The sequence below is a fragment of the Phytohabitans kaempferiae genome, assembly GCF_042433955.1.
In the GTDB taxonomy this organism is placed as follows: Bacteria; Actinomycetota; Actinomycetes; order Mycobacteriales; family Micromonosporaceae; genus Phytohabitans; species Phytohabitans kaempferiae.
On the sequence record NZ_JBHLUH010000060.1, the window covers coordinates 113,293 to 170,217 of the forward strand.

Genomic DNA, 56,925 nt, shown 5'->3' on the forward strand with positions numbered 1-56,925 from the left:
CCAGGTCATCTACGAGAGCCTGAAGTCCGGCAAGGTGGACTTCTTCGAGGCCGTGAGCCCGCTACAGGTGAACACGCTCAAGGCGGCCGGCGTGCGGATCTCGGACGTCATCGGCTCCCCCGGCCTGGCACAGGAGCAGCCGCTCAACGTCTCCAACCCGATCCTGCGCGACAAGCGGGTCCGGCAGGCGCTGCAGTTCGCGATCGACCGAGACGCCATCAACAAGGCGACCTGGTTGGGCACGAACCAGCCGGCGGCCAACATCTTCGCTCGCACCAACCCGTTCTGGACCGACCTGGGCCAGTACCTCGTGCACGACCCGGCGAAGTCGGTCCAGCTCCTGGAAGAGGCCGGCTGGACGCAGGTCGGCGGCGACGGCATCCGGGTCAAGGACGGTAAGCGCCTGTCGCTGCGGGCCGCGCAGGACAGCCCGACCGTCCAGATCGAGCAGGAGGCGTGGAAGAAGATCGGCGTCGAGGTGGTCATCGACCCACCGCTGCGCGCCGAGGCCAACAAGCGGATCCTGACCGGCGAGTACGACATCACGTACTGGGAGCAGACCTACCCGGACGCCGACATCCTCCGGGCCAACTACGGCAAGAAGTCCGGCTCGAACAGGTCCATCCTGGACCCGAACAACCCCGAGGACGCCGCGCTCGACGCGCTCCTGGAAAAGCAGGCCGTCACCTCGAACGCCGAGGAGCGCAAGCGGATCGTCAACGAGGCGGCGACCATCCTGGTGCGCGACGCGTACACGCTGGCAGTCCTCGAACGCGGCAAGGTGTGGGCCCTGGGCAAGCGCCTGCACGACGTCACGCCCAACGGCGTGGACCAGCTCTTCTACACAGCCTGGCTTTCGAGCTGACCGATGTCGTACCTGAGGTACATCTCGCGGCGGCTCCTCTACGGGATCCTGGTGCTGTTTCTCACCTTCACCGGGTCGTTCTTCCTGCTGTTCATCATCCCCGGAGACGCGGCCGGCGCCCTCACCACCGGCGGTGAGGGCGCCAACCTCGCGGCCGCGCTCCAGGAACAGCGCGAGCTGCTGGGGCTGGACCGGCCGATCCAGACGCAGTACCTCGACGCGCTGTGGAGCGCACTGCACGGCGACTTCGGCATCAGCTTCCGGGAGAAGGCGCCGGCCAGCACGGTCTACTTCGAGGCGTTCGGCAACACGCTCCGGCTGGCGTCCGTCGGCCTGCTGCTCGCGATCGCCGTCGGGCTGGCCGTCGGGCTGCTCACCCAGGTGGTACACAGGTCGTGGCTGCGCGAGGCGCTGCTGGCCGTCCCGCCGCTGTTCGTCTCGCTGCCGATCTTCCTGACCGCGCTGCTGCTGCTCCAGCTGTTCGCGTTCAAGCTTGGCCTCATCGAGCCGTTCGGTGACGAGTCGCTCGCCGGGCTCGTCGTCGCCGCGCTCTGCATCGCGTTTCCCGGCGGCGCGCACATCGCGCAGCTACTGGCCGTCAACCTCGAACGGACGATGCGCTCGCCGTACGTCGAGACGCTCGCCAACTGGGGGCTGACCCGCCGAGAGATCCTCTACCGGCACGGCCTCAAGAACGCCGTGCTGCCGGTGCTGACCTCCTTCGGGACGACGGTCGGCAACATCTTCGCCGGCACGGTCATCACCGAGACGGTGTTCTCCCGCAACGGAGTCGGCCGCATCATCGTCGACGCGGTCAACGCCAAGGACATCCCGGTCGTGCTGATCTCCGTGACGGTCAGCGCGGCCATCTTCGTCGTTGTCAACCTGCTCGTCGACGCCCTCTACCCGGTCATCGACAAGCGCATCAAGGTCGCATAGGTCGCCGCCATGGCCATCGCCAGCATCCTTCCCAGAGCCACGTTCGCCCGCCGCGCCCGCGCGCGCCGGCACCTCGTACGCCAGCCGACGTTCGTCCTCGCCGCGCTCTGGCTGTCCCTCGTCCTGGTCTCGGCGGTGGCGCCGGGGCTGCTGACCCGGTACGACCCGTACGCCATCGACGAGAACCACATCCTCGGCCCCATGTCGGCCGCGCACTGGTTCGGCACGGACCAGTTCGGCCGCGACACGTACACCAGGGTGGTCTACGGCACCGCGGAGTCGCTGAAAGCCGCGGTGCTGGCGGTCCTCATCGGCCTCGTCGTCGGCAGCCTGATCGGCCTGCTGTCCGGCTTCGTGGCCGGCCGGGTGGACACCGCGGTGATGCGCCTGGTCGACACCATGCTCGCCATCCCGGCGCTGATCCTGTCCCTGGCCATCCTCACCACGCTGGGCCCGGGGACGATCAGCATCGGCATCGCGATCGGCGTCAACAGCATCGCCAGCATCGCCCGGCTGATGCGCTCGGAGGTGCTCTCCGTCAAGGAACGCGCCTACGTCGAAGCGTCCCGGTTCTTCGGGCACGGCACGTGGTACCGCCTCGGCCGGCATGTCCTGCCCAACGCCTCCGGATCGGTCCTCACCGCCGCGATCCTCGACATCGGCACCTCGATCCTCGGCGTCGCCTCGCTGAGCTTCCTCGGCCTGGGCGCCCCACCCCCGACCCCGGAGTGGGGTTCACTCGTCGCCGAGGGACGCGGCTTCTTCCCCACCCAGTGGTGGATGAGCATCCTGCCCGGAGCGGTCATCGCCGCCAGCGTGCTGTCCGTCTACAAGGTCGCCCGGGTTCTGCGGAACTCGCGGTCCGCCAACATCGCCTGAGGATCGCCCATGACAGCGCTCGACATCCGAAACCTCAACGTCTCCTTCCGGCTGCCGGACCGCGAGGCACCCCTCGACGTGCTCCGGGGCGTGTCGCTGCGGGTGGCGGAGGGCGAGATCGTCGCCGTCGTCGGCGAGTCCGGCTCCGGCAAGACCACTTTGATCCGCGCGGTGACCGGGTCGCTGGCGGACAACGCGACCTTCGACGCCGACGTGTTCTCGTTGGGCGGGCTGGACCTGCGCTCGCTGTCGCGGTCCGCGTACGCGCGGGTGCGCGGCGGGCAAATCGGGTTCGTACCCCAGGACCCGCTGCAAGGGCTCAACCCGGTCGTACCCGTCGGGCGGCTGGCCGAGGAGCCACTGCGCAAGCGCGGCGTCGGCCGGGCGCAGCGCCGGCGGCAGGTGCTGGAGCTCTTCGAGCGCGTCGGACTGCCCGACCCCGAGCGCGTGCACCGCAGCTTCGCCCACGAGCTGTCCGGCGGCATGTGCCAGCGGGTCCTCATCGCCGCCGCGATCTCGACCCGGCCGCGGCTGCTGATCGCCGACGAGCCCACCAGCGCGCTGGACGTGACGATCCAGAAGCGGATCCTCGACCTGCTCGTCGAGCTGCGCGACGAGATCCCCTGTAGCATCGTGCTGGTCACCCACGACCTGGGGCTCGCCGAGGAGCGGGCCGACAAGCTGCACGTGATCAGCCGGGGCCGGATCGTGGAAAGCGGCTCACCGGCGCAGATCCTCAATGCTCCGGCCGACGACTACACCAAGCTCCTACTGACCGCGTCGACGATCGGCACGGCCATCTCGGTCACCGAGCCGGCACCCGACCGCGCACCGATCGCGCCGGCACCACCCCACGTGCGCGGCGTCGCACTCTCCAAGCGCTTCGCCGGCCGCCGATCCGCCGGTGAGGCCCGCGCCCTGTCGGAGGTCTCCTTCGAGGCGCGGCGCGGCTCCACCCTCGGCATCGTCGGCGAGTCGGGCTCGGGCAAGACCACGCTGCTGCGGATCGTCGCCGGACTGGCCGGGCACCACGAGGGCGAGGTGTCGGTCGACGTCGGCGGGCAGCTGGTCGACCTGCGGGAGCCCTCGGCCCACCGGTACCTGCGGCGCCGAACGCAGCTGATCTACCAGGGCTCCTACGGCGCGCTGAACCCACGGCTGCCGGTCGAGAAGATCCTCGACGAGCCGCTGACCGGGTTTCGGCTCGGCGACCGGGCCTGGCGGCGCGAACGCGTCAGCGAGCTGCTCGACCTGGTAAAGCTTCCCCAGGAGACACGAAGCAAGTATTCCAGCGAGCTGTCCGGCGGGCAGCGTCAACGGGTCGCGATCGCGCGGGCCCTCGCCGCCGAACCGGAGCTGCTGCTCGCCGACGAGCCGGTGTCGGCCCTCGACGTGACCGTCCAGGCGCAGATCCTCGAGCTGTTCCGCGAGGTCCAGTCGCGGTTCAACCTGACGCTGCTGTTCGTCTCACACGACCTCGGCGTAATCTCCGAGGTCGCCGACGACACCCTCGTGCTGCTCCGGGGCGAGGTCGTCGACAGCGGCTCAACGGCCCGAGTGCTGCGCGACAGCGACAACCCATACGTGCGGGAGCTCGTCGACGCCATACCGGGTGGCCGGCTCGCGCCGGTGAGCGCGACGGTCGCGCCGTAACTGTCCAATCAGGAGGAAGCACACATGTCGACACCCCGCGATCGGCTGCTGGTCGATGTCGCGCGGCTCGCCGCACTCCCCCGCGAACGGCTGGTGATCCTCGCGGCCGGCCGCCGCGGCGACTTCACCGGCGAGACCGGCGTGGTCCCCGGCGCCATCCCCGTCACACTGGAGGACGACCTGGCCGGCGAGGCGCACGGCGTCCGTGGGCGCCTCCCGCTGCCGGAGCCGGCGGCGCTCACCGAGCGCCTGCGGCGCTGGGGTGTCCACGACGACAGCGTCGTGGTCGTCTACGCGGCCACCCCGACGACCACTCCCTCGGTCGCCACCCGAGCCTGGTTCGTGCTGCGCTGGGCCGGGCTGCCCGACGTACGGCTGCTCGACGGCGGCGCCGACGCGTGGCGGCGCGCCGGGTACCCGCTCGTACCGCCGCTGCCGCTGGCCGGGGCACCGGGCACCGCGACAGCCAGGCCCGGGCACCTGCCGACCCTCGACGCCGACGAGGCGGCGCTGGCCGCGCGACGCGGACCTCTCTACGACACCCGATCCGGCGACCAGTTCGCCCTCGGCCACATCCCCGGAGCCGCCTCGCTGCCGGTGGGCCAGGTCTTCCGCGACGGTCGGCTGCTGCCGCCGCAGGAACTGGCCGCGCGGGTCGGCTACACCGGCGACGACGGTCCACCGCCGGCCGCGTACTGCGGTGGCGGGGTCGCCGCGACCGGCGTGGCCTTCGCCTTCGCCACGCTGGGCGTGACCGTCCCCGTCTACGTCGCGTCGTGGAGCGGCTGGACCGCGGACGCCGATCGTCCGGTCGCGACCGGGGCGTGAGGGTCTTCCGGTCCACGTTCCAGTCGCTGGCCAGCCGCAACCTGCGCATATTCTTCTGCGGGCAGGCGGTTTCGGTCGTCGGCACCTGGCTGCAGAAGGCCGCCCAGGCGTGGCTGGTGCTGGAGCTGACCGGCTCGGGCTCGCTGCTGGGCATTACCGCGGCCCTTCAGCAGCTGCCCACGCTCGCCATCGGCCTGTGGAGCGGCCTGCTCGCCGACCGCCTCGACAAACGCCGGATCCTGCTGGTCACGCAGACCGCCGCGATACTGCCCGCGGCCACCCTAGGCGTGCTCACGCTGACCGGGGCCGTACGGCTGTGGATGATCCTCGGCCTGGCGCTTACCGCGGGCGTGATCGAGGCCCTCGACAAGCCGGCCCGTCACACGTTCATCGGCGAGCTGGTCGCCCCCGGCCAGCTGGCCAACGCGGTCACGCTCAACAACATCGTGCTGAACGTCGGGAAGGTCGCCGGCCCCGCCCTCGCCGGCGTACTGATCGCCGGCGCCGGCATCCCGCTGACCTTTTTCCTGAACGCCGGATCGTTCCTGGCCGTCGTCGTCGGCCTGCTGCTGATGCGCACCGATCTCATCCATCACACCGCGCCGGCGCCGCGCCGTCCCGGCCAGGTCCGTGAAGGGCTGCGGTACGTCCGCCGCACCCCGGCGCTGCTCGGGCCGCTCGTGCTCATGGCCGTCGCCGGCACGCTCGCCTACGAGTGGCAGGTGACCCTCCCCCTGCTGGCGCATGACACCTTCGACGCCGACCCGCGGGTCTTCGGCTTCATGTTCTCCGCCATGGGTCTCGGCGCGATCGTCGGCGGCCTCGCGCTGGCCGGCGTGCTCCGCGCCGACGCCTCCGCCCTGGTCACCACCGGCCTGATCTTCTCCGGCTTCATGCTCCTCACCGCGCTGTCCCCCGCCTTGACCGTCACCCTCGCGCTGCTGTTCGCGCTGGGCGCGGCGAGCATCGCGTTCCGCGCGGTCGCCAGCACGTACGTGCAGCTGACCGCCACCCCGGAGATGCGCGGACGGGTGGTGGCGCTGCTGCTGATCGCGTTCACCGGCACCACCCCACTGGGTGGCCCGCTGATCGGGTGGATCGGCGACCTGCTGGGCGCCCGCGCCGCCCTCGCCGTCGGCGCGCTCGGCACCGCGGCCGCGGCCGGTGCCGCGTACGCCTACGTCCGCCGGCGCGAGGCCGCGCCCACCGTGGTCGCCAGCCCTGTGACGCACCCCATGCAAATCCTATAAAGCAGATAGGTATAATGTGTATATGACTATCGCGCTCAGCCGCGTCCTGGGCCGCACCGGCGTGCGCATCAGCCCACTCACCCTCGGCACCTTCAACGTCGGCCGAGGGTCCGACGAGGACGGCATCCGGCTCGTGCACGCCGCACTCGACGCCGGCGTCACGGCCGTCGACACCGCCGACGTCTACGGCGCCGGCGCATCCGAGCGGGTCCTCGGCAAAGCCCTCCAAGGCCGGCGCGACGACGTCTTCCTGGCCACCAAGTTTCACAACCAGGTCGGCGACAACCCCTTGCACGCCGGCAGCTCCCGCCGCTGGATCGTCCGCGCCGTGGAGGAGAGCCTGCGCCGGCTCGGCACCGACCACATCGACCTGTACCAGGCGCACCGGCCCGACCCGCACACCGACCTGCTGGAGACCCTGCAAACGCTCAACGACCTGATCCGCCAGGGCAAGATCCGCTACTACGGCACCTCGGTCTTCCCCGCGCACCAGCTCGTCGAGGCGCGCTGGCTGGCCGAAAAGCACGGGCTGATCGCCCCGCACACCGAGCAGCTGCCGTACTCGCCGCTGGTCCGCACCGCCGAGCGGGAGGTCCTGCCGGTGGCCCGCCAGTACGGCATCGGCGTGCTCACCTACAGCCCGCTGGCCGCTGGCTGGCTGTCCGGCCAGTACCGGATCGGCGGCCACCAGCCGCAGTCCGCGCGGGCCGACTTCGTCCCCGGCCGGTTCGACATCACGCTCGAACGCAACCAGCCCAAGCTCGCCGCCGCCGACGCGCTGGCCCGGCTGGCGGAGGACAGCGGCCTGAGCCTGGTCGACCTCGCCATCGGCTTCGCGCTCAACCACCCCGCGGTCAGCAGCGTCATCATCGGCCCGCGCACGCCGGAGCACCTGGAGGCGTACCTCAAGGCGGCCACCGTCGAGCTCGGCGACGCCGTCCTCGACCGGGTCGACGAAATCGTCGCACCGGGCAGCCACTTCCTGGAACGCGACACCGGCCGGCGCACGCCGTCCCTGCAGCCGGCCGCGCTGCGCCGCACCCGCGAAGGAGCACCCGCGTGAGCCACGTGCCGGCCGCCGACCGCTACGACAAGCTCCAGTACCGGCGCGCCGGCGCCTCCGGCCTGGACCTGCCGCCGTTCTCCTTCGGCCTGTGGCAGAAGTTCGGCACCGACCATCCGTACGACACCCAACGCGAGATCCTGCTGCACGCCTTCGACCTCGGCATCACCCACTTCGACAACGCCGACCGGTACGGCCCGCCGCACCGCGCGGCCCAACAGGTCTTCGGGCAGGTCCTCAAGCGTGACCTTGCCGCGTACCGTGACGAGCTGATCCTGTCCACCAAGGCCGGCAACCCCATCGGCCCGAGCCCGTACCTGAAGGGCGGATCGCGCAAGTCGCTGCTCACCTCGCTGGACAACAGCCTGCGCGACCTGGGCACCGACCACGTCGACATCTTCTACAGCCACCGGCACGACCCGACCACATCGCTGGAGGAGACGGTCGGCGCGCTGGTCAGCGCCGTACAGCAGGGCAAGGCGCTCTACGTCGGCATCTCCAACTACACACCCGAGCCGGCCGCCGAGGTGGCCGCGCTGCTGCGCCGGGCCGGCGTGCCGCTGCTGGCCCACCAGCCGCGGTACTCCATCTTCGACCGCCGCCCGGAGCGCGACGGCCTGCTCAAGCTGGCCGCGGACCAGGGTTTCGGCCTGGTCGTCTACTCACCGCTGGCACAGGGATTGCTGACCGACAAGTACCTCGACGGCGTACCGGCCGGCGCGCGGGCACAGAACAGCGCCTTCCTCAAGCCGGACGTCATCGACGACACCTACCGGCAGCGGGCCGCCGCACTCAACAAAATCGCCGCCGACCGCGGCCAGTCACTGGCCCAGCTCGCGCTGCAGTGGGTGCTGCGCCGGCCCGAGGTGACCACCGCGCTGATCGGCGCCAGCTCCACCTGGCAGCTCGACCACAACCTCAAGGCGCTGGACTTCCCCCCGCTCACCGCCGACGAACTCTCGCTGATCGACGAGCACGGCGTACACGGCACCGGCCAGCGCCGTTAGTGGGCCACCGCCACGTCCGACAGTGGTGCCAGCACCGTCGAGCGGGCGGCAGCGGCGCGGTGAAGTTCTCGCCGTTGATCGTGTTGAACGGCTCGAACAGCGTGGCGTTGAGCAGGAACGCGGCCACCTTGCACAGATCGGCGAGGTCTCCGCTGGCAGCGGAAGATGGACCGGACGTTGTCGAGGACCGTGAGCCGCCCAACGGCGGTGCCGTTCGGTCGCACCGCGACCTGACCGGAGACAAAGACGTGGTCGCCGGCGCGCGCGTACCGTACAGCGGCAATGGCCGGCACGCGGCGCGGTCGCTGTGCACATTTTCGATCATGTCTTCACGCCAGGCGAAAACACAAGGGTTGCATTCCTAGTAGACCGATAGGAATACTAGGTGGATGGTGATTGATGGGAAGGCGGCCACCGCCGTCCCCACCGGGCCCGCGGGACCACCCTCCGACCCCGATGACGACCTGAGCACGTTGCGGGTCGCGCCGGCCCGTCACCCCTGGCGGTGGGTGGCCAGCGCGGTCGCCGCGGTGCTGCTGGCCATGGCCCTGCACGCACTGGTCACCAACCCGGCGTGGGAGTGGCACGTCGTCAGCCAGTACCTGTTCTACGAGACGATCCTCCGCTCGGTCGGGGTCACGCTCCAGTTGACCACCCTCGGCATCACGCTCGGCTTCGCACTCGGCACGGTACTGGCGCTCATGCGGCTGTCCCGCAGTCCGCTGCTACGGGCATTCGCGTGGGGCTACGTGTGGCTCTTCCGGTCGGTACCCCTGATCCTGCAATTGCTCTTCTGGTTCAACCTCGCCCTACTCTACGACCGGATCTCCCTCGGTGTCCCTTTCGGACCGTCCTTCTGGGACTTCCGCACACAGGACCTGATCGGGCCGATGACCGCCGCCACGCTAGGCCTTACCCTGCACCAGGCGGCCTACTGCGCGGAGATCGTCCGTTCCGGGTTCCTCTCCATCGACCAGGGCCAGCACGAGGCGGCCGCGGCGCTCGGGCTGCCCCGGCGCCGGCAGATCCGGCGGATCCTGCTGCCACAGGCGATGCGCACCATCATCCCGACCGCCGGCAATGAGATAATCGGGCTGGTCAAGAGCACCTCGGTGGTCTACATCATGGCCATCCCCGAGCTCTTCTACCAGGTGCAGGTCATCTACGCCCGCAACGGCCGGGTGATCGCGCTGCTGCTGGTCGCCGCCATCTGGTACCTGCTGTTGACCACCGTGCTGTCCATCGCCCAGTACTACATCGAGCGCCACTACGCCCGCGGCGCGGTACGAGTGCTGCCGCCGACGCCGTGGCAGCGGGTGCGCGGCGCAGCGGCTCAGCTCGACGCCGCCCGCCGCCAGCGCCGGGCCGACCGCCAACGCCTCGCCGCCGACCTTGCCCGGCAGGACGCGCCGTGACCACGCCGCCGATGGTCGACGTCCGGGGCATCCACAAGAGCTTTGGCCCGCTCGAAGTGCTGCGCGGCGTCGACCTGCGGGTGCGGGCCGGCGAGGTGGTCGTCATCCTCGGGCCGTCGGGTTCGGGCAAGTCGACGCTACTGCGCAGCATCAACCACCTGGAGAAAGTCAACCGGGGGTACGTGCGGATCGACGGCGAGCTGATCGGCTATCGCCGCTCCGGCAAGCGCCTTCGCGAGCTCAAGGAGCGCGAGGTGCTGCGGCAGCGCACCCACATCGGCTTCGTCTTCCAGAGCTTCAACCTCTTCCCGCACCTGACCGCCCTGGAAAACGTGGTGGAGGCACCGATCGCGGCGCAGGGCCGGCCCCGCCGCGAGGCGACCGAGCGGGCGCTGCGCCTGCTGGAGCGAGTGGGCCTGTCGGACAAGGCGCACGCGTACCCGCGCCGACTCTCCGGCGGACAGCAGCAGCGGGTCGCGATCGCCCGGGCACTCGCGCTGGAGCCGAAGGTCGTGCTCTTCGACGAGCCCACCTCGGCGCTCGACCCCGAGCTCGTCGGCGAGGTCCTGGACGTGATGCGCGACCTCGCCCTGGGCGGCACCACCATGATCGTCGTCAGCCACGAGATCGGCTTCGCCCGGGAGGTGGCCGACACCGTCGTGTTCATGGACGACGGGCTGATCGTCGAGCAGGGGCCGTCGAGCCAGGTCCTCGACAACCCGCGGCACGAACGCACCCGCGCCTTCCTCGCCAAGGTCCTCTGACGCAAAGGAGTCCCGTCATGCATCGGCGCCTAGCGGCCGCCACGGCATTCGCCGCCCTCCTGGCACTGGCCGCCTGCGGCAACCCCGACGAGATCGAGGCCACCGTCGCCGACCCCGCCGCGAGCGGCGGCACCCAAAAGATCAACACCAGCCCCGACCAGAACCGGGTACGCGCGGAGAAGGTCGACGCGATCGCCGCCAAGGTGCCCGAGGCGATCCGCGCCGACGGCACGCTCGCCGTCGGGGTGAGCGGCGAGGGCTCCCCGCCACTGGCCTTCCGCGCCGACGACGACCGCACCATCATTGGCGTCGAGCCGGACATCGCGCAGCTCGTCGCCGACGTGCTCGGCCTGGAGCTCGACCTGCGACCCACATCCTGGGAAAACCTGTTCCTGGTAATCCGCTCCGGCCAGAACGAGGTGGGCTTCTCCAACATCACCGTCACCGAGGAGCGCAAGGACATCTACGACTTCGCCTCCTACCGGGTCGACTCGCTCGGCTGGGAGGTCAAGAAGGACGGCAAGATCGACAAGATCGAGAAACCGGCCGACATCGCCGGCCTCACCGTCTCCGTCGGCTCCGGCACCAACCAGGAACAGGTGCTGCTGCGCTGGGACGCGCAGAACAAGGCCGCCGGACTGGCCCCCGCCAAGATCGTGTACTACCAGCGCCCCACCGAGTACCAGCTCGCGCTCCGCTCCGGCCAGATCGACGCCTACTTCGGCCCCAACCCCTCAGTCGTCTACCACGCCGCCGTGAGCGGCGAGACCAAGGTGGTCGGCGTCGTGCCCGGCGGCGGCGAGGTGCCCGCGCAGATCGCCGCGATGACCAAGAAGGGCAACGGCTTCGCGACCGCGCTCAGCGAGGCACTCAACACGGTCATCCAGAATGGACGGTACGCCGAGGTGCTCGCCCGCTGGGGCCTGTCCACCGAAGCCATCCCGACGTCCGAGGTCAACCCGCCCGGCCTACCCCGCAAGTGAGGCAAGACAATGGCCACACCACTGTCCATCCTGGACCTCGCACCGGTGGTATCCGGTAGCACGCCAGCGCGGGCGCTGCGCAACACGATCGACCTCGCCGGCCGGGCCGAGCAGGCCGGCTACCACCGGTACTGGCTGGCCGAGCACCACTTCGCACCGGGCGTGGCAAGCTCGGCCACGGCGGTGCTGATCGGGCTGGTCGCGGCCGCTACCGAGCGGATCCGGGTCGGGTCCGGCGCGGTGCAGCTGGGCCACCAGACCGCTGTCTCGGTCGTGGAGCAATTCGGCACCCTGGACGCCCTCCACCCGGGCCGGATCGACCTGGGCCTCGGCCGGTCGGGTCAGCGCGCGAAGGAGGCCCGCAGCGCCCCACCGCCGGCCGAGGCACCCCCGGTCGAGGCACGCGTCGTCAACGGTCTGCTCATCCCGCCGCCGTTCTCGTTCCTGCCACTGCTGAGGTCGCCGCGCTTCGCCGCACAGGCGGCCGCGCTGCAACAGCCCGGCGCGGAGCCACCCGACTTCGACGAGCAGGTCGGCGACATCCTCGCCCTGCTGGCCGGCACGTACGCGCTGGACGACGTGGACCTGCACGCCGTACCCGGGGAAGGCGCGGACGTGCAGGTCTGGATCCTCGGCAGCAGCGCCGGGCAGAGCGCTCAGGTGGCCGGCGCACGCGGCCTGCCGTTCGCCGCCAATTACCACGTCAGCCCGGCCAGCGTGCTGGACGCGGTCGCCGCTTACCGGGACGCGTTCCGGCCGGGCGTTCTCGCCCGGCCGTACGTGCTGGTCTCCGCCGACGTCGTGGTGGCGCCGGACGACACGACCGCCCGCGAGCTCGCGTCGCCGTACGGGCTGTGGGTGCGCGACATCCGCACCGGCCGCGGTGCCCAGCCGTTCCTGTCCCCCGCGCAGGCCGCCGCACACGAGTGGACCGACGAGGACCGCGAGCTGCTCGCCGACCGCCTGGAGACCCAGTTCGTCGGCGCGCCGAGCACCGTGGCCGAACGGCTCGGCGTGCTGCGCGACGCGACCGGCGCCGACGAGCTGCTGGTTACCACCATCACCCACGACCACATGGATCGGGTCCGCTCGTTCGAGCTGCTGGCCAAGGAATGGGGTTTGTCATGACCGGCCCGCATCTGGCCGTCGCGCTGGACGGCGCGGGCTGGCACCCGGCCGCCTGGCGCGAGCCGGACGCCCGGCCGGGCGAGCTGTTCACCGCCCGATACTGGGCCGACCTCGTGCGCGAGGCGGAGGCGGGGACGCTCGACTTCGTCACGATCGAGGACGCGCTCGGGGTGCAGTCGTCCCGCCCGGACCGGCCGGACGACCGGGTCGACCAGGTCCGCGGCCGCCTCGACGCGGTGCTCATCGCGGCGCGGGTGGCGCCGCTGACCCGCCACATCGGTCTGGTGCCGACCGCGACCGTCACTCACACGGAGCCGTTCCACGTCGCCAAGGCGATCGCCACGCTCGACTACGCCAGCACCGGCCGGGCCGGCTGGCGAGTCCAGGTCTCCGGCCGCGCCCACGAGGCCAAGCATTTCGGCCGCCGGGAGATACCGCAGGAGCTCGGAGCCAACCTCATCACCGACCTGTTCGACGAAGCCACCGACTACGTCGAGGTGGTGCGCCGGCTCTGGGACAGCTGGGAGGACGACGCCGAGATCCGCGACGCCGCCACCGGACGGTTCATCGACCGCGACAAGCTGCACTACATCGACTTCAAGGGACGCTGGTTCCGGGTCCGCGGGCCGTCGATCGTGCCCCGCCCGCCGCAGGGCCAGCCGCTGGTCACTGCGCTCGCACACGCCGACGTGCCCTACCAGTTCGCGCAAGCCTCAACTGACCTGGTGTACGTGACGCCCTCCGATGTGGACAGGCCGGCCCTGCTCGCCCGCCGGTTCGAGCCACCGCTGCTGGTCTTCGCCGACCTAGCGGTGTTTCTCGACCAGACTCCGAGCCAGGCTGCCGCCCGCAAGCAGCGGCTCGACGCCCGCGACGGCGCGGCCTTCACCTCCGACGCGGCGACCTTCCTCGGCACCCCCGCGCAGCTGGCCGACCTCCTGCTGGACTGGCACGCCGCCGGCATCGACGGCTTCCGGCTGCGGCCCGCCGCGATCCCGCACGACCTGACCGCGATCACCCGCGGCCTGGTGCCCGAGCTGCGCCGCCGCGGCGCCTTCCGGAAGGCGTACGAGGCGAAAACCCTGCGCGGGCTGCTCGGCCTGCCCCGCCCAGCCAACCGATACTCCACTGTGGAAGGCGTGCGATGACCAAACAGATCCACCTCGCGACACACTTCCCGGGCGTCAACAACACCACGGTGTGGAGCGACCCGCGCTCGGGCAGCCAGATCGAGTTCGCCTCGTTCGAACGCCTGGCCCGGACGGCCGAGCGGGCCAAGTTCGACTTCTTCTTCCTCGCCGAAGGGCTGCGGCTGCGCGAGCAGAACGGGCTCATCTACGACCTCGACGTCGTGGGCCGGCCAGACACGTTCACCGTGCTGGCCGCGCTGGCCGCCGTCACCGACCGGCTCGGCCTCACCGGCACGATCAACTCCACCTTCAACGAGCCGTACGAGGTGGCCCGCCAGTTCGCCAGCCTGGACCACCTCTCCGGCGGCCGCGCCGGGTGGAACGTGGTCACCTCGTGGGACGCGTTCACCGGGGAGAACTTCCGCCGCGGCGGCTTCCTGCGCCAGGAGGACCGCTATGACCGGGCCGAGCGCTTCCTGCGTACCGCGTGGGAGCTCTTCGATTCGTGGCGGGACGGCGACGTGGTCGCCGACAAGGACAGCGGCGCGTTCCTGTCCCGGCCCGACGCGGGCACCTTCGCCCACCGGGACGAACACTTCGACATCGCCGGCCGATTCAACGTGCCGCGCAGCCCGCAGGGACGCCCAGTGATCCTACAGGCCGGCGACTCGGCCAACGGGCGGGAGTTCGCCGCCGCCACCGCCGACGCGATCTTCAGCCGGCACGGCACACTCGAAGCCGGCCAGGCCTTCTACGCAGACGTGAAGCGGCGGCTGGCCCGCTACGGCCGTACCCCGCGAGAGCTGTTGGTGCTCCCGGCCGCGACGTTCGTCCTCGGTGACACCGACGCGGACGCCCAGGAACGCGCCCGCGAGATCCGCCACCAGCAGGTCAGCGGCCAGACCGCCATCCGCCACCTCGAACAGCTCTGGAACCGCGACCTGAGCGCCTACAACCCGGACGGCCCACTGCCCGACGTGGACCCGATCGTCGGGGAAAACACCATCGCCAAAGGGCGGGCCAGCACCCGAATGTTCGGCGACCCGCTGGAGACCGCGCGAAAGTGGCGCGAACTCGCCGAGGCCAAGAAGCTCTCCATCCGCGAACTGGTCATCGAGGTGACCGCGCGGCAGACGTTCATCGGCGCGCCGGCCACGGTCGCCGATCAGATCAACGACCTCGTCCAGCGGGACGCCAGCGACGGCTTCATCCTCGTACCACACCTAGTGCCGGACGGCCTCGACGAGTTCGCCGACAGCGTCGTACCGCTACTACAGGAGCGCGGCGTCTTCCGCGCCGACTACGACGGCACGACACTGCGCGAACACCTCGGACTGGCTCATCCGGACCGGAAGGCAGCGGCGTGACGCATGTGCTGGACAACCCGGTCTGGGCCGCGCTCAACGGCCCGCAAGCCCACCTCGGCGAGATCCAGGGCCAGGCCGCCCGCTACCACCCCGACGTGGCAGGCTTCGTCACGCTCCGCCCCAACCCAGACGCGCGGGCCTGGGAAGACCTGCTCGCGGTCGCCGAGCCGGGCGCGGAGATCGCCCTCACCAGCACCGACGCCCTACCGCCGCCCGGCTGGGAGGTCACCTTCGCGATCCCCGGCGTCCAGCTCGTCGACGTCGCCCTACGCGCCGAGCCCGACCCCCAAGCGGTGCCGCTCGGGCCGGCGGACGTGCCGGAGATCCTCGACCTGGTCGCCCGCACCGAGCCCGGACCGTTCCGCAAACGGACCATCGAGCTCGGCACCTACCTTGGCATCCGCCGCAACGGGCGATTGATTGCCATGGCCGGCGAGCGGCTGCACCCGCCCGGCTGGACGGAGATCAGCGCTGTCTGCACCGACCCGGCCTACCGCGGGCAGGGCCTGGCCACCCGGCTCGTCCGCGCGGTCGCCGCCGGCATCCGTGCCCGCGGCGAAACCCCGTTTCTGCACGCCGCGGCCGACAACACCCCGGCGATCCGCCTCTACGAGCACCTCGGCTTCACGCTGCGCCGCACGACCACCTTCCGGACGATCCGGATCCCACCCCTGACTGGGCAGGTGAGTACGCCATGACCACGGTGATCGTCGGTGGCGGGCCGGCCGGCACGCTCACCGCGCTCGCGCTCCTGCGCCATACCGACCAGCGAGTCGTGCTGGTTGACCCGGCGGAGCGGCTCGGGCCCGGCACCGCGTTCGCCACCCGCGAGCCGCACCACCTGCTCAACTCCCGTGCCGGCGCGATGTCCGCCGCCCCGGACGCGCCGGCCGACTTCGTCGACTGGTGCCACCGCTCGGGCTACCGTGTCAGCGCGAACGCGTTCCAGGCCCGCGGCTGGTTCGGTGACTACCTCGCCGACCGACTCGCCGGCGCGTTCCAGCGGCACGGCGACCGGTTGCTGCACCGGCGGGCGCACGTCCTGCGGATCGTGCCGGGCGGCCAGTGGCGCCTTCAGCTCACTGCTGGACCCGAGCAGCGGGCCGACCACGTGGTCCTGGCGATCGGGCACGCACCGCCCCGCTTCCCGCTTGTCGCGCAAGCGCCGGTGCGCGAGGCCCCGGGCTATGTGGCCACACCGTGGGAGGCGCACGCGCTGGACGGCATCGCCGCCGGCGACCGCGTGCTGCTGCTGGGCACCGGGCTCACCGCTGTCGACGTGGTGCTCTCGCTCATCGCCCGCGGGCACCGTGGCCAGATCACCGCGGTATCCCGGCACGGCCTGCTGCCCCTGCCCCACCTCGGCAGCCCGGCCGGACCGCTGCCGCCGCCGCTGCCGGGCGCACCCACCGTCCGTGAACTGCTCCGGCAGTTCCGCACGGTCGCCGTGGACGACTGGCGTTCGCTCGTTGATCGGGTACGGCTGCAGGCCGAGCCGCTGTGGCGGGGACTGCCGCTCGACGAGCGAAGGCGGTTCCTGCGGCACGCTCTGCGGCTGTGGGAGGTGCACCGGCACCGCTGCGCGCCATGGGCTGCCAACGCAATCGACCGGACCCGGGACGCCGGCCTGCTGATGGTCCACAAGGGAGGACCGACAGCGATCCGTACGGTAGGACGGGCCTTCGATGTCGACCTGGGCGGCGAGCCGCAGGGCTTCGACGTCGTGGTCAACTGCACCGGACCGGGCCACCCGGCCGGCATCCCGCTGGTCCGCACACTCGTGGCCGACGGATTGGCCCGCGCGGACCCGCTCGGCCTCGGCGTCGACGTCGACCTCGATGGCCGCCTCGTGCCCTACGACGGCGGCACTTCACCGGCGCCCTACGTCGTCGGCGCCCTGCGCCTTGGCCAGTGGCTGGAGACCACCGCGATCCCGGAGATCCGCCAGCAGGCACACCACGTCGCGCGGGCGATCGGCAGCAATGGCGCGATGCCGACTGCCGCCTAGCCGCAGAGGTTGTGTAGGCGCCGACCTCGCGGCGTCGTCGATTGAGGCGCCGTGACCGGTATCGGTCGGCCGATGCCCGCCTCGGGCGCCGCGAGATAGTGATGCCAGTCATAGGTGAACCCATCTATCCGATAGATTTGTTTGCCGTCGTGCGCGACGGCAAGACTCGGGGCACCCGAGGCCCTGGCGGATCGCGGGCACCAGCGCGGGCGAGGTCAGCGCCGGCGTCGCCAGTCTCATCGACTCGGGTGAGCTGCCGGTGGGCGTACGGCTGCCGACGATCCGGTCGCTCGCCGCGACCTTGGACACAAAGGTCAACGCCATCACCGACGCAGGGTGAAGCCGCGTCAGGACGGTCTCGTCCGGACCCACCGGCGGGGCGGTATCCGCGTGCTTGGCCCTCGCGGCCAGGGCTCGCCGGCCTCGGCAGCATTCGCGGGATGGGGCGGCGACCGAGATGATCCACGCCGTGCCCGACGTGTCGCTCGTCCCGGACACGGCACCGCTCTTCGCGGCCTTCGCCGGCCCCACCCTGGTGATCGCGACGATCCGCGGGCTGCTACTCGGCCTGCTGACGACCGGTGACCTCGACCGCGTTCAGGACGGCACCGGAAGCTTCCTGGCACAACCCTTGAGCACAACCCGCGGCCGCGTCCGGATACACGGCCACGTTAACCGGAGCACCATGGACGCATTCCTATCGGATAAGTATGATTTTGGTCATGACCAGTCAAGCACCCGACCTCATCTCCCCCGCCGATGCCAGTGCGCGCGTCGCGAACGGCGCCCTTCTCGTCGACGTGCGAAGCGCGCCCCGCCGTGAGGCGGACGGCGCCATCCCGGGCGCGCTCATCGCCGACCGCGACGATTTGAAGGCGGTGTTCGGCCTCGTCTCGGTGGACACGCCGATCGTGGTGGTCTGCGGCTCCATCGACGGTTCCCGGCCGGTCGCCGAGGCGCTCGTGGCCGAGGGCTTCGCCGACGTCGCCCACGTGGACGGCGGCTTCGCCCAGTGGCGCGACGCGGGACTGCCGGTCGAGGCGACGCCCGCGGCCGGCTGAGCGCTGAGTCTCCCGTCGGTTGCGCGGTATGCGGAGCACCAGCGTGCCCGCGCTCTCCCGAGGTGGCAGTGGAGCGGCGCCTGCTGCCGGACGCCTTTCTTGTGCCTCAGCCCTGGTCGCGTAGCAGCGGGAGGAGCTGCTCACCCTGGCGTTTGACCTCGGGAAGGTACGGGGTGTCGGAGAGCACGAAATGGGTGACACCCAGGCTCTGATACCGGCGCAGCGACTTCGCCACGTCTTCGGCCGAGCCGACCAGCCAGGTGGTCCCCGCTCCGCCTCCGCCGAACTTCCCGGGTGTGGTGTAGAGATTGTTGTCGAGGACCTCTCCGCGCGCGGCCAGGTCGCGTAGCCGCTGCTGCCCCACCGCCGCCCGCCACAGCGGGTCCTGCGCGAACATGCCACCATTCTCGGCCATTCGCGCGACCTTCGCCTCCGCGTCCGCCCACGCCTGCCCGGTGGTGTCCCGCACCAATGTGGTCACCCGCAGCCCGAACTCCAACGGCGGCAGCTGACGCCCGAGCCTCTCACCCAGGACCTTGAGCCGCTCTATCCGCTCGGCGACACCGTCCAGCGGCTCACCCCAGAACAACTGCACATCGGCATCGGTAGCGGCCACTCGTTCCGCGGCCTCCGACGCGCCACCGAAATAGAGCCGCGGTGTCCGCACCGGCCGTGGCTCCACAGTCGATTCCGTGACGCTGAAATACTCCCCGCGGTAGGTGACACTCTGCTCGGTCCACAACCGGCGCACGATACGCATGAACTCCAGGGTGCGGGCGTAGCGGTCGGCCTGGTCGCCTTCACTGTCACCGTACGCCGGGAGGTTGTCCTTACCCGACACGATGTTGACAAGCACCCGTCCGCCGGTCAGATGATCCAGGGTAGCGGCGGCAGAGGCGAAGTTGGCCGGCCGCCAGTAGCCGGGCCGGACCGCGATCAAGGGTCGGAAGGTCGTGGTGCGCGCGGCCAACGCGGTCGCGACAGTGAACGTATCCGGGCGACCCCAACCGGTGCCGATCAATGCACCACCCCACCCGTGCTTCTCCACCGCCAACGCATGGCTGGTCAACGTTTCCAGGCTGTTGTGCCCCACGACGACATCGTCGCCGCGGTGCCCCGGATCGAACTGGTTCGGGATGTACCAGAGGAACTCGCGGCTCATGACGGCGCCCTTTCAGCTCGCGACCAGCGTTGGCCCGGCTCACCATAAACCCTATCGGCCCTATGGGTGATGTGGAGGATATGGCGGCGCCAATCGGCGGCGGTGTCGGAGGTGAAGACCTTCAGCGGTTCGGCGACGCCGCGCTCCACGGAAACCTGGGGTCCAGTGTGGACGCAGGATCTTGGTGAACGAGCTGGATGTGCCGGTGGGTCCGCCGCAGGTCACGCCCGCCGAGCCTGGCGATGTCGGCGCCTTGGAAGAGGATGCGGCCGGCGGTCGGGGCGGCCAGCCGCAGCACCATCCGGGCCGTCGCGGTCTTGCCCGAGCCGGACTCGTCGACGATGGCGACGGTCTCGCCGGCGTGCACGTCGAAGCTGACACCGTCGACCGCCCGGTGGCCCGCTGCTTCTGCCCGTACACCTTCGTCAGGTCGCGGACGGAGAGCAGTGAAACCGGGGCGTCCGTACGGGCCGGTGCGCGTACCTTGCGGGCGGAGGTCAGGCAGCCCGTAAGCCGCAGCGGCCAACGGTCAGCGGCCACCGCACCCTGTTTCAAGATCCCAGACAGTGGACATCCGTTGCTATTCCTATATCCCCCGTAGGAATATCAGGGTATGCCATCGCTGGTCGTCCTGACCTCGCGGCGAGCCATCGACTTCGGGCGCGTCGCCAGCGGGCTCTGTCCGTAGTCGAAGCCACCTGCTCGCACACGTCTCCCGCCCGGCCCTCGCCGAGCTCGCGATGAAGTCCGGCCCTCGCGCTGGCGGCGGGCGACCTGTTCCGGGGTGAGCTTGGCCAGGATGCGGTCGGTCTCGGCCCAGCCGCAGACCGGACTCCGCAGCCTCACCACCGCCTTCCAGCAACTGTTCCTCGCCGGTGTGCAGGCCGGCATCGCGCGCGACAGCCTCACCGACGCGGTGTGGTTCGCCCAGAACCGGTCCCGGCCGATCAAGCACAGCACCGCGACACAATCGGTGGACGACCCGTACATCCACCACGCCGTGGGCGAGATCGCCGCTCGGGCGTACGCCGCAGAAGCCGCCGTGCTACGCGCCGCCGAAGCGATCGACCGAGCCTGGCAGGCCGGCACCGACCCGCGAGCGCGGACAATCGCCGCCGTCGAGGTGGCGCAGGCCCAGTTCCTGGCCACCGAGTCGGCGCTCAAGAGCGCGGAGCTGCTCTTCGACGTCGGCGGCGGCTCGGCCACCGCCCGCGAGCACAACTTTGATCGACACTGGCGCAACGCCCGCACGGTCGCCAACCACAACCCGCGCTACTGGAAAGCGGCGGTGGTCGGCGCCTTCCTGCTCAACGGCACCGAACCGCCGACCACCGGACTCTTCTGAGGAGGACGCCACATGCCCGCCATCGACATCCACGCCCACTACTACGAGCCGGACCAGCAGATCGCGCCGGCACCCGCATGGTGGACCGAGGAACGCCGCGCCGAGCAGGCCCGCAACGCCGAGGTACTCAAGAGCTTCGACCGGATCATCGAGGTCACCGACGAGGCCAAAGTGGACACCCGGGTGCTAAGCCTGCCGGCCGCGTCCCGGTTCGCCGACTTCGACACCACACCACCACATCTGGACGAGATCACCAAACTCAACGAGTACCTCGCCGGCGGCGTACGCAGCCACCCCGGACGCCTGCTCGGACTGGCCACAGTGGACGCGTTCGCCGGCGAGGACGGCGCCGCCGAGACCCGCCGCGCCATCGACGAGCTGGGCCTGTCCGGCATCGTCGTCGACTCGGCCAAGGCCGACATCTTCCTCGGCGCCCCGCAGACCGTACCAACGCTACAGGAGGCGGCACACCTGGGCGTCCCGGTGTTCGTACACCCGACCGGCACCAGCCTGACCCCAACACTCATCGAGCAGGCCGGGCAGCTCGGCTCCTCCTACGGCCGGGGTCTGGCCAACGGCGTCGCGCTGCTGTCGCTGATCCACCGCGGACTGCTCGACTCCATTCCCAACCTGAGGATCGTCTTCACCACCCTCGGCATCGGCTCGCTCGGCATCGCCGGCACCTGGCGCGCCCGCGGCGGCCTGGCCTCCGGCGACGGCCGCTGGCAGGTCTACTTCGACACCATGGGCTTCGACGCGCACAACATCGCGTACCTGGTCTCCGTCCTCGGCGCCGGGCGCGTGCTGCTCGGCAGCGACTTCCCGCACCAGGTCGACGCGACGGCGCAGTGGGTCGCGGCAGCGCTGGCCGGGGCCGGCATCTCCCCCACCGACCAGGAACTGATCCGCGGCGGCAACGCCGCGACGCTGCTCACCCGCCAACCGGCGCCGCAGCCGGCCTAACCATGCCAACCGACCAGATCGCCGCGGGCAGCGTGCCGAGCCGGTTCGGCCCGCTGCCCGCGCATCCGGTGCTCGAGCGCCTGCGGGAGGTCATCGACCGGACCATCGCCCCCACGATGACCGAGACCGACCGCGGCGCCGTCCCGGCCTCGCACCTGGCGGCGCTGGCCGGCACCGGCCTGTTCGGCCTGGCGATCCCGGCCGAGTACGGCGGCCTCGGCGCCCCGCCGGAGGTGGTGACGGAGGCGTACGAGATGCTCGCCGGCGCCTGCCCGTCGACGTACCTCGTCGCCTCCCAGCACGCCACTCCCGCCCGGTCGATCCTCGACGGCGGCGGACCGGCGCTGCGCGAGCTACTGCCGGCGCTGGCCAGCGGGGGCCTGTTCGGCGGGGCCGCGTTCGGCCACGTACGCACCTGGCCCGGACGTCGCACCGTCACCGCCCGGCGCGTCGCCGACGGCTGGCGATTCCACGGCGTCGCGCCCTGGTTCTCCGGCGCCGGCCTGATCGACCTGGTCCTGCTCGCCGCCATCGCCGAGGCCGAACGCACCATCATCTTCGCCGCCGTCCCCCTCCCCCGCCCGGGCCGCGTCCAACCAGTCCCGCTCAACCTGGCGGCGATCGCCGGCTCCCGGACGGTGGCCCTGCACATCCACGACCTATTCGTGCCCGACGACGACGTGACGCAGCTCGTGGACGTCGACCGCTGGAAGGGCAGCGACGGCCGCGACGGGCCGACCACCGCGCCAGGCGCGCTGGGACTGGCCCGCACCGCGATCGAATACGCGCTCACCCGCCAACCGGACAACCCCGGCCTGAACGCCCTCGCCGACGAAATCGCATCGCTACGCGCGACGGGACCGGGCGGCGACCCATTCGCCCGGCACGCCCACTCGGTCAACCTCGCCGTCCGCGCCACCAACGCAGCCATCGTCGCCCGCGGCGGCGCCGCGCTGCTGGCAGACGACCCGGCCCAGGTCTGGGCCCGCGCCGCGACGTTCCTCCAAGTACGCGGCCTCTCCGAACCGCTGCGCGCGGCCCATCTGCGCCAGCTGACCCATCGAACCGGTCGATAGCCGGCGAAACGGTGTCCTGGGATCACGCGCCCGGATCGTCTGGGGCTGTGGTACGGGCCAGGTGACCGGGGGTGTCCAGCCGGAACTCGGGACCTCACCAGACCGGCTGTTCTGCCATGTCTGTGCCGGGCGAAGGGCCAAGCGCAGATGATCACGGACTGGCCGTACTCGTTCGTGGCTGCACTGAGATCGGGCGCACCTTATAGGCCGCCGCGCACCGAACTTTCGATCGCGTTGGCCAGGACCCCGCTGGTGGCCAGTTCCTTGCCGAGCGACTTCGTAAGGGCGATGAGCGCGGCGCTGGCGATGCACTGATCGACCAAGACATCACAGGTGCCGTGGCCGGTGCGAGCCTCAGCTGATTGAGGTCGCGCGGGCGAGCGGTCTGAGCTGGGCCCAGTTTGGCACCAGCAGTACCTCTCAAGTGACAAAACCCAACAGGTACTGCACCACGGTCCCAACGGCAGGACCTGCTCGATCGGCGCGCAAGACGGAGGCATACGCGCAGCGTCGCCTACCTCCTACACGGTCAAACATCCGCTCTGCTGGGCGCACAAGCGGCTCGTTTAGTCGGCAGCAGGCGGTGCGGTAGGCGCGGGTGGCCGGTGCTGCGGCGGCGCACCGTCGGCAGGGCGAGGTGTGGCGGCGGCAGCGCTACTTTAAACACCTGTTTCGGCTGGCATGCGTCCTGTCTTCACCGCTCGCTCGAGTGCTGCGTAGTCGTCTTCGGCGGCATCGGCGTATGAGGCTGCCCACTTGGCCGTTGCTTCGGCGATCCGTTCGGTTGAGCCGAGGTAGGCGGCGATCACGGCGGCAGCGGGAGCTTGGCCGTGGGCGCGCGCGAGCAGATCGGCGCACAGTCCGCTGTAGGCGGTGAACTGGTCCTTGTCGAGGGTGTCGGGTTCGATAGAGCCTTTCATGTCACGGAATTGGCGCCAGTAGTAGTCGACGCGGCGGCGATCGGTATTCTCGCCTGCCCAACCGGTGATCCAGCCGAGGAATGGGTCGGAGTTGGCTTGGAGGATGCGCTGCGCGGCGACGACGCGGTGTCCTTCACTGTGTTCGGCACCGGACTCGTCGCCCGGGATGGTGGCGGCGCGACCGCCGTGGCTGGTCAGCACAGAGCGCTGGGCTTCTTTCGCTTGCAAGAACAGCATGTCCCCGCCCGGCCCTTCCAATGCGAGCAGGTAGCAGCGGGTGCCGACGCTGCCAACGCCGACGACACGCAGCGCGTAGTCGACGAGTCGGTACTGGGCCAACAGGTAGGCGATGTCTTCGCGAACGGTCGAGCGATACTGTGCGAACAGCCCTTTGAGTTCCTCGAGGCTTGCGTGCTCGACATGACGCAGGATCGGCGGCTGGTCAACGATGCGTGCCTTCCCACCTGCCGTACGCGTCGTCAGTTTGCGCAGCACCTGCGCCGAGGTACGGCCGCGCGCCTTGGCGGAGACGCGCTTGACTGTCTTCGCGCCGGTCTTGCCGAGGCGTTTCGCGACTGCGGAGGTGTCGATCCGCGTGAAGTAGCGTTCGGTGGCCGACAGCTCGCAGAACTCCCGTATGGTTTGCTGGTAACTCGCCGCGGCGTGCTGGACAGCGTCACGGCAGTCGTCCTCGCTCAGCCCGTTGTCCCGCCCGCCGATGTGGACGCTTGCCGCGAGTCGCCGCAGGTCCCATTCCCACGGGGCGACCCCGGCCTCGTCGAAGTCGTTGAGGTCGAACACGAGCTCGCGTTCGGGCGAGGCGTAGAAGCCGAAGTTGGAAATGTGTGCGTCGCCGCACGAGACGACGTCGATACCGGTCGTGGGGGCATCGGCGAGGTCAGATGCCATGATCGCGGCCGAACCACGGTAGAACGCGAAGGGTGACTGTAGCATCCGGCCTACCCGCACGGGGATGAGATCGGCGAGCCGTGAGTCGTGCTGACGTTCGAGGATCCCCACCGGATCGCGCTCCTCGGGCAGTTGTAGCACTGCGAGCCCCGCACGGGGGAGGCGGCCTCGGGCGGCCTTGGCCGCCTCCCGGATGCGCGCTTGGGTCATGGTGCGGTCCTCCTGTTCGCCGCGGCAGCCGCGGCACGGGCTGTTTCGGTGAAGATGGCGACCGTGACGGGAAGCGACGCCAGAGGCAGGGCGGCGGCGCCGAGCACGATGCTCAGCAAGAGCAGCAGTGTCCGGGTGTTTTCCATCCCCACCACACGCTGCGAAACACGACCACAGCCCCTTCGGAACGATCGTGTCCGAACGGGCGGGCGGTCGCGGCGCGCATCGACGGATGGGCTCAGCCTTCGCGGATCGCCATCGAGGCGAGCTTGTCGCCATCGACAACGAAGACGAACATCGAGCGCCCGTTCGCATAGTTGCTGCGCCAGTCGCCCACAACCGCGATCTCGTCACCTCGGACGGCAACCTCCTCGACGGTCAGTGTGCCCTTCGCACCGATGAACTCCTTGTCGCTCCACCGCTTCATCGCATCGCGCCCCGTGAAGGTGCGGCCCCAGTCATCGACCACGCCGTCTGCCGTGAACGCATCAAGAAACATGTCCTCGTCGTGGCGGTTGACCGCGTCGATGAACGATGCGACGGGTTCGGGAATTTTCACGGCTGTCATGCTGAACCTCCTGCCAGTGGCGTCGATACACGTAAAGGTACCGCCGCTGTTCACGATCTCGTCAGGGAATGCCGGAGCACACAGTTGACGGCACACGCTCGCGCTGCTAGACACCGCCGCCGACCTGATCGCCGCGTCCCCCGGACGACGACCCTCTTCCCAGTACGTCATGCGCGACACTGGCGGCGTCAAGCTGCCAACGCACTACCAGCCACGGACAGGCCGTCGCCGAGGGCAGCGAGGTGAAGTTGCTCGACGACCCGGTCGATGTCCTCAGCGACGGTGCCGAGACAGAAGCTGATCCGCAGCAACGCCGCCGGCCCGGCACCGCGGTCGTCACCGCCCGGCGCCACGGAGCCGGTAAGGCGGCGAGCCAGCGGATGCGCGCAGAACTGCTCCGCCCGCACCCCGACACCATGCTCGAGCGCGAGCCGCTGCGCGTCCTCGGCGACATCATGGCCGGGCGGGGCGACCGAGACGATGCCCACCCGCTCATGCTCCGCGCCGAAAAGACTCACCGGCACCGCAGCGGGCACCTCAGCCGCTACCACTCGCTCAACTCCTAATGTCCCATTACGGCGCGCCCGCGCGCCCGCGTGGTGATGATGACCGCCCACGTGTCCCTGTCGACACGTCGACGTGTCCGACATCCTCTCGGACAGTATGTTCAACCTGTCGTCCGTTGTCATCGGGGTGCGCTGGCCACCGCCGGCGACCACCTCCTGGCCGAAGTACGCTCCACGGTCTATTCACGGTCACCACCTCCATTCGCGACCAGGTCGCTGCCGGCGATGTCGATCCGGATGGGGCCGGCGCTGGCGTGTACTGAGGAAAGCCAGTCGGCGGGGAGTCGGTAGGGCTGGTTGGGTACGAGGGTGCGGCGCAGCCGCCGGCGCCACAGTTCGCGGCCGTCCTGGCTAATTGTGATGACGGGCCGAGGGACGAACGCGCCTGACCAGAGTACGAATCTGCGCAGCGGCGGTGGCACCGCTGCGTCGACGCGATGAGGTGACGCCCAAAGCAACGGTGCTCCGGCGACGACCGCGATGTGTCCCGGGTCTGGCGCGTCTCCGGCGAGGTACCGGGACACCGATGCCGCCACGGCCCGACCGGAGAGCGCGGCGATGTCGGCGGTCTGGACTGGGTGGATCAGGTTGCCCGCGGCGAAGACGCCAGTGGCCGACGTACGCAGTGCGGTGTCGACGCTCGGGCTGGCACTGCCCGGGTCGATTTGCAGTCCGCGCAGCCGGGACAGTTCGTGGTCGGGGACCCAGTCGCCGGTGAACACGATGGTGTCACAGTGGACGGTCCGTTCGCCGCCGTCGGGGCCGCGCAGCCGTACCCCGCTCACCCGGTTGTTGCCGAGAATCTCCGCGACCTGGTGGCCGGCTATCAGTGGGAAGCGGTAGCGCAACCGGGCGGCGGCGTCGAAGGCGGCGAAGGACTGGTGTCGCGGCTGGTCGGTGACCATCGCGGCGACCCGTACCTTGGCGTGGTGCAGCGTCATCACGGCTGAGTAGCTGACGTGCTCCGCGCCGACGACGACGGCACGCTCACCGATGTGCTGGCCGTACAGATACACCGACTGCTGCAACTCCCCGGTGGTGTAGACGCCGGCGGGGCGGGCGCCGGCGACCAGCCGGGCGGTGCGCGGCCGTTCGCGGGCGCCGGTGGCGAGCACCACCGCCCGCGCGGCGATCTCCTCGATCCCGTCCCGGCTAGTGGTGCGCAGCGTCAGCGGTCCCGCCCAGTCGGTAGCCGCGACGCCGGTGCGCAGGCGTGCACCGGCACGGCGGGCCAGTTCGCCGTGGTGGCGGGCGTACGCCGGTCCGCTCAGCACTCGGTGCAGGTCGCGGATGCCGAAGCCGGTGTGGAACGAGTGCCGTGGGATCCCGCCGACCTGTTCCTCACGATCGATCACCTCGACCCGTTCGACGCCGAGGCGGCGCAGCCAGGTGGCGGCCGACAGTCCGGACGGCCCGGCGCCGACCACCATCACGTCGACCTCCCGGCGGGCAACGCCGGTCACGGACGCTCCCCCGCCCCGGTGGCGGCCGCTCCCCCGGTGACAAGAGGGGAACGGTCCGGCCTGGGATGCGGCGTGCCCGGCCGCCCGCCGCCCGGCGGCGTCTGCCGCCACCGCGCGAAGCAGTCGCGCACCGCGGCGCCGCAATAGAACCCCTGGCAGCGTCCCATCAGCACTCTGGTGCGTCGGCGCAGCCCGTCGATGGTCCGCGCCGGTACGGGGCCGGTGAGCGCGTCGCGTACTTCGCCCCGGCTGACCCGCTCGCACATGCACAGCAGCTGGCCGTACTCGGGGTCGGTGCCGATCAGCTCGGGGCGTTGGTAGGGCCGCCGCGCCGCCTCGCCGATGGTGGGTATCCGCACCGGGGGCAGGTCCCGGGCGGGTTCGGCGGGCAGGCCGGCGTCGGTGAGCAGCTCGGCGACGTGTTCGGCGATCGCCATCGACGCGGTCAGGCCGGTGGAGCGGATGCCGCCGACGCAGACGTACCGCTCCGCGGGGTGGGAGCTGATCTGGTAGTCGCCGTGTTCGGTGGCGGCGCGCAGCCCGGCGTACACCGTGGTGACCTCCTCGTGCAGCAGTTCGGGGAGGATCCGGTGGCCCGCCTCGCGCAACGCGCGCAGCCCGGCCTCGGACGAGGACGTGTTCCGCTTGTCGGTGAGGTCCTCGGCGGTCGGCCCGAGCAGCACGTTGCCGTACACCGTCGGCGCGACCAGCATGCCTTTGCCGCGGCTGGTGGGGACCGGGAGCAGGATGTGGTTGACCAGCGGTCGGGCCAGCTTGTCGAAGACGATCAGCTCGCCGCGGCGGGGCGTGACCGTGAAGCCGTCGTGGCCGAGCGCGCGGTGCAGTTCGTCGCCGCGCAGCCCGGCGGCGTTGACGAGATACCTTGTGCGCAGCTCACGTCGGCTGGTGCGCAGCGTGTGGCGGCCGTCCGGTCCGCGTTCGGCCGCGCCCACTTCGGTCTCCAGGCGCAGTTCGACCCCGGCGAGTACGGCCTGCGTGGCGAAGGCGAGCGAGGTGGTCCACGGGCAGATGATGCTCTCGTCGGGGATCTCCAGTGCGGCCAGCGCGCCGGGGCCGAGGTGCGGCTCCCGCTCGTACAACTCCGTGCGGTCGACGAGGCGGGCGTGTGCGTACCCGTTGCGGGCGGCCTTCTCGGCCAGGCCGGGCAGGGCGTCGCGCTGCTGCTCGTCCCAGGCGACCAGCAGGGCACCGACCGGTTCCAGCGGGATGCCCACCTGCTCGGCGTACGCCTTGAGCAGGTGGTATCCGCGGGCGACCAGCCGCGATTCGAGTGTTCGCGGGGTGGCGTCGAAGCCGGTGTGCAGGATGGCGGTGTTCGCCTTGGAGGTGACCGAGCCGATGTCGGCGGCCGCGTCGACCAGCGCCACGCGTACCGGACGGGTGGCGAGTTGGCGGGCGATGGCGCAGCCGACCACGCCGGCGCCGACCACGACCACGTCGTACTCGTCGGATGTCATGGCTGCTCCTCCTCGTTCGCCGGCGGCTCGTCGCCGAGCGCGTCGACGGCCGCGCGGAACCGCGCCCGCCGGGACGCGGCCTCGTCGGCGCCGATCTGTGGGGTGTAGACGGTTGCTGGCCGCTGGCGGCCGAACGCATCGGCGCTGAGCAGGCCGGTCAGCCCGGCCAGCGCCAGTGTGCCGACCCCGATGGCGGTGGCGTCGGGGCGGGCGGAGACCTGGACCGGCATCTGGAGCAGGTCCGCCTGGGTCTGCATGAGCACCGCGCTGCGGGTCAGGCCCCCGTCGACCCGCAGGCCGGTCAGCGGCCGGCCCAGGTCGGCGGCGACCGCGGCGGCCAGTTCGGCCACCTCGGCGGCGATGCCGTCGACGAGCGCGCGGACCAGGTGCGCCGGGGTGGTGCCGAGGTGCAGGCCGCGCAGCGCGCCGCGGGCCGTACCTCGCCACCACGGTGCGCCGAGGCCGGCCAGCGCCGGCACGAACGTCACGCCGCCTGAGTCCGGCACCGTCGCGCCGAGCTTGTCCAGGTCGTCGGCGCCGGCGATGACCCCGAGGTCGGCCAGCCACCGCACCGCCGAACCGACCGTGAAGACCTGTCCGTCCAGGCAGTACGCCGCCGCGCCGCCGATCCGCCAGGCGACCGAGGTGGCGAGCCCGGCGCGGGACAGCGGCGCGGCGGTGCCGGTGCCGGCCAGCAGGAACGCTCCCGTGCCGTACGTGCACTTGGCGTCGCCGGCGGCCACACAGCCCTGGCCCAGCAGCGCCGCCTGCTGGTCGACGGCCAGCCCGGTGACCGGTGCGGCGGTGCCGAACGCGCTGGTCTGCCCGACTGGGCCGGCGCTGTCGACGACCGCTGGCAGGGGCAGGCCGTCCAGGCCGAAAAGCCGTACCGCCTCGGCCGACCAGTCGGTGCTCGCCAGGTCCAGCAGCATGGTGCGGGAGGCGGTGCTCGCGTCGGTCACGTACGCGCCGGTGAGCTGGTGGACCAGCCAGGTGTCGGTGGTGGTGACGGTGGCGTGCTGGTTTCCGGAGAGTCCGAGGTGGTCGCGGAGCCAGCGCATCTTGGGGGCGGCGAAGTACGCGTCCCAGGGCAGCCCGGTCACCTGCCGGATCCGGTCGGCCGCGCCGTCGAGGCGGTCGGTGACCGTGCTGGCGCGCCGGTCCTGCCACACGACCACGGGTCCGAGCGGGCGGCCGTCGCGGCGGTCCCAAGCCAGTACGCTCTCGCCCTGGTTGGCCAGCCCGACCGCGTCGACGGCACGGCCGGCGGCGGCCACCGCGGCCCGGCCGGCGCGCAGTACGGACTCCAGCAGCTCGGCCGGATCCTGCTCGACCAGGCCGCCGGTGCCGTAGCGGGGGCGGACCGACGCCTCGCCGGAGGCGGCGATCCCCTCCCCTTCCGTCAGGACGAGGGCCTTCGTCCCAGACGTACCCTGGTCGATGGCGAGGATGTGCCGGGTCATCTCAACGCGCCTCGCGTTCGAGGAAGTCGCCGGCGATCCGCACCTCGCTGACGAAGCTGGTGCGGTCGCCGCGGTAGTAGTCGACGGCGTGCTCGACGACCCGGCCGGCCGCGTCCCAGGCGGTGCGACGGATGAGCATCAACGGGGTGCCTGGGTCGACGTCGAGCAGTTCGGCCTCTTCGGTGCGAGCGGGCACCGGCTCCAGCCGCTGGGCGGCGCGTACCGGGCGGGCGCCGCGCGCGCCCATGACGCCGTAGATCGACTCGGTGGTGAGGTCGTGGTCGAACAGGTCCGGTACGACGTCGACCGGGATGATCGAGTTTTCCAGCGCGACCGGGTCACCCTGCGCGAGCCGCAGGCGGACGATCTTGAACACCGGGTCCGCCACGTCGATGCCGAGCAGCTGCGCGGTGGCCGGGTCGGCGTCGCCGCGCGTACCGGAAAGCAGCCGCGAGGTCGGCTGTACGCCCTGGGCCGCCATCTGCTCGTGGAAGCCGCCGAGCACGGAGAGGCTGTGTTCCCACTTGGGACGGCTGACGAAGGTGCCGCGCCCCACCTCGCGAGTGATCAGGTTCCAGTCTTCCAGCCGGGCCAGCACCTGCCGTACGGTGGTGCGGCTCATCCCGAGCTGCTGGCTCAGCTCGCGCTCCGGTGGAAACTGGGTCCCCGGAGCCAACTGTCCGGATTGGATCAGCCCGGCCAGCTCCCCCGCCACTTGGATGTAGGTGCCCGCGGGACGGCTGCCGCGCTGGGTGGTGGTGCCGTCCCGGAAGATGCGAAAGTCCGCCACCTCGTGGTTGGTGGTCTGCGCCACCAAGCGCACCCCGCGGGCCGGCTGTTCCAGCGGCTCCTCGCCCTGCCTCGTCACGAATCCTGCTCCTTGTCACACGCCTCGGCAGTCATGCCGTTTCCGTCCACTATCGCCAGTGGGGGGCGCCGCGCACGGGTACGGCTTGTCCGGCGTCGCGGTCTTCGGCGTGGCGCAGCACCATGTCGGCCACGGCGAGGTCGAGGATGCCCAGCCCCCAGGCATCGAAGACGATACGGTCATCCGGCTCGCGGCGGCCGGAGACCGCGCCGCTGACCACGGCGCCGAGGTCGTCGACCGCGGATCGTTCGAGCCGGCCGTCGCCGCAGAGCCGGCCGATCCGGGTGACGGCGGTGCTGGTGCCTTCCGCGTCGGTGGTAACCAGGCGGTCGGCGGCGAGCACGGCCGCGTCCGTGAGGTCGTTGTGCGACACGCCGGCGACGAACACGCCCGGTGCCAGCCAGTCGGGCTCGACGTAACCGGTGACCGAGTCGGCGGTGGCGCAGACGACCACGTCGGCGTCGCGCACCGCCTGGTACGCCGACGTGACCGGGGTGATCTCGACCTGGTGCCGGGCGCCCTCGTCGGCCGCCCACTGGCGCGCGCGGGCGGCGTCGATGTCGTACAGCCGGACCTCGCGCAGCTTGGGCAGCACGTGCCGCAGCAGCGCGAGCTGGCTGCGGTTGGCCACCCCGGCGCCGATGACCGCCAGCCGGGTGCTCCGCGGGCGCGCCAGCACGGTGGCTGCCAGCGCGGTGGCGCCGGCGGTCCGCATCGCGCTGATCACCGTGCCTTCGACCACCGCCCGGGGCAGACCGGTCTCCGGGTCGGAGAGGATGACCAGCGCGTTGGCCCGGGGTATGCCCCGCAGCCGCGGGTTGTCGCCGTTGGCGCAGATCCACTTCACCCCGCCGACCGGCGTCGGGCCGCCCAGCCAGCCGGCGTGGGCGACCATCCGTTGGCCGGGCGCCGCGTCCAGACCGACCGTCGCCGGCGCCGGCTCGATCGCCGCACCGGCCGCCTTGAGCAGGAACGCCTCGCGGACCGCGGCGAGGACGGCGGCGGGATCGGTCGCGCCGCACCGGATGACGTCCTCCTGCGCCAAGACCCGCATCCGCAGGGTGTCCGCCCCGGTCACGCCGGCTCCCCCGCACCGGCCACCCGCAGCGCCGCGGAACCGACCAGCGGCTCGCCGCCGACGAGCGTGACCAGGGCCCGCAGGTGCTGGTCGCCGACCATCTCCTGCACGGTCTTCTCGATGAAGCGCAGGTTCTGGAAGACGAAGTGTCCGCGCTCCAGCCCCAGCACGGCGATGTCCGCCTCGCCACCCTCGCGCAGACGGCCGAGCTCCGGACGGCCGAGGATCGCCGCCGGGTTGACGGTGACCGCCTGGATCACCCGCTCCAGCGGCATGCCGAGTGCCAGCAGTTTCGACATGACGTTGGTCAGGCCGAAGACCGGCCCGTCTGCGGTGACCGCGGTCAGGTCGCTGGAGATGGTGTCGGGCAGGAAGCCGCGGGCCATCGCCGTGCGCGCCACGTCGAAGTCGAGCCCGCCGCGCCCGCAGCCGATGTCGAACAGCACGCCCCGCTCGCGGGCGGCGACCGTCGCCGCCCAGGTCTGCTCGGAGGAGAGGATCGTCTCCCCGGAGCCGGAGAAGACGTGCGTGACCACGTCCCCGGCCCGCAGCGCGCCGAGGATGTCCGCGATCGGGATCGGCGGGTCGGAGATGTGCACCATGAGCCGGCAGCCGGTGGCGGTACCGACCTCGAGGGCGAGGGCGAGCGCGCGCCGGGCCACCTCCGGGTCGTTGTCGACCACCCAGTTGGACATCCGCAGCTTGATCCCGACGACCAGGTCCGGGTTCGCGGTGATCACGTCGACCAGCGCGTCCCGGTCCACGTACGCCAGGTCCCGCAGCTCGCCGGCTTCGTTGTGGGTGACGCCGATGGTGGCCAGGTTGACGAACGCGAAGACGTGCCCCGGGCGCAGTGCCTGGCTGGTTCGTTTCAGCCCGTCGAACGTGTAGGCGCCAGCGGTACCGGCGTCCACGACCGTGGTCACGCCGTCGCGGAAGCTGTAGCGCCACGGGTCGAAGCCGAGCGGCGACGCCCCGCCGTACACGTGGGTGTGCAGGTCGACCAGCCCTGGTAGGACCAGCGCGCCGGAGACGTCCAGCACCCGCCGGCTCGGCGCCGCGGGATCGGCGTCGAGGCTGGCGACCGCACCGTCCAGGACGGCGACGGCGCGCCGCTCGCGGGCACCGGTGGCCGGGTCGAGCAGTTCGCCACCGGTGACCAACACGTCGTACATGCGTCCTCCTCGCTCAGTCCTCATTGGAAATCCACTGGGCGCCTCAACCCAGCACCGCGAAGCTGCTCGACCAGTCGAAGCTGACCCGCACCTGCTGGCCGAGGCGCAGGTCGTCGCGGTGCACCGGCTGCGCGCTGTGCACCTGTTCGTCGATGCCGTCCAGCCGCACGCCGCAGAGCAGGGTGGCCTGCTCGTACTCCAGGGAGACGATCCGACCGGGCATTGTCTCGTCGGCGCCGGTCGCGGTCGCTTCCACCACCGGGGTGATCCCGACCGCCCCGGGAGCCAGGCAGACCGCGGCCACGTCCGCGGCGCGGGCGCCCTCCGGTACGGCGGTCTCCACCTGCGATCCGAAGGCGGTACGCAGCACCGCGCGGTCGCCGGCGTCGTCCACAAGGGACACGTCAATGATGTTGCCGACGTCCAGGAAGCTGGCCGTGTATCGGTGCCGCGGCCGTGTGAAGATCTCCCGTGGTGTGCCCACCTCGACGATGCGGCCGGTGTCCATCACCGCGACCCGGTCGCCGAGCGCGAGCGCCTCGCCGTGGTCGTGGGTGACGAAGACGCCGGTGAGCCCGAGTTCGCGCTGTAGCTGCCGCAGTTCGGTGCGAAGCTGCATGCGGATGCGCCGGTCCAGCGCGCTGAGCGGCTCGTCGAGCAGCAGCAGGGCGGGCTCGGTGACGAACGCTCGGGCGAGCGCCACCCGCTGCTGCTGGCCGCCGCTGAGCTGGCGCGGGTAGCGGCCGGCGAAGTCACCGAGGCGTACCATCTCCAGCGCCTGGGCCACCCGGGGGGCGACGTCGGGTTTGGGCACGCCCCGCATCTTCAGCCCGAACGCGACGTTCTCCGCGACGCTCAGGTGTGGGAACAGCGCCCAGGTCTGGAAAACCATGCCCACATGCCGCTTGGCTGCCGGTACGTCGGTGACGTCGGCGCCGTTCAACCAGATCCGTCCCTGGTCCGGCCGGGCCAGGCCGGCGATGGCGCGCAGCAGCGTGGTCTTGCCGCAGCCGCTGGGGCCGAGCAGCACCAGCATCTCGCCGCGGGCCACCTCCAGCGACACGTCGGTGACTCCGCCACCGCCGGCGTACCGGCTGGTGATCTGCCGGATGCTCAGGTAGCCGCCGGTGCGCGTGGTGGTACTCGCGGCCGATGCGTCCGTCACGGTCATGCCTTCCCTCCGGCCATGTGGCGCAACGCGCCGAGCTTGTTGGCGAGCAGGAAAATCACCAGCCCGACGGCGACCAGGCAGCCGGACATCGCGGCGACCGACGGGTCGGCCCGGTAGTCGAGGTACTGGTACATCTGCACGGGCAGCGTCACGCGTCCCGGGCTGGTCAGAAAGAGCGAGATGCTGATGTTGTCGAACGAGAAGATGAACACCAGCAGCGCGGCGCCCACGGCTCCCGGCCAGACCAGCGGCAACGTCACCCGGCGAAACACCTTCAGCGGCGACGCGCCGAGCGTGACCGCCGCCTCTTCCAGGTCGTTGCCGAGGCTGGCGAAGGTGGCGATCAACACCTGCAGCGCGATCGGGATGCCCACCACAGCGTGGCCGAGGATCAGCATGCCGACCCCGGACTCGAGCCGCAGGAAGCCGGCGTAGAAGACGAAAATGCTCAATCCGACGACGATCTCGGGTACCGCCAGCGGTCCCAGACCGCCGATCTCGACCAGTCGCCGGCCGCGGAACCGGCGGCGGGCCAGCGCGTACCCGGCGGGCAGCGCGACGGCGAGGGTCAGCACGGTGGTGACCAGGGCGATCTGCACGCTGAGCAGCAGCGCGTCCATGAACGCCCGATTGGACGGCACAGCCGTGATCCACCGCAGCGACCAGCCCTCGGGCGGGAACACCGCGAAGTCACCGGCGTTGAAGGCGGTCATGACCACGACGGCCAGGGGCGCGAGCAGGAACGACGCGGCGACCAGCAGGTAGATCGAGAAGGACCGGGTCTTCATCCGTCACGCTCCGCCCGCATCGAACGGACCATCGAGTACGCCATGATCGGCAGCAACACGACGGTCAGGATGGTGGCCACAGCGGCGCCGAAGGACCAGTCCCCGGTGGCGGAGAAGGAGCTGTAGATGAGGGTCGGCATGGTCACGACCTTCCCGCCGCCGAGCATCGCCGGCCCGAGGTAGGAACCGGCGGCGGCGGCGAAGGTGAGTACGCCGCCGGCGACCAGCCCGGGCCGGGCGTGCGGCAGCACCACGTGCCGGATGATCTGCCAGCGGCCGGCGCCGAGCGTGCGGGCGGCCTCGGCCAGGCGGTCGTCCATGCGGTCGAGGCTGGCGTAGATCGCGATGGTCATCTGCGGGAACATGAACAGGACCATCCCGATGACGATGCCGTACATGCTGTACAGCACCGGAAGTTCAGGGATGCCGAGCGCCGCCAGCCCGCGGTTGACGGCACGGACCAGAAGCTGCACGCCGTACACCCGGACCACGCCGTTGACCAGCAGCGGCGCGAAGAGTGCGAAGATCGCGAAGGTGCGCAGGCGCGGTTTGGTGCGCAGCAGGTACGCGTAGGGCAGGCCGGCCAGCGCGGCGAGCACGACCGTGGCGGCGCCGATGATCAGCGTGTTGAGCAGCGCCTTGAGGTACAGCGAGCTACCCAGGAATGTCGCGTAGTTCTCGACGCTGAAGCCGCTGACCTGCCCAGCGGTCATCTCGCCGAAGCCGCTGCGCGCCACCGCGACGAAGGGCAGCACGAAGAGCAGGACCACGAAGCCGACCAGCGGCAGCACCAGCAGCCAGACGCGCCGGTTCGCCCGCCGCCGGCCACCACCGTCGGTGACGGTGACCGGCGGGCGGGTTCCCCGTTCCAGCGCGGCGGTCACGCGAACGTTTCCTGCCACTTCTTGGTCCAGTCGGTCACGTTCTCACCGATGGTGAGCCAGTCGATCTCCCACATCCTGGCCGCCACCTCCGGCCCCTCCAGCAGCTTCGACTGCACATCCGAGGAGAGGGTGATCCCGGAGTTGGCCGGCGCCACCTGAGTGGTCCTGGTCCACGCCTCCTGCTGCTCGGCCTCGAGCATGAAGTTGATGAACTCGTAGACCTTGTCGACGTTGCCGGACTCGGCCGGGATGGTGATCGGCTGCGAGCTCCACGGCGCCCCCTCGTCCGGGATGACCACAGCGACGTTCCGGCTCGCCAGCGGTACACCGAGGTCAGCGAAGGTGATCGTGGCCAGCAGGCTTCCGTCCGCGAGCTTGTTCACCGGATCGGAGCTGAGCGTGTACTGGTACTGCACATTCGGCTTGAGCTGCTCAAGGGCCATCCAGCCGGCGTCGAAGTCATCGATGCCAGAGCCGAACGCCTGCGCGCCGGCCATCAGCGCCCACACACCGGCGACGCTCGGCATCGCGCCGATCGCCACCTGGCCGCGCAGCTCGGGGCGCCACAGGTCCGCCCACTTGGTGATCTCGAACGGCACCTTGTCCTTGCGGTAAAGGATCGCCTGGGCGCCCCAGCTAACCGGCACGCCGGGCAGCTTGCCGTCCTGGGTAAAGCCGTTGAGCAGGCTCGGGTAGATGTTCGAGTGGGCTGCGACGCGGGCCGTGTCGATCGGTTGCAGCGTGCCGTTCTTGAGGCCGACGGCCGCCTTGTCCGCCGTCAGCCAGGCCAGGTCGTACGCCTTCGGTGCCTGCTGGATCTTCGTGAGGCCGTTCTGCCCGTCCACCGTGTTGACCAGGTTCGCCCCGTACCGCTCGTTGAACGTGGGGGTCAGCTCGGCGAGCGCCTTGTCCCACACACCGCCCCACTGGGATGCGGAAAGCCGGCCACTCGAGCCGGACCCACCACCCGAGCCGGACGAACAGGCCGACAGGGCCGCCAAACCCGCCGCCCCCGTCACCGCCGCGAGAAAAGAGCGTCTGTCGATCGGAACTCTCGCCACCATCTGAACCACCCTCAGGATCACGATTGGTACGCACCTTTTTGGTTGGACCAGAACTTAGATCATGGCAGGAGTCGCCGCAACACTCGAAATGGAAGCGTTACATCAATCCGACATCGAGGACTAAAGCTAACAAATATGCACTTAGGGAACGGGTACGCGCCATCGCGTGATTCCATGCAACTTTTAAGATGCTGAAACGACAGATGTTCGGCCGCGCTCGCTTCCACCTGCTGCCCAAGCGGATGCTGCACGCCAACCGATCCCACTGCGGCGTTACCGCCCGCGAACGGGAGCCGTGGTTAGGGTGGTGGCATGGCACGCAGGCACCGCAACGACTCCCGGCCCGGCGACGAAGACTTCGTCCCGTTCACCGACGCCGAACGCCGTGCCCACGCCGACGCCCTGTCAAACGCCCACGCCGGCCACGACTGCGCCGAACAAGCCGCGAGCCTGTGCCAGGCCGGGGAGTACTACGCCATCCTCGGCGACCACGACCTGGCCGAACAGATGTTCCGGCAGGCACTGCCCATCGAAGACGCCGAACCCGGCGCCCCGCAGGCCGCCTACGCCTCGTTCCTGCTCGACCGGCACCGCCACGACGAAGCCATGGCCATGATCACCGAAGCACGCCGGCTCCATCCAGAGGACCCGGACGTGTTCAGCGTCATCGGCGAAGCCCTCGCCGAACACGGCTACGCGCAACAGGCCGCTCGCTGGTTCACCGCCGGACTGGTCACCCACCTCGGGCATCTCACCGATCTCAACCTGGACGACCTGCGCGAAGACTTCCACACCGAGCAACTTGCCCACGGCCGCTACCAGGCGCGCCAGGTCCTCAAACTCCCGCAAGACCACATCGACGCACTCGTGCAGGAACTACGACAGCACAACGCCGCCACAGCCGTCGCTCATTAGCGCCCGTCGATCATCAAGTCTGCATCAGAGCCGACTTGCTTCAACGCTGACAACTATCGCATTCGTGGGAGTTCGGGGGAACTGCGGTCGCGCAGCCGCAGTTTGCGACGGGATCGTCTCCCCGTCGAGAAGGATCTCACCGAGTAGTCATCTGATGAATGCCAATGCGTCGGCCGGCTTCGCCAACCTGACGCACCACTTAGTCGGCCTATCGTTGTTCGGCCGCGGCGGGCGGCGAGACTGGCCGGTAGACCGTCGTGACTTCGCTGGCATCCATGGTGAGTCTGCCGCGGGCGACGAGTAGGTCGAGGTGTGCTTTGGTCTCAAGAGTAGCGAGCGCCGCGTTGAACCCGTCAAGCTCGTCGAAATGCCGCTCACGCCGGGTCCAGGTCACAGCGCGGGCGACGTCCAGAGCGGTCGTTCCGAAGGATGAGACCGCGGCTAGGCAGAGTTCCAAGCGGTGATAGTGGTGCGCGAGCAACTCGTCCACCCGCTCGTGCGAGCGGCGGTCGGCAGCGCCGTGAGCGGGCGCGAGCCGCAGGTCCGGCAGGTCGCGGATACGCAGCAGCGAGTGCAGGAAGTCGCCGAGCGGCAGCTCCGCCTGGACCGGCTCGAATCCGATCGACGGCGTGATGGTGGGCAGCACGTGGTCGCCAGCGAACAGCAACCCCGCCTCACGATCGACGAAAACGAAATGCCCTTGGGTATGTCCCGGTGTCGCCACAGCCTCCAGTGTGCGCGTGCCGACCTGAATCCGCTGATCGTCGTCGAGCCATTGGTCGGGCATCGTCCAATGTGAAAGATCCCGCTCGGCCCCTTCGCTCGCGGCCCGCCACCGCTCTGCCAACTCGTCGGCACCGGCCCGGCGCAGCTGCGACTCTGTGGAGCGATCGGCACGGTCAGGATTCTGGATGAGCTTGAGCGCGGGCTGCTCACCACGGCCGAGACTCACCGCCGCCGTCCGGAATTCCGAGCGGATGGCGACAGCCTGGGTGTAGTGGTCTCTGTGGACGTGAGTGACGAGGAACGAGGTGATGTCTCGCGGATGGTGGCCGATCTTACGCAGTGAGTCCTCAAGCTGTTTGCGAGATGTCTCCACAGCCCAACCGCCGTCGATGAGCGTTAGACCACTTTCGGTCTCTATCACATAGACGTTGACCGCCTTGAGTCCGTCCATGGGAAGCGGTAGCGGAATCCGGTGTACCCCTTCAGCCAGAGAATATGCCCCTGGCTCGGTCCAATCCTGGTGATCGTCCACATTTACGATCATGCCGTGCACCGCATAGCCCCGTCCAAGTGAATCACACCACTGCGCCTACCGATTCGCCTCATGCGCCGCACCCGACGCGATCAACTCGTCGACGTTCCGATACCCCATGCCCCCAGCGCCACTCTGGTGTCCTGTCCCGGAGCCGAAGGCCCCTTCGACAACGTCGCTTCCGTCCGCGAAAAGCGTGGCGCCGGCTGTACCCGGCCCTCGTGCTCGGCGAACACGCCGCGAGCCGCGATGTGCGGATGCCGTACCGCCTCGCTGAAAGGCAGGATGGGTGCCACGCACCCGTCCGTGCCGTCGAAGATCTCCGCCCACTCAGCCTGGGTCTTCCGCTTGAACGCCTCGGCCAGGTCCGTTTCAAGCGCGTCGAGCGGCGCCACGCGGTGGATCCGGGGACTCACCCAGGGGCCGAGGTGAGCCCGCCGGGCGCTCGCGCGGATGGCGGGAGAAGCGCGGGGCGGGCATGGCCTGGAGCACCCCATCGACCTCCACCAACGACCGCCGGGCGGCCAGGTGCGGGTGGCCGGCCGCCTCACGCAGCGACAGGACCGGGGCGACGCAGGCGTCCGTGCCGTCGAACGCCGCTGTCCACTCGTCCTGCGTGCGGGCGGCGAACGCGGCGGCGAGCCTCGCGCGCAGGGCCGGCCAGCGGGCCTCGTCACGCTGGTCGGCCGGGTCGGCGTCGACGCCGAGGACCCGGACGAGTTCGGCGAAGAACTGCGGCTCGATCGCCCCGACGGCCATGTGTCGGCCGTCGGCGGTCTCGTAGACGGCGTAGAACGGGGCGCCGCCGTCGAGCAGGTTCGCGCCGCGCTCGTCGCGCCAGCGGCCGTCGGCCAGCAGGCTGTGCACGATGCCGAGCAGGTGCACCGTGCCGTCCACGATCGCCGCGTCGACGACCTGGCCGCGCCCGGTGCGGCGGGCCTCCAGCAGCGCGGCGAGCACGCCCATGACCAGGTAGGTCGCGCCGCCGCCCAGGTCGCCGACGAGGTTGAGCGGAATCTGCGGCGGGCCGCCGGCCGGGCCGATCGCGTGCAGCGCGCCGGTCGGCGCGAGATAGGCGATGTCGTGGCCGGCGGTGTGCGCGGCCGGGCCGCTCTGCCCCCAGCCGGTCATCCGGCCGTACACCAGCCGCGGATTGCGCTCCCACAGCGCCTCCGGCGCCAGGCCGAGCCGCTCGGCGACCCCGGGCCGGAAACCCTCGATGAGGACGTCCGCGCCGTCGCACAGGGCGGCCAGCCGCTCCCGTCCCTCGGCGGTCTTCAGGTCGAGCTCGACCGCGCGCTTGCCCCGGCCCAGCAGGTCCGCCCCCGGTGCGCGCGGGGTGAGGACGTTGCCGCCGGGCCGGTCTACGCGGATCACGTCGGCGCCCATCTCCGCGAGGATCATGCCGGCGAACGGGCACGGCCCGATGCCGGACAGCTCGACCACCGCGATTCCGTCCAACGGGCCGGTCACCGCGGGCCCGTCCCGGCGAGATCCAGCGAACGGCCGATGATCTCCTTCATGATCTCGGTGCTGCCGGCATAGATCCGGCTGATTCGCGAGTCCACGAACGCCCGCGCGATCGGGTACTCGAGCATGTACCCGTAGCCGCCGTGCAGCTGCACGCACGCGTCCACGACCCGGCCCTGCATCTCGGTGGTCCACCACTTCGCCTTCGCCGCGTCCACGGCGCTGAGCGTGCCAGCGTTGAGCTCCAGCACGCACCGGTCCACGAAGTGCTGCGCCAGCTCGATCTCGGTCGCGATCTCGGCGAGCCGGAACCGGGTGTGCTGCAGCGCGCCGATCGGCGCGCCGAACGCCCGCCGCTGCCGCACATATTCGACGGTCCAGTCCAGCACCGCGCTCGCCTGCGCGACCGCCGACACCGCGATGGACACCCGCTCCCGCACCAGGTTGCCGGTGAGGCTGGCGAACGCGGACCCTTCCTCGCCGAGCAGATTGGCGACCGGCACGCGAACGTCGGCAAAGGACAGCTCGGCGGTGTCCTGCGCATGGTGGCCGACCTTGTCGAGGTTGCGGCCGCGCTCGAAGCCCGGCATGCCGCGCTCGATGACGAGCAGGCTCAGGCCCCGGTGCGGGTGCTCGCCGGTGCGCACCGCGGCGACGACGAGGTCCGCGTTGATGCCGTTGGTGATGAACGTCTTCGCCCCGTTGACCACGTACCGGTCGCCGTCACGGACGGCCGAGGTGCGGATGCCTGCCAGGTCGGACCCGGTGCCGGGCTCGGTCATGGCCAGCGCGGTGATGGTCGTTCCCGCGGCGACGCCGGGCAGCCAGCGCCGGCGCTGTTCGGCGGTGGTGAGCCTCAGCAGGTACGGCAGTACGATGTCCGCCTGCAGCGACGGTCCGGCCATCGCCGGCCAGACCGCCGCCTTCGCCGACTCCTCCAGCACAACGGCGTTGTACCGGAAGTCATCGACACCGTCCCCGCCGTATTCGGAAGGGACGGCGGCGAACAGTCCGAGGTCCGCGGCGGTCGTGAACAGTGTCCGCGGGACGATGCCCGCACGTTCCCATTCGGCGTAGTTCGGCACCACCTCCTTGCGCAGGAACGTCTGGACGCTGTCGCGGTACGTCTCGTGGTCCGGCTCGTACAGCACCCGGCGCATCGCGGCGACCTCCCTTCAGATCGTCAGCCCGCCGCTGCACACGACGGTCTGAGCACTGACGTAGTCGGACTCGGGCAGGCAGAACAGGTAGACCGCGCCGGCGGCCTCGGCCGGCGTACCGGCGCGACCGAGCGGGATCGTCTGCTCCATGGCAGCGAGCAGCTGCGGGTTCACGCCGACCTTGATTTCGCGGCCGTCGACGGCGATGGTGCCGCCTTCTCCAGCCGCCGTCTCGGTGAGCCTGGTCGTGATGAAGCCGAATGCGACGGTGTTGACGGTGACGTTGTATCGCCCCCACTCCTTCGCGAGGGTCTTCGTGAGCCCGGTGATTCCCGCCTTCGCGGCGGCGTAGTTGGCCTGGCCGACGTTGCCGCTCAGCCCGGCCACAGACGAGATGTTGACGACCTTGCGGCACGGCACTGGTTCGCCGGCCGCCCGGGCGCGCTTGACCGCGTCGGCGATGACCGGCTGGGCGGCACGCAGGATCCGGAACGGCGCCTTGAGGTGCACGTCGAGGATCGCGTCCCACTGCTCGTCGGTCATCTTCTGCACAACTGAGTCCCAGGTGTAGCCGGCGTTGTTGACGATGACGTCGACACCGCCGAAGTGCTCGACAGCGGTGCCGACGAAACGCTCCGCGAAGCCCGCCTCAGTGACGTTGCCGGGGCAGGCGATGGCAGTACCGCCGGCCGCCGTGACGTCAGCGACCGTCTGTGCCGCGGGCTCGAGGTCGAGGTCGTTGACGACGACGCTGGCGCCGTCCGCCGCCAACTTGCCTACGATCTCCCGGCCGATCCCGCGCCCGCCGCCGGTGACCAACGCGACGCGTCCGTTCAGCTTGCCCATGTCGTGGTGCCCTCTCTCTGATGTGCGATGGTGAGCGCGGGTCCGGCATCGGCGGACCAGCTCGTCGAGTGTGGCGAGCGTGTCCTGACCGCCTCGGACGAGCGCATGGTGGTGATCAGTGACTTCCTCCAGGCGTCGAGTTCAGCGGTCGGCGGGACGGTAGGCGGTCACGACCGCGGCGCCGCCGAGGCCGATGTTGTGGGCGAGGGCCACGCCGGTGTGTTCGGCGGCGGCCGGTACCTGCCGCGCTCCGGCGGTGCCCCGCAGCTGCCAGGTGAGCTCGGCGCACTGGGCGAGCCCGGTGGCGCCGAGCGGGTGGCCCTTGGAGATAAGCCCGCCGGACGGGTTCACCACCCAGCGGCCGCCGTACGTGGTGTCGCCGGCGTCGACGAGCTTGCCGCCCTCGCCTTCGCCGCACAGGCCCAGCGCCTCGTAGGTGAGAAGTTCGTTGGTGGCGAAGCAGTCGTGCAGCTCGATGACGCTGAGGTCCTGCGGCCCGAGGCCGGCCTGCTCGTAGACCGCCCGCGCGGCGGCGCGGCTCATGTGTGCGCCGACCAGCGCGGCCGCGGTGCCGTCGAAGGTGTCTTCGAAGTCGGTGACCATCGCCTGGCCCACGATCTCGACCGCCCGCCCGGCGAGGCCGTGCCGGTCCACAAAGGACTCACTGGCGAGTACCGCGGCCGCGGAGCCGTCCGAGGTGGGTGAGCACTGCAGGCGGGTGAGTGGCGCGACGATCCCGGGCGAGGCGAGCACCTCGTCGAGGGAGAACTCGCGCTGGAACTGGGCGTAGGGGTTGTTGACCGAGTGCCGGTGGTTCTTCACCGCGATCCGGGCGAACTGCTCGGCGGTCGTACCGTAACGCTCCATGTGCTCGCGGCCGGCCTCGGCGAACATCCACGGCGCCATCGGGCGGCCGGGGCCGCGCAGCCGCTCCAGCTCGCGGATGTGCCGGCCCAGTGGCAGGGCGCGGTCGGCGTAGGTCTCCGACAGCGAGCCGGGCGCCATCTTCTCGAAGCCGATCGCCAGCACGCAGTCGGCGGCGCCGCGCACCGCGCGGGCGGCGAGCCACAGCGCGGTGGAGCCGGTGGAACAGTTGTTGTTGACGTTGACGACGGGGACGCCGGTCAGGCCGAGCTCGTACACGGCGCGCTGGCCGCTGGTGGAGTCGCCGTAGACGTATCCGGCGTACACCTCCTGCACTGTGTCGTAGGCGATCCCGGCGTCATGCAGCGCCGCGGTGCCGGCCTCGCGCGCCATGTCCGGGTAGTCCCAGCCCTCCCGACGGCCCGGCTTCTCGAATTTGGTCATGCCGACGCCGATGACGTACACCTTGCTGCTCATCGTTGCCTCCAGGGTTTCAGGCGGTGTACTCCGCCAAGCCGTCCTTGATGACCTGCGTGCCGCCGTCGGCGACGGTCTCGAAGCAGTAGCGGTGCTTCCCGGTGCGCCACGCGTTCGTGGTGATCGCGTGGCCGGGGAAGGCGGGGGCGCTGAACCGCACCGCCAGGCGCCGCAGCCGGGCCGGATCGCCGGCGCCGGCGAGCGCGTGCGAGGTGAACGCCATCGTGCACAGGCCGTGGACGATGACGCCGGGCAGGCCGGCCTTGCGGGCGAAGGCGTCGTCGAGGTGGATGGGCATGAAGTCGCCGGACGCCTCCGCGTACCGCCGCGGCTGGTCCGCGTCGATCTCCTGGATAATGGTCAGGTCCGGGGCGCCGGCGGACGCCTGCGGGTCGGCGCGGTGTTCCGGGGCCGTGCGGCCGGCATCGCCGGAGTGGGTCGCGCCGCGGAAGAAACCGGTGAAGTACTGCTCGTTGACCGGGTCGCCGTCGCCGCCGGTCGTCTCCAGCAGGGTCGTGACGACGACGCCGGAGCTGCGGGCGTGCACGCCGATGACCTGTGCCCGGCACCGCAGCAGGTCGCCAGGGACAATCGGCCGGGTGATGTGGATGTCGTGCTGGCCGTGCAGGATCCGCGATGCCGCCTCGGGCGGCGCCACGCCCAGCGTGGCCTCGGCCATCACCCCAAACCCGGGCACGACGGCGAAGACCGGGGGCGCGACGGTACCGTCGGCGTGCGTCGGGGTCGGATCGTTCGTCGCCGCCGCGTAGGCCGCGATTCGGTCGCGGGTGACGGCGAACTCGACGGTCTTGCTCCAGGAGCCAAGCTGCTCGATGGTGAACACACCACGAACCTAGAAACTGGCCGGCGCGGCGAGGAGTACCGCCACTAGCGGAATCCGTGACCGTAGCGCGCATCAGCGGCTAGCGTTGGCGGCGTGGCCGCCTCTCCACTGCCCCGCATCGTTGTGCAGCGCCTGCTGCGCATCGCCGAGCGGCGCGGGCTCGACCCCGCGCTGCTGCTGCGCCGCACCGGGATCCCGGCCGACGCCGTGCGCGGCGGCGTGGTGCCGGTGACCGTCGCGCAGGCGGCGGAGTTGACCCAGGATTTGTGGATCCTCACCGGCGACGAGCTGTTCGGGCTCGGCCCGCCGGCACCGCTGGGCTCGTTCCAGCTCGTCATGCGCTCGGTGATCCACGTCGCCGACCTCCGCGAGGGCCTGAAACGGCTCGCCAGCGCCAGCCACGTGCTGCCCGGCCTGACGCCGCTGTCGGTCGAAATCGATGGCGCGCTGTGCCGCATCGAGATCGACACGAGCAGGCTGGACGACCCGGACCACCTCGTCGCCGAGCTGCTGCTGACGCTGATCCACCGGGTGCTCGGCTGGCTGGGCGGCCGCCGCATCCCGCTGCGTTCGGTGGAGCTGCCGTGGCCCGCACCGGACTACGCCGCCCAGTACGAGACCGTGTTCGGCGTGACCCCGACGCCCGGCGCCGACCGGCTGGCGCTCGCATTCGACGCCGCGCTGCTGCGCACGCCGGTAGTGCGCGACGAGCAGGAGCTCGCCAACTACCTCAACGACCAGCCGCGCGTGTGGTTCGCGACGCGGGACTACGGCGTGACCGTCGCCGACCACGTCCGCCGGATCCTCGAGCAGGGCCTGCGCGGGCACTGGCCGACCTCCGACGAGATCGCCACCCGGCTGAACGTCAGCACCCAGCACCTGCGCCGCCTGCTGCGCCAGCACGGCACCTCGGTCGGACAGATCAAACAGGAAATCCTCCGCGACGCCGCCGTCGCAAGCCTGCGCCGCGGCGACGAGTCCGTGGAGAGCCTCGCCACCCGCCTGGGCTTCTCCGAGGCGAGCGCCTTCCGCCGCGCGTTTCGCCGCTGGACCGGCCGCTCCCCGGCCGAATTCCGCACCTCGCGCCGGGCGGAAGAGACCATGCTCTGCGCGATTGCGCCCAAGACGGCTCGCCCCTGACCTGCGGCCCGCAGGTCAGGGGCTGTCGGTGCCAGGGCTGCGCGGGTCAGCCGGTGAGGCTTACGCGCAGTGTCTCCTTCAGGCTCCGTGGAGGTCTGCCCGTGACGCGCTCGACGGTATCGGTCGTGCGGTCCTCGATGCCGAGTGCTAACAGCTGGTCGATCGATGCCAACATAGCCGCGGCGGGCTCGGGTATGTGCTGCGCGAGCATCTGCTCAAGTTCCCCAGTGGTGACCGGATCGTGTCGAACTGGCCGCGCGAGGACCTCGGTGAGTGTTGCGGCGACGTCGGCGTAGCTGAGCGCCTCGGGCCCGGTCAGGATCAGGTCTCCCTGGAGGGGTTCGTGCGCGACGAGCGCGTGTGCCGCAACCTCAGCGATGTCCTCGACGTCGATGAAGGCGACACGCCCTTGACCTGTCGCTGTGACGATCTTGCCCATGGTGCGGGCGCTCTCGGCGTGGTGGTGGCCGCTGACGAAGTTCTGCATGAACCACGAGGGCCGGAGAACAACCCACTCCTCGAACATCTGCGAGACGAGTTGCGCAACCTGTCCCACGGCCGGTCCCCCGGACTCGACGGCGGATGAGCCGAGCAGGACCATACGAGAGACCCCCGCCTGCCGCGCCGTGGCGAGGAACGGCGCCATCGCGACTTGCGGGTCCGGGTCCAGTGGTGGAGGGACGAGGTAGGCGGCGTCGACGCCGGCCAGCACGCCGTCGAACGTCGCTGGGTCGTACCAGTCGAACCGGACTCCATCCGCAGCCTCAGGGGTCGGATGACGGGAAGCGGCCCGCACCGAGACGCCGCGCGCGAGCAACTTGGTGACCAGGGGCCGGCCGGTGTTACCCGTGCTGCCGGTCACCAGGATCGTCGGGCTGGCGGTCATGCCGACGGCTCCATGTCGATCACGACCAAGGGGTTCCAGTAGTCACGGTACAGGGTGATCAGACCGTCCGCGACGGTCAGCACGACCACATAGGACTGGTCGTAAGGCGCCCCCGTCGCGGTCACCCGACCCTCGATCTGCATCTCGATGATGGCCTTGTTCGGGTCGACCGTCTGGTGGACCGTCACCTGCGGCTCCTTGGTCACCTCGATGCTCCCTGGCAGGACGCTGAGGTAGGACGCGACCGCTTTCTTGCCTTCCAGTCGCTGCGGCCGCCCGGCGGGGGCATAGGGAAACTCGAACACGACGTCCTCGGCGCACAGGTCGACCCACCCTGTGACATCGCCGCTCCGCAGCGACGCGAGGGCCGAACGGAAGATCTCTGTGGGGGTAGTCGGTCGGTCAGCGTTCATGGCAAGCCCTTCGATATATTGCTGATACGCACTTCAGAGCCATTCGGGATCGAGGTCCAGGGTCGTGCGGTCGCACCGGCACAAGAGGTCGAACTGGTGGTCGGTCCGCGGTAGCTCGTAGTGGAAGAAGTACCGGGCCGCCGCTCTCTTGCCGTTGTAGAAGTCATCGACCTTGCCGGCAGCGACAACCACCTGCTCGAGCCATAGCCACGCGATGACCACGTGGCCCATTGCCTCCAGGTACACCGACGAGTTGGCCATCGCGGCCTCGCGATCCGCGGATCGCGAAAGCGTCTCCGTCGTCACGACCAGCCGGTCGATTCGACGCTCGAGCAGCTCCGCGAGCACGGCTGGCTCTCCATCCCTCCCCCGCGCGGACAACGCTGTCTGCCTCATGCTGTCGATCAGCATCCGGAATGCCCTGCCGCCGTTCACCCGCACCTTTCGGCCGAGCAGGTCGAGTCCCTGGACGCCGTGGGTGCCCTCGTGGATCTGGTTCAGTCGGTTGTCTCGATAGTGCTGCTCGACGTCGAAGTCGCGCGTGTATCCGTACCCCCCGTGAACCTGGATGGCCAGGTCGTTGGCGGCCAGGCACCACTGGGCGGGGAATGACTTCGCGATCGGGGTCAGGACGTCGAGCAGCATCCGTGCTCGGTCACGTTCAGCCTCGTCGGGTGCGCTTGCCTGTTCGTCGACAAGGCGCGCGCAGTACAGGATGAGGGCAAGGGATCCTTCTACATAGGACTTCTGCGCGAGCAGCATCCGGCGGACGTCCGCGTGTTCGATGATGGGGACCCGCGGTGAGGAGGGATTCTGCTCGCCCGCTCGCCTGCCCTGGAGACGGGTCTTCGCGTATGCCAACGACTTGAGGTAGCCGGTGTACCCGAGCGAAACTGCCCCGGAGCCGACGGCGATACGCGCCTCGTTCATCATGTGGAACATGCAGGCGAGGCCGTTGCCCTCGGCGCCGATCAGATAGCCGACGGCTCCGGCTTCGCCGCGCGGTCGATGGGTGCCGTCTCCGAAGCCAAGCACAGTGTTGGTGGTGCCTCGGTTGCCCATCTTGTGGTTGAGCCCGAGGAGGACGACGTCGTTGCGTTCTCCAATCGAGCCGTCGGACTCGACCAGGTACTTCGGGACGGCGAACAGCGAGATGCCCTTGATGCCGCTGCCGGTGCCGCCGGTACGGGCGAGAACGAGGTGGATGATGTTTTCGCCGAGTTCGTGATCGCCGGCGGAAATCCACATCTTGGTGCCACGCACCCGGTAGGTGCCGTCGTCCTGGAGTTTGGCTCGTGTGGTGATGTCGGCGAGTGAGGATCCGGCTTCCGGCTCGGACAGGCACATCGTGCCGAAGAAGCGCCCCTCGATCATCGGTCGGGCGTAGCGGTCGACCATGTCGGCGTCGGCGTGCGCGACCAGCAGGTTAGCCGCGGCCGACGCGAGGAAGAGGTATCCCGTCGTCGAGGCGTTCGCGGCAGTGAACCACAGGGACGACGCCTTCTGCACGGTGACCGGTAGCCGCATACCGCCGTACGCGTGGTCGAAGCTCGCGGCCTGGAGTCCGGCGGCGATGTAGGCGTCGATCGCCTCACGCACCGCCGGGATCAACTCCACCCGACCCTCCGAACCGACGACCGGTTCGCGCAGGTCGCCCTCGCGGTTGTGCGGAGCGAACTTTCTCACCGCGAGCTGTTCACTGAGGTCGAGTACCGCGGAAAAAGTCTCGGCTGAGTGCTCCTGGAAGCGTGACCTGGTGGTGAGGTCCACGACGTGGAGCCACTCGTACAGCATGAAGTCCAGGTCGCGCCTTGAAAGAAGGTGAGAGGTCTGCCTCACTGGTGTCGTCGTCACAGATCTGCCCTAGATCTCGCGCTTGAGGATCTTGCCAGTGCTCGTCGTCGGCAGCGAGTCCCTGAACTCAACGATCCGGGGGTATTTGTAGGCCGCCAGCTGGCCCTTCGACCACACGATGAGCTCCTCCTCGGAGGTCTGGTCGCCGGGGTTCTTTACCACCACGGCCTTGATCTCCTCCCCATGGGAGGGATGTGGCACACCGACGACCGCGACCAGGGACACGGCCGGGTGGGTGATCAGCACTTCTTCGATCTCGCGTGGGTACACGTTGAAGCCACCTCGGATAACCATGTCCTTCAGGCGGTCGACGATGTAGTAGTAGCCGTCGCTGTCCTTTCGGCCAAGGTCGCCGGTTCGGAACCAGCCGTCCTTGAGGACCTCCGCGGTCTCGGCCGGCCGCTTGTAGTACCCCTTCATCACGTTGTACCCGCGGATCGCGATCTCGCCGATGGCCTCGGGCCCTTCGGCGACGTCGGTCCAGTCGGGATTGACCAGCTTCATCTCGACCCCGGGGATCGGCTTGCCGATCGAACCGATTCGAGGGCTGGCGCCCCAGGGCGAGAACGCCGCGCCGGGCGAGGTCTCCGACAGTCCGTACCCCTCGATGATGGTTACGCCGATCTTCTCCTTGAAGGCGCGATGGATCTGCCCGGGAAGCGCTGCACCGCCGGAGATCGCGACCCGCAGGCGACCGGCGATTGCCTCGACGTCGACCGAGGCGTCGTTGTGGGCTTCGAGTTCGGCGAGCAGTGCCCAGTACATCGTGGGCACTCCACCGAACACCGTGACTCCCTCGTCGACGAGGAGCTGGAGTGCGGCGCGCGGCTCGAACCGCGGCATGAGCACCACGGTGCCGCCGAAGCCGGCGGCCGCGTTCTGGATGGCGGTCTGGCCGAAGGAGTGAAACAGCGGCAGGACGCACAGGTATGTGTCGGGGCGATCGGGATCGGCGTTGTAGAGGTCGCGGGCTGCCAGTGCGTTGAGGCGGAGGCTGTCGTGCCGGAGCTCCGCTCCCTTGGGCTGGCCTGTAGTGCCCGAGGTGAAAAGGATGACCGCGGAATCGTCGTCGGCCATGGCCGCGGAGTCGAACGTGCGGGGCAGGCTCCCGACGGCAACGTGGAAGTCGTCGTCGGGGACATCGTCGGTGCGGCCGGGAGAAACACTGAAGAAGTGCCGGCACCCCTCTACCTGCTCGAAGCCGGCGCGCGCCTCTGCCCCCATGGGCACCTCACCGCCGCTCTCAAACGCGAAGAACACCCGCACGTCGGCCTCGCGCAGGTGGTATGCGTACTCGCGTCCCTTGAAGAGGATGTTGAGCGGGACGACGACCCCGCCGACCTTGAGAATGCCGAAGTAGATCGCGGTGAACTCTGGAATGTTCGGAGCGGTCACCGCCACCTTGTCGTCGCGCCCGATCCCGTGCGCGGTCAGGAGGTTGGCTACTCGGTTCGCCTCCTCGTCGAGCTGCCGGTAGGACCAGCGGCGCACGCCGGCCACGATGGCGGTGCGGTCGGGATAGTTCGTCGCAGCCGACTCCAACAGCGTCGCAAGATTCGTCACAGCAGCTTCCGATCAAGAGATGAGTCTGGATACGCGGCTGACAGACGCAACGCCGCATTCGACAACCTGGAAGCCACACCGGCAGACCCGGGTGTCAATCGTCACCGTAGTTCATGTGCACTTAACAACACAAGGATCGGATGCAATCTAAGCATGATGGAATGCGGGCCGCGGTGCTCGAATCCAACTCCTGACCGCCCAGCCTCGGGGTGTGGTCTCAACGGCTCACGTGGCGCCCGTGCTGGCGGCTCTCGCGGACCCAAGATCCACAGAATGCCGGTCCGAGGCCCACGTTGGGCCGGGTCGCGATCGTGGCGACGCGGAGGGCGAGGCCGCGGGAGCAACGGCCAGGAGCACGACGGGCATCGCGGCAGCTCCCCCTCTGCCACACCAGAAGCGAACCGCAACGGAAGGCCGCGAACCTCGACCGCGAAAGATCCCTGGACAGCGTGGTGCCGGGCGCACGAATCACTCGTCTGGCGGCCTCAGGGAGCCTGGGCGGTGTTCTTGTCCACCCAGTATGCGATCGCGTCGTTCGCGTTGCGGATGTGCTCTGACATCAGGCGGCGCGCGAGCTCGTGATCCTGCTCCAGGATCGCGGTGGCGATCGCCTCGTGCTCGGCGAGGTTCTTCTTGATCAGCCTCGAGTTGCCGGTATATATGGCGAAGGAGATGTTGTGCGGAAGCCGCCGCCGAAGCTCACGGATCGTGAGCGTGAGGTGATGGTTGCCTGCGGCTTCGAGGATGACCGAGTGGAACTCGTCGTTGGCGCGCATCCATCGTTCGGCCTGGAGGTCCTGTGGCTGGTCGAGCGACTCGCGGAACGCGTCCCATGAATGGGTCATCCGCTCGGTCTGCTCGTCGTTGATGCGATCACAGGCCAGCGCGGCGGCGAGCCCTTCGAGCTCGCCTCGCACCTGCCCGATCTCCCTGATGTCATGCCCCGAGAGTCCGTTGACCCGGGCACCCCGGTTGGGAACAATGGTGACGAATCCCTGTACGGCCAGGATTCGCAGCGCTTCTCGAACCGGGGTGCGACTGACTCCAAACTCCTCGGCGAGCGCCTCGTGTCGCAGCCAGGTGCCGATCGGCACCTCGCCGGCGATGACTCGGCGCTGCAACACGGCGACCAACTGGTCGCTCATGGATGCGCCTTGAGCGGCGAGCTCCCCGTCGAGTACCGATTCGTCAGCCATCTCAGGCCCTCCTCCCACCTGGAACGGCCGGCAACGGCGTCCTGTCGATTGTGGTGCAAATACTACCGGGCTTGCATCCAATCTGGACTTCGGCCTCGGCGTCGACGCTCCGTAGCTTCCTGTTCCGGATAGCCGTGCGGCTATGCCCATGGTCTGCGGAGGGCTCGCCGACCACCCCGTGGATGGCGGGTGCGGTGCAGGCGCGTTCGACGGCACGGAATGGATCGTCATCGGCCAACCGCGTACCCCTGGGCACCGCGGGGGTTGGCTGCGCCGATGATGCGTCCCTCGGCGCGTTCGAGGTGCACCGACGACAGTCGGCCGAGCGCCCAACTTCCGGCGCGCTGCACGGCGTGCCCCATACCATCGAGGTCCGCGAGGACGGCTTGGCCGATCCGGTCCTCGATGACCAGGCCTCCCGGGTCCCAGCTTCGTGGCCAGAAGCTGCCCGGGAAGCTGGTGGTGTGGAACATCGGCGCCTCGATCGCCTGCTGGGAGCCGAACCGGCCGACCAGGGTGCGGAGCAGGTACACCAGCTGCCACTGGTCCTGTTGATCGCCGCCAGGGCTGCCGAGTGCGGTGATCGACTCCTCGGTCGTCACGATGGTGGGCGTCAGCGTGGTCCTGGGACGCCGGCCGGGTGCCAGGGCTGACGGGCTCGCCGGGTCCAGGTGGGTCATCTGGAGTCGGGTACCGAGGCAGAACCCCAGCTCGGGTACCGCGGGCGAGGACTGTAGCCAGCCGCCGGAGGGTGTCGCTGAGATCGCGTTCCCCCACCTGTCGATGACGTCGATGTGGCAGGTGTCGCCTTGGGTCTCGCCGGTGACTCGGACGGTCGGCTCACCGACCGTCGCGGACCCGGTGGCGGTCGCTGTGCCGGTCGATGCGGCGAGGGCCGGGCGATAGGGCCGAGGCAGCCCGGCGAACGACCCCGGTCGCAGCTCCCAGGAGCTACGCGGCCCGATAAGCTCACGTCGTTGCTTGGCGTACTCCGCTGACAGCAACACCGTGAGCGCCTCGGGATCGAGCCCGTCGCCGTAGTACGCGTCGCGGTCGGCCATCGCCAGCTTCAGTGCCTCGACGACACGGTGGATGCCTGGTGCGGTGTCGAGATCGAGCTCGTCGTCTTCGAACCCGTCGAGGATCCTGAGGGCTTGCAGCAGCGCCGGCCCTTGGGTCCAGGGGCCGGCCTTGTGCACTCGGCGGCCGCGGAACGTGACCGACAGGGCGGGCTCGAAGTGTGCGGCGTACGCTGCCATGTCGGCAGCGGTGAGGACGCCATGGTGGTCCCCGCCGGTGGCATGGCGGTGCGGGACGTCGGCGACGAACCGCTCGATAGCCTCCGCGACGAACCCCTGTCCCCATGCCGTTCGGGCCGCGTCGATCCGTGTGCGCCGATCCGGGGCACCTGCGCTCTCGGCCAGCAGCCGGCGAAGCGTCCGTGCGTAGGCGGGACTGGTGACCAGGTCTCCAGGGGACGGTGCCGCACCGTCTCGGAGCCAGAGGTGCGCGGACGTGGGCCAGTGCGCCACGAACAGGTCGCGTACCTGATCGATCACCACGCACGTGTTTGCCAGGACCGGATGCCCGGCCTCCGCGTAGTGGATCGCATAGGAGAGGACGTCCTCAAGCTCCCAGCTGCCGTGGTCTCGCAGCAGCAGCAGCCAGGCGTCGACCGCACCGGGCACCGCGGCGGCCAGGGCTCCCGCTCCGGGCACGGACGCCAGGCCCTCAGCACGGAAGTGGTCGATGGTCGCGAGGGCCGGGGCTGGGCCTTGCCCGCACAGGACCTCGACGGGTCCTCCGGCGGGTGCGATCAGCGCCACGAGGTCGCCGCCCGGCCCGTTGAGGTGGGGTTCGACGACGTGGAGGACGAACGCGGCGGACGTGGCGGCGTCGAAGGCGTTGCCCCCACGTTCCAGGACGGACTGCGCTACCGACGATGCGATCCAGTGGGTGGAGGCGGAAACACCGAACGATCCGGTGATCGCGGGACGGGCCAGGAACTGGGGCGCACGGAAGGTGTCGTTGCTCATGGCTGCGCTCCGTCCGTCGTCGGAGGCAACTGCCCTGCCCAGACGGCGAACAGGAACTCGATCGTGGGGTCGACGATCTCCGGCTCCGCGAACACGGCGGTGGCGTGGTCCTCGCCGGGCACGACTGTGAGTTCGCAGTAGCCTCCCCGTGCTCGGACGGCGTCCCGCAACCGGATGCTCTGTTCCACCGGCACGGTTCGGTCGGCACCACCATGTGCGAGGAGAAAAGCCGGTAGCTGCGCGGCGGCGGAGACGGCGCGCAGCACGGAGCCGTGCTCGATGACGGCGGACAGGTCGTCGGAGTCGAGGTTGCGACCGTAGATGAGATCGATATTCGGGCCGACCCGGTCCTTCAGTGCCGGATCTGACTTGGCGAGGGCGACGATCTCGCTCAGGTCGCTGGCCGCGTAGTGAAGCACGACTGCGGAGAGCGCGGCGCTGTACCCGGCGAGTTCGGGAAGCTGGCGCCCGGCGGTCATGCCTGCGCTGACGGCGGCTCTGCCCATGAGGTATCCACCGGCCGAGCTCCCCCATCCCGCGACTCGCTCGGGATCGAGGCGGTAGTCGCCGGCGTGTGCGCGCACCCATCGGATGGCGGTGACGATGTCTTCGACCGTCTCGGGATAGCGGGCCTCGCCGGCGAGGCGATATTCGACGGAGACGACGGCGATGCCGCGGCCCGGGAGGCTGCCCCAGGGGCCCATCTCCTTGACGCCGCCTACGAAGGCGCCGCCGTGGGCGTAGACGACGACGGGAAACGGGCCGTCGCCGCTGGCGGGAAGGTGGACGTCGACGCGCAGCGGTCGCCATCCGCTGTGCATGCCGATCGCGACGTTCAGGTAGGAGGTGGCGCCGTCGAGGACGTGGACCGCGACGGGTTCGACCAGCCGCGGGTCGACGACCGTGTACGGAATCACGTCGACCTCGGGGAGCGCGGCGCTGAACTGGATGGGCTTCACGACGTCCTCTCTATGAAGGCGGAGAGCTGTTGAAGGGCCGGTGGAGGCCCGTAGGGCGGCGGGTCTTGAAATGTCAGGCGTTGGCGGGGACCGATGCGATGAGCGATCGCGTATACGGGTGCCGTGGGCGGGAAAGGACGTCGTCGGCGAGTCCGTGCTCCACGACCTTGCCCGATTTCATGACGTAGACCCGGTCGGCGATCTGACGTACGACGGCAAGGTCGTGTGTGATGAAGACCAGCGAGATCCCGAGGCTGCGTCGCAGATCGTTGAGAAGGTTGAGCACGTGCGCCTGGACGGACACGTCGAGGGCCGAAACCACCTCGTCGCACAGCAGGACACGTGGGTCGCGCGCAAGGGCCCGAGCGATCGCGACCCGCTGCCGCTCTCCCCCGGACAGCTGCTTGGGGCGGCGAATCGCGTACCCGGCATCGAGGCCGACCATCTCCAGCAGCTCGGCGGTCCGGGCCTGCCGGTCGGGCACGTCGACGAGCCGGAGCGTCTCCGCGATCGTGCTGCCGACGGTGCGCGCTGGGTTCAACGTCGAGGACGGATCCTGGAAGGCCATCTGCACGGTGGAGCGCACGGTCGCCCAGTCGCTGCGTCCCAGCTTCGGGGCGGCGACGTTGATGCCGCAGACCTCGAGCGATCCCGACGTCACCGACTCCAGGCCTATGATCATCCGGGCCACACTCGTCTTTCCCGACCCGGACTCACCGACGATGCCGACGCTCTCGCCCGCGTGGACCTCCAGGTCGACCGCGTCGACAGCGAGCTTGTGCCCGTACCGCTTCGTCACCTCGCGCAGGACGATGATGGGTTCGCCAGTGGGCGCCGGCCCGGGCACGACCTCGACCAAGTCATCGGTGTGCGTGAGGTCGAGGTGCTCGCCCACGCGCGCGCATCGGACCTTGTGGCCGGCTTCGAGGGTGGTCAGCCCGACCGGTTCGGTCGTACAGGCCGAGGTGGCCCATCCGCAACGGGGCGCGAACCGGCACCCGTGCGGCCAACCGCCGGGTGCGGGAACTGATCCGGCGATGCTGGGCAACGCCTCGACGCGGCGGTCCAGCGGCGGGTCCGCGGTGGCCAGCCGGGCGGCGTAGGGGTGTCGCGCAGCGTTGAGGAGCCGGTCCGCCGGAAGTTCCTCTACCACCTGGCCGGCGTACATGACGTAGACGCGGTCACAGGCGCTGGCCGCGACTCGGAGGTCGTGGGTGATCAGCAGCAGCGCCATCCGATGTGTCTCGCGCAGTCGGTCCAGCAGTGCGAGGATCTCGCCCTGGGTGGTCACGTCCAGCGCAGTGGTCGGCTCGTCGGCGATCAGCACCAGCGGATCCTCGGCGATCGCCGCGGCGATGCCGACCCGTTGCCGCATGCCGCCGGAAAGCTCGAACGGGTAGGCGTCGGCGACGCCTGGGGCCTCGATGCCGACCTCGGCGAGGCGGCGTACCGCCTCGCGGCGTCGTTCGCCGCGTCCGAGCCGCTTCCCGTCGGGGGTGCGCAGCGTCTCGCACACGATGTCGCGGATCCGGTGCAGCGGATTCAGTGTGGTG

Annotated in this window: 54 protein-coding genes (2 of these 54 cut by a window edge); 23 read left to right on the top strand and 31 right to left on the bottom strand. The window is 70.1% G+C overall.

The genetic code is table 11. The features are described 5' to 3' along the window. The 18 genes from ACFFIA_RS28110 to ACFFIA_RS28195 all read left to right on the top strand — a co-directional run. Positions 1-865, top strand: partial view of an ABC transporter substrate-binding protein gene (locus ACFFIA_RS28110; protein WP_377256064.1) — the 3' portion only. The gene continues 731 nt to the left of window position 1, outside the view; the window shows 865 of its 1,596 coding nt (coding positions 732-1,596); the start codon falls outside the window, past its left edge; its stop codon occupies positions 863-865. 3 nt (positions 866-868) lie between these two features. Then, positions 869-1,804 (top strand): ABC transporter permease, encoded by a 936-nt coding sequence (locus tag ACFFIA_RS28115; protein ID WP_377256067.1) that lies wholly within the window; start codon positions 869-871, stop codon positions 1,802-1,804. A gap of 9 nt (positions 1,805-1,813) precedes the next feature. Then, entirely contained in the window at positions 1,814-2,683 is an 870-nt protein-coding gene (locus ACFFIA_RS28120; protein WP_377256069.1) for an ABC transporter permease, read from the top strand. Between the two features lie 9 nt (positions 2,684-2,692). Further along, complete coding sequence (locus ACFFIA_RS28125) at positions 2,693-4,336, top strand: ATP-binding cassette domain-containing protein (RefSeq protein WP_377256072.1); 1,644 nt, start codon at positions 2,693-2,695, stop codon at positions 4,334-4,336. 24 nt (positions 4,337-4,360) lie between these two features. Further along, positions 4,361-5,164, top strand: a complete 804-nt coding sequence (locus tag ACFFIA_RS28130) for a sulfurtransferase (RefSeq protein ID WP_377256075.1) — start codon at positions 4,361-4,363, stop codon at positions 5,162-5,164. After that, positions 5,161-6,414, top strand: a complete 1,254-nt coding sequence (locus tag ACFFIA_RS28135; protein ID WP_377256077.1) for an MFS transporter — start codon at positions 5,161-5,163, stop codon at positions 6,412-6,414. Before ACFFIA_RS28130 ends, ACFFIA_RS28135 begins: the two co-directional genes overlap by 4 nt. A 22-nt stretch (positions 6,415-6,436) precedes the next feature. Then, positions 6,437-7,477, top strand: coding sequence for an aldo/keto reductase (locus tag ACFFIA_RS28140; RefSeq protein ID WP_377256080.1), 1,041 nt, complete (start codon positions 6,437-6,439; stop codon positions 7,475-7,477). Next, complete coding sequence (locus ACFFIA_RS28145; RefSeq protein WP_377256083.1) at positions 7,474-8,484, top strand: aldo/keto reductase; 1,011 nt, start codon at positions 7,474-7,476, stop codon at positions 8,482-8,484. The genes ACFFIA_RS28140 and ACFFIA_RS28145 overlap by 4 nt, the downstream gene beginning before the upstream one ends. A gap of 59 nt (positions 8,485-8,543) precedes the next feature. Continuing rightward, the gene (locus ACFFIA_RS28150) at positions 8,544-8,849 is read left to right on the top strand and encodes a hypothetical protein (protein WP_377256085.1); all 306 of its coding nucleotides are present in this window, start codon (positions 8,544-8,546) and stop codon (positions 8,847-8,849) included. 24 nt (positions 8,850-8,873) lie between these two features. After that, complete coding sequence (locus ACFFIA_RS28155; RefSeq protein ID WP_377256088.1) at positions 8,874-9,899, top strand: amino acid ABC transporter permease; 1,026 nt, start codon at positions 8,874-8,876, stop codon at positions 9,897-9,899. 11 nt (positions 9,900-9,910) lie between these two features. After that, positions 9,911-10,663 carry an amino acid ABC transporter ATP-binding protein gene (locus ACFFIA_RS28160; protein WP_377256520.1) on the top strand — a complete coding sequence of 251 codons (753 nt, stop codon included), beginning with the start codon at positions 9,911-9,913 and terminating at the stop codon, positions 10,661-10,663. A 17-nt stretch (positions 10,664-10,680) separates the two neighbouring features. Then, entirely contained in the window at positions 10,681-11,646 is a 966-nt protein-coding gene (locus tag ACFFIA_RS28165) for an ABC transporter substrate-binding protein (protein ID WP_377256091.1), read from the top strand. 9 nt (positions 11,647-11,655) lie between these two features. Then, entirely contained in the window at positions 11,656-12,774 is a 1,119-nt protein-coding gene (locus ACFFIA_RS28170) for an LLM class flavin-dependent oxidoreductase (protein WP_377256093.1), read from the top strand. Then, entirely contained in the window at positions 12,771-13,922 is a 1,152-nt protein-coding gene (locus tag ACFFIA_RS28175; RefSeq protein ID WP_377256096.1) for an LLM class flavin-dependent oxidoreductase, read from the top strand. The genes ACFFIA_RS28170 and ACFFIA_RS28175 overlap by 4 nt, the downstream gene beginning before the upstream one ends. Then, positions 13,919-15,271, top strand: coding sequence for an NtaA/DmoA family FMN-dependent monooxygenase (locus ACFFIA_RS28180; protein WP_377256098.1), 1,353 nt, complete (start codon positions 13,919-13,921; stop codon positions 15,269-15,271). The genes ACFFIA_RS28175 and ACFFIA_RS28180 overlap by 4 nt, the downstream gene beginning before the upstream one ends. Then, positions 15,268-15,969 carry a GNAT family N-acetyltransferase gene (locus ACFFIA_RS28185; protein ID WP_377256101.1) on the top strand — a complete coding sequence of 234 codons (702 nt, stop codon included), beginning with the start codon at positions 15,268-15,270 and terminating at the stop codon, positions 15,967-15,969. The genes ACFFIA_RS28180 and ACFFIA_RS28185 overlap by 4 nt, the downstream gene beginning before the upstream one ends. After that, a complete protein-coding gene (locus ACFFIA_RS28190) occupies positions 15,966-17,279 on the top strand; it encodes an FAD/NAD(P)-binding protein (RefSeq protein ID WP_377256102.1) in 1,314 nt (437 codons plus the stop codon). Before ACFFIA_RS28185 ends, ACFFIA_RS28190 begins: the two co-directional genes overlap by 4 nt. A 722-nt stretch (positions 17,280-18,001) precedes the next feature. Further along, positions 18,002-18,340 (top strand): rhodanese-like domain-containing protein, encoded by a 339-nt coding sequence (locus tag ACFFIA_RS28195; RefSeq protein ID WP_377256104.1) that lies wholly within the window; start codon positions 18,002-18,004, stop codon positions 18,338-18,340. Positions 18,341-18,446: 106 nt separating this feature from the next. On the opposite strand, the gene ACFFIA_RS28200 is transcribed toward ACFFIA_RS28195, so the two are convergent. Together ACFFIA_RS28200 and ACFFIA_RS28205 are read right to left on the bottom strand one after the other, a co-directional pair. After that, on the bottom strand, positions 18,447-19,502 hold the full coding sequence (locus tag ACFFIA_RS28200) for an LLM class flavin-dependent oxidoreductase (protein ID WP_377256106.1): 1,056 nt from the start codon (positions 19,500-19,502) through the stop codon (positions 18,447-18,449). 121 nt (positions 19,503-19,623) lie between these two features. Further along, positions 19,624-20,028, bottom strand: coding sequence for an ATP-binding cassette domain-containing protein (locus ACFFIA_RS28205; protein WP_377256109.1), 405 nt, complete (start codon positions 20,026-20,028; stop codon positions 19,624-19,626). 273 nt (positions 20,029-20,301) lie between these two features. On the opposite strand from ACFFIA_RS28205, the gene ACFFIA_RS28210 reads away from it, so the two are divergent. Genes ACFFIA_RS28210 through ACFFIA_RS28220 form a run of 3 tightly spaced genes read left to right on the top strand, consistent with a single transcriptional unit; the run spans position 20,302 to position 22,886 of the window. Next, positions 20,302-20,847, top strand: coding sequence for an acyl-CoA dehydrogenase family protein (locus ACFFIA_RS28210; protein WP_377256110.1), 546 nt, complete (start codon positions 20,302-20,304; stop codon positions 20,845-20,847). A gap of 12 nt (positions 20,848-20,859) precedes the next feature. Continuing rightward, complete coding sequence (locus tag ACFFIA_RS28215) at positions 20,860-21,810, top strand: amidohydrolase family protein (RefSeq protein WP_377256113.1); 951 nt, start codon at positions 20,860-20,862, stop codon at positions 21,808-21,810. 2 nt (positions 21,811-21,812) lie between these two features. Continuing rightward, positions 21,813-22,886: an acyl-CoA dehydrogenase family protein gene (locus ACFFIA_RS28220; RefSeq protein WP_377256115.1), complete on the top strand. Its 1,074-nt coding sequence runs from the start codon at positions 21,813-21,815 to the stop codon at positions 22,884-22,886. A gap of 200 nt (positions 22,887-23,086) precedes the next feature. On the opposite strand, the gene ACFFIA_RS28225 is transcribed toward ACFFIA_RS28220, so the two are convergent. The 14 genes from ACFFIA_RS28225 to ACFFIA_RS28290 all read right to left on the bottom strand — a co-directional run bounded on the left by ACFFIA_RS28225 (position 23,087) and on the right by ACFFIA_RS28290 (position 37,344). Next, on the bottom strand, positions 23,087-23,209 hold the full coding sequence (locus tag ACFFIA_RS28225) for a hypothetical protein (protein ID WP_377256118.1): 123 nt from the start codon (positions 23,207-23,209) through the stop codon (positions 23,087-23,089). A gap of 336 nt (positions 23,210-23,545) precedes the next feature. Further along, a complete protein-coding gene (locus ACFFIA_RS28230; protein WP_377256120.1) occupies positions 23,546-24,925 on the bottom strand; it encodes a DUF2252 domain-containing protein in 1,380 nt (459 codons plus the stop codon). Between the two features lie 238 nt (positions 24,926-25,163). Continuing rightward, positions 25,164-25,493: a nuclear transport factor 2 family protein gene (locus ACFFIA_RS28235; protein ID WP_377256123.1), complete on the bottom strand. Its 330-nt coding sequence runs from the start codon at positions 25,491-25,493 to the stop codon at positions 25,164-25,166. Positions 25,494-25,681: 188 nt separating this feature from the next. Further along, on the bottom strand, positions 25,682-26,182 hold the full coding sequence (locus ACFFIA_RS28240; RefSeq protein ID WP_377256125.1) for an aminotransferase class V-fold PLP-dependent enzyme: 501 nt from the start codon (positions 26,180-26,182) through the stop codon (positions 25,682-25,684). A gap of 56 nt (positions 26,183-26,238) precedes the next feature. Continuing rightward, entirely contained in the window at positions 26,239-27,522 is a 1,284-nt protein-coding gene (locus ACFFIA_RS28245) for an NAD(P)/FAD-dependent oxidoreductase (RefSeq protein WP_377256127.1), read from the bottom strand. After that, positions 27,519-29,000 carry an NAD(P)/FAD-dependent oxidoreductase gene (locus ACFFIA_RS28250; RefSeq protein WP_377256130.1) on the bottom strand — a complete coding sequence of 494 codons (1,482 nt, stop codon included), beginning with the start codon at positions 28,998-29,000 and terminating at the stop codon, positions 27,519-27,521. Before ACFFIA_RS28250 ends, ACFFIA_RS28245 begins: the two co-directional genes overlap by 4 nt. Then, positions 28,997-30,463 (bottom strand): FGGY family carbohydrate kinase, encoded by a 1,467-nt coding sequence (locus tag ACFFIA_RS28255; RefSeq protein ID WP_377256133.1) that lies wholly within the window; start codon positions 30,461-30,463, stop codon positions 28,997-28,999. Before ACFFIA_RS28255 ends, ACFFIA_RS28250 begins: the two co-directional genes overlap by 4 nt. A 1-nt stretch (position 30,464) precedes the next feature. After that, positions 30,465-31,331: a GntR family transcriptional regulator gene (locus ACFFIA_RS28260; protein ID WP_377256136.1), complete on the bottom strand. Its 867-nt coding sequence runs from the start codon at positions 31,329-31,331 to the stop codon at positions 30,465-30,467. Between the two features lie 49 nt (positions 31,332-31,380). Beyond that, entirely contained in the window at positions 31,381-32,409 is a 1,029-nt protein-coding gene (locus tag ACFFIA_RS28265) for an ornithine cyclodeaminase family protein (RefSeq protein WP_377256138.1), read from the bottom strand. After that, positions 32,406-33,584 carry an amidohydrolase family protein gene (locus tag ACFFIA_RS28270; RefSeq protein WP_377256141.1) on the bottom strand — a complete coding sequence of 393 codons (1,179 nt, stop codon included), beginning with the start codon at positions 33,582-33,584 and terminating at the stop codon, positions 32,406-32,408. The genes ACFFIA_RS28265 and ACFFIA_RS28270 overlap by 4 nt, the downstream gene beginning before the upstream one ends. A 43-nt stretch (positions 33,585-33,627) precedes the next feature. Further along, complete coding sequence (locus tag ACFFIA_RS28275) at positions 33,628-34,755, bottom strand: ABC transporter ATP-binding protein (RefSeq protein WP_377256145.1); 1,128 nt, start codon at positions 34,753-34,755, stop codon at positions 33,628-33,630. Then, the gene (locus ACFFIA_RS28280; RefSeq protein WP_377256148.1) at positions 34,752-35,543 is read right to left on the bottom strand and encodes an ABC transporter permease; all 792 of its coding nucleotides are present in this window, start codon (positions 35,541-35,543) and stop codon (positions 34,752-34,754) included. Before ACFFIA_RS28280 ends, ACFFIA_RS28275 begins: the two co-directional genes overlap by 4 nt. Next, the gene (locus tag ACFFIA_RS28285; RefSeq protein WP_377256151.1) at positions 35,540-36,427 is read right to left on the bottom strand and encodes an ABC transporter permease; all 888 of its coding nucleotides are present in this window, start codon (positions 36,425-36,427) and stop codon (positions 35,540-35,542) included. The genes ACFFIA_RS28280 and ACFFIA_RS28285 overlap by 4 nt, the downstream gene beginning before the upstream one ends. After that, on the bottom strand, positions 36,424-37,344 hold the full coding sequence (locus tag ACFFIA_RS28290) for an ABC transporter substrate-binding protein (protein ID WP_377256154.1): 921 nt from the start codon (positions 37,342-37,344) through the stop codon (positions 36,424-36,426). Before ACFFIA_RS28290 ends, ACFFIA_RS28285 begins: the two co-directional genes overlap by 4 nt. 459 nt (positions 37,345-37,803) lie before the next feature. Here ACFFIA_RS28290 and ACFFIA_RS28295 point away from each other — a divergent pair, with 459 nt between their 5' ends. After that, on the top strand, positions 37,804-38,406 hold the full coding sequence (locus tag ACFFIA_RS28295) for a hypothetical protein (RefSeq protein ID WP_377256157.1): 603 nt from the start codon (positions 37,804-37,806) through the stop codon (positions 38,404-38,406). Between the two features lie 208 nt (positions 38,407-38,614). Here the strand turns inward: ACFFIA_RS28295 and ACFFIA_RS28300 are convergent, their stop codons facing one another. From ACFFIA_RS28300 to ACFFIA_RS28330, 7 genes are all read right to left on the bottom strand, one after another. After that, positions 38,615-39,676, bottom strand: a complete 1,062-nt coding sequence (locus ACFFIA_RS28300; RefSeq protein ID WP_377256160.1) for an MBL fold metallo-hydrolase — start codon at positions 39,674-39,676, stop codon at positions 38,615-38,617. A gap of 80 nt (positions 39,677-39,756) precedes the next feature. Further along, the gene (locus ACFFIA_RS28305) at positions 39,757-40,059 is read right to left on the bottom strand and encodes a CoA transferase (RefSeq protein ID WP_377256163.1); all 303 of its coding nucleotides are present in this window, start codon (positions 40,057-40,059) and stop codon (positions 39,757-39,759) included. Then, on the bottom strand, positions 40,037-41,137 hold the full coding sequence (locus tag ACFFIA_RS28310) for a CaiB/BaiF CoA transferase family protein (RefSeq protein WP_377256166.1): 1,101 nt from the start codon (positions 41,135-41,137) through the stop codon (positions 40,037-40,039). The genes ACFFIA_RS28305 and ACFFIA_RS28310 overlap by 23 nt, the downstream gene beginning before the upstream one ends. Continuing rightward, the gene (locus tag ACFFIA_RS28315) at positions 41,134-42,294 is read right to left on the bottom strand and encodes an acyl-CoA dehydrogenase family protein (RefSeq protein ID WP_377256169.1); all 1,161 of its coding nucleotides are present in this window, start codon (positions 42,292-42,294) and stop codon (positions 41,134-41,136) included. The genes ACFFIA_RS28310 and ACFFIA_RS28315 overlap by 4 nt, the downstream gene beginning before the upstream one ends. A gap of 15 nt (positions 42,295-42,309) precedes the next feature. Beyond that, positions 42,310-43,140, bottom strand: a complete 831-nt coding sequence (locus tag ACFFIA_RS28320; RefSeq protein ID WP_377256172.1) for an SDR family NAD(P)-dependent oxidoreductase — start codon at positions 43,138-43,140, stop codon at positions 42,310-42,312. A 141-nt stretch (positions 43,141-43,281) separates the two neighbouring features. Then, positions 43,282-44,481 carry a lipid-transfer protein gene (locus ACFFIA_RS28325; RefSeq protein ID WP_377256175.1) on the bottom strand — a complete coding sequence of 400 codons (1,200 nt, stop codon included), beginning with the start codon at positions 44,479-44,481 and terminating at the stop codon, positions 43,282-43,284. A 16-nt stretch (positions 44,482-44,497) separates the two neighbouring features. After that, complete coding sequence (locus tag ACFFIA_RS28330) at positions 44,498-45,325, bottom strand: MaoC/PaaZ C-terminal domain-containing protein (protein ID WP_377256178.1); 828 nt, start codon at positions 45,323-45,325, stop codon at positions 44,498-44,500. Positions 45,326-45,418: 93 nt separating this feature from the next. Here ACFFIA_RS28330 and ACFFIA_RS28335 point away from each other — a divergent pair, with 93 nt between their 5' ends. Further along, entirely contained in the window at positions 45,419-46,465 is a 1,047-nt protein-coding gene (locus ACFFIA_RS28335) for an AraC family transcriptional regulator (RefSeq protein ID WP_377256181.1), read from the top strand. 46 nt (positions 46,466-46,511) lie between these two features. Here ACFFIA_RS28335 and ACFFIA_RS28340 read toward each other — a convergent pair whose 3' ends face one another. The 8 genes from ACFFIA_RS28340 to ACFFIA_RS28375 form a co-directional block, all read right to left on the bottom strand. Beyond that, complete coding sequence (locus ACFFIA_RS28340) at positions 46,512-47,351, bottom strand: NmrA family NAD(P)-binding protein (protein ID WP_377256183.1); 840 nt, start codon at positions 47,349-47,351, stop codon at positions 46,512-46,514. Beyond that, positions 47,348-47,764 carry a nuclear transport factor 2 family protein gene (locus tag ACFFIA_RS28345; protein WP_377256186.1) on the bottom strand — a complete coding sequence of 139 codons (417 nt, stop codon included), beginning with the start codon at positions 47,762-47,764 and terminating at the stop codon, positions 47,348-47,350. The genes ACFFIA_RS28340 and ACFFIA_RS28345 overlap by 4 nt, the downstream gene beginning before the upstream one ends. A 33-nt stretch (positions 47,765-47,797) precedes the next feature. Beyond that, the gene (locus ACFFIA_RS28350) at positions 47,798-49,558 is read right to left on the bottom strand and encodes an acyl-CoA dehydrogenase family protein (RefSeq protein ID WP_446686984.1); all 1,761 of its coding nucleotides are present in this window, start codon (positions 49,556-49,558) and stop codon (positions 47,798-47,800) included. Between the two features lie 69 nt (positions 49,559-49,627). Continuing rightward, positions 49,628-51,181 carry a long-chain-fatty-acid--CoA ligase gene (locus ACFFIA_RS28355; protein ID WP_377256192.1) on the bottom strand — a complete coding sequence of 518 codons (1,554 nt, stop codon included), beginning with the start codon at positions 51,179-51,181 and terminating at the stop codon, positions 49,628-49,630. Between the two features lie 485 nt (positions 51,182-51,666). Then, positions 51,667-52,377 carry a GntR family transcriptional regulator gene (locus ACFFIA_RS28360; protein WP_377256195.1) on the bottom strand — a complete coding sequence of 237 codons (711 nt, stop codon included), beginning with the start codon at positions 52,375-52,377 and terminating at the stop codon, positions 51,667-51,669. A gap of 227 nt (positions 52,378-52,604) precedes the next feature. Continuing rightward, complete coding sequence (locus tag ACFFIA_RS28365; RefSeq protein WP_377256197.1) at positions 52,605-54,413, bottom strand: gamma-glutamyltransferase family protein; 1,809 nt, start codon at positions 54,411-54,413, stop codon at positions 52,605-52,607. Beyond that, positions 54,410-55,372, bottom strand: coding sequence for an alpha/beta hydrolase fold domain-containing protein (locus ACFFIA_RS28370; protein WP_377256199.1), 963 nt, complete (start codon positions 55,370-55,372; stop codon positions 54,410-54,412). Before ACFFIA_RS28370 ends, ACFFIA_RS28365 begins: the two co-directional genes overlap by 4 nt. A gap of 73 nt (positions 55,373-55,445) precedes the next feature. Beyond that, positions 55,446-56,925: the 3' portion of a dipeptide ABC transporter ATP-binding protein gene (locus tag ACFFIA_RS28375; protein WP_377256202.1), read on the bottom strand. The gene runs 326 nt beyond the window's last position; 1,480 of the gene's 1,806 nt are visible here — the last part of the coding sequence; its start codon lies beyond the right edge, outside the window — the gene reads right to left on this strand; the stop codon is at positions 55,446-55,448.

Coding starts and splice junctions, on each gene's coding strand:
- ACFFIA_RS28115 (WP_377256067.1), top strand. CDS start 869: ATGTCGTACCTGAGGTACATCTCGCGGCGGCTCCTCTACGGGATCCTG.
- ACFFIA_RS28120 (WP_377256069.1), top strand. CDS start 1,814: ATGGCCATCGCCAGCATCCTTCCCAGAGCCACGTTCGCCCGCCGCGCC.
- ACFFIA_RS28125 (WP_377256072.1), top strand. CDS start 2,693: ATGACAGCGCTCGACATCCGAAACCTCAACGTCTCCTTCCGGCTGCCG.
- ACFFIA_RS28130 (WP_377256075.1), top strand. CDS start 4,361: ATGTCGACACCCCGCGATCGGCTGCTGGTCGATGTCGCGCGGCTCGCC.
- ACFFIA_RS28140 (WP_377256080.1), top strand. CDS start 6,437: ATGACTATCGCGCTCAGCCGCGTCCTGGGCCGCACCGGCGTGCGCATC.
- ACFFIA_RS28155 (WP_377256088.1), top strand. CDS start 8,874: ATGGTGATTGATGGGAAGGCGGCCACCGCCGTCCCCACCGGGCCCGCG.
- ACFFIA_RS28160 (WP_377256520.1), top strand. CDS start 9,911: ATGGTCGACGTCCGGGGCATCCACAAGAGCTTTGGCCCGCTCGAAGTG.
- ACFFIA_RS28165 (WP_377256091.1), top strand. CDS start 10,681: ATGCATCGGCGCCTAGCGGCCGCCACGGCATTCGCCGCCCTCCTGGCA.
- ACFFIA_RS28170 (WP_377256093.1), top strand. CDS start 11,656: ATGGCCACACCACTGTCCATCCTGGACCTCGCACCGGTGGTATCCGGT.
- ACFFIA_RS28175 (WP_377256096.1), top strand. CDS start 12,771: ATGACCGGCCCGCATCTGGCCGTCGCGCTGGACGGCGCGGGCTGGCAC.
- ACFFIA_RS28180 (WP_377256098.1), top strand. CDS start 13,919: ATGACCAAACAGATCCACCTCGCGACACACTTCCCGGGCGTCAACAAC.
- ACFFIA_RS28190 (WP_377256102.1), top strand. CDS start 15,966: ATGACCACGGTGATCGTCGGTGGCGGGCCGGCCGGCACGCTCACCGCG.
- ACFFIA_RS28195 (WP_377256104.1), top strand. CDS start 18,002: ATGACCAGTCAAGCACCCGACCTCATCTCCCCCGCCGATGCCAGTGCG.
- ACFFIA_RS28200 (WP_377256106.1), bottom strand. CDS start 19,502: ATGAGCCGCGAGTTCCTCTGGTACATCCCGAACCAGTTCGATCCGGGG.
- ACFFIA_RS28210 (WP_377256110.1), top strand. CDS start 20,302: ATGCGGTCGGTCTCGGCCCAGCCGCAGACCGGACTCCGCAGCCTCACC.
- ACFFIA_RS28215 (WP_377256113.1), top strand. CDS start 20,860: ATGCCCGCCATCGACATCCACGCCCACTACTACGAGCCGGACCAGCAG.
- ACFFIA_RS28220 (WP_377256115.1), top strand. CDS start 21,813: ATGCCAACCGACCAGATCGCCGCGGGCAGCGTGCCGAGCCGGTTCGGC.
- ACFFIA_RS28230 (WP_377256120.1), bottom strand. CDS start 24,925: ATGACCCAAGCGCGCATCCGGGAGGCGGCCAAGGCCGCCCGAGGCCGC.
- ACFFIA_RS28235 (WP_377256123.1), bottom strand. CDS start 25,493: ATGACAGCCGTGAAAATTCCCGAACCCGTCGCATCGTTCATCGACGCG.
- ACFFIA_RS28240 (WP_377256125.1), bottom strand. CDS start 26,182: ATGACAACGGACGACAGGTTGAACATACTGTCCGAGAGGATGTCGGAC.
- ACFFIA_RS28250 (WP_377256130.1), bottom strand. CDS start 29,000: ATGACATCCGACGAGTACGACGTGGTCGTGGTCGGCGCCGGCGTGGTC.
- ACFFIA_RS28255 (WP_377256133.1), bottom strand. CDS start 30,463: ATGACCCGGCACATCCTCGCCATCGACCAGGGTACGTCTGGGACGAAG.
- ACFFIA_RS28270 (WP_377256141.1), bottom strand. CDS start 33,584: ATGTACGACGTGTTGGTCACCGGTGGCGAACTGCTCGACCCGGCCACC.
- ACFFIA_RS28275 (WP_377256145.1), bottom strand. CDS start 34,755: ATGACCGTGACGGACGCATCGGCCGCGAGTACCACCACGCGCACCGGC.
- ACFFIA_RS28280 (WP_377256148.1), bottom strand. CDS start 35,543: ATGAAGACCCGGTCCTTCTCGATCTACCTGCTGGTCGCCGCGTCGTTC.
- ACFFIA_RS28295 (WP_377256157.1), top strand. CDS start 37,804: ATGGCACGCAGGCACCGCAACGACTCCCGGCCCGGCGACGAAGACTTC.
- ACFFIA_RS28300 (WP_377256160.1), bottom strand. CDS start 39,676: ATGATCGTAAATGTGGACGATCACCAGGATTGGACCGAGCCAGGGGCA.
- ACFFIA_RS28315 (WP_377256169.1), bottom strand. CDS start 42,294: ATGCGCCGGGTGCTGTACGAGCCGGACCACGAGACGTACCGCGACAGC.
- ACFFIA_RS28320 (WP_377256172.1), bottom strand. CDS start 43,140: ATGGGCAAGCTGAACGGACGCGTCGCGTTGGTCACCGGCGGCGGGCGC.
- ACFFIA_RS28325 (WP_377256175.1), bottom strand. CDS start 44,481: ATGAGCAGCAAGGTGTACGTCATCGGCGTCGGCATGACCAAATTCGAG.
- ACFFIA_RS28340 (WP_377256183.1), bottom strand. CDS start 47,351: ATGACCGCCAGCCCGACGATCCTGGTGACCGGCAGCACGGGTAACACC.
- ACFFIA_RS28345 (WP_377256186.1), bottom strand. CDS start 47,764: ATGAACGCTGACCGACCGACTACCCCCACAGAGATCTTCCGTTCGGCC.
- ACFFIA_RS28350 (WP_446686984.1), bottom strand. CDS start 49,558: ATGCTGTACGAGTGGCTCCACGTCGTGGACCTCACCACCAGGTCACGC.
- ACFFIA_RS28360 (WP_377256195.1), bottom strand. CDS start 52,377: ATGGCTGACGAATCGGTACTCGACGGGGAGCTCGCCGCTCAAGGCGCA.
- ACFFIA_RS28365 (WP_377256197.1), bottom strand. CDS start 54,413: ATGAGCAACGACACCTTCCGTGCGCCCCAGTTCCTGGCCCGTCCCGCG.